The sequence below is a fragment of the Sphingobacterium deserti genome (genome assembly GCF_000757725.1).
Taxonomy (GTDB): Bacteria; Bacteroidota; Bacteroidia; order Sphingobacteriales; family Sphingobacteriaceae; genus Sphingobacterium; species Sphingobacterium deserti.
This window is the reverse complement of sequence record NZ_JJMU01000070.1, coordinates 1-51,632: the sequence shown is the minus strand read 5'-3', so window position 1 is coordinate 51,632 and position 51,632 is coordinate 1. Positions and strand designations below refer to the sequence as shown.

General features: G+C 43.0%; 47 protein-coding genes. 25 read left to right on the top strand and 22 right to left on the bottom strand.

What is annotated here, in order from left to right:
- Nucleotides 1-17: 17 nt before the first annotated feature.
- On the bottom strand, nt 18-1,925 hold the full coding sequence (locus tag DI53_RS18740) for a DUF294 nucleotidyltransferase-like domain-containing protein (RefSeq protein WP_037503500.1): 1,908 nt from the start codon (nt 1,923-1,925) through the stop codon (nt 18-20).
- Between the two features lie 26 nt (nt 1,926-1,951).
- Nucleotides 1,952-2,596: a 3'-5' exonuclease gene (locus DI53_RS18735; protein WP_037503497.1), complete on the bottom strand. Its 645-nt coding sequence runs from the start codon at nt 2,594-2,596 to the stop codon at nt 1,952-1,954.
- A 215-nt stretch (nt 2,597-2,811) separates the two neighbouring features.
- Between DI53_RS18735 and katG the strand changes: the two genes are divergently transcribed.
- The 3 genes from katG to DI53_RS18720 all read left to right on the top strand — a co-directional run bounded on the left by katG (nt 2,812) and on the right by DI53_RS18720 (nt 6,881).
- Nucleotides 2,812-5,088, top strand: coding sequence for a catalase/peroxidase HPI (gene katG, locus DI53_RS18730; RefSeq protein ID WP_037503495.1), 2,277 nt, complete (start codon nt 2,812-2,814; stop codon nt 5,086-5,088).
- 180 nt (nt 5,089-5,268) lie between these two features.
- The gene (locus DI53_RS18725) at nt 5,269-6,036 is read left to right on the top strand and encodes a methyltransferase domain-containing protein (protein WP_037503492.1); all 768 of its coding nucleotides are present in this window, start codon (nt 5,269-5,271) and stop codon (nt 6,034-6,036) included.
- 128 nt (nt 6,037-6,164) lie between these two features.
- Entirely contained in the window at nt 6,165-6,881 is a 717-nt protein-coding gene (locus tag DI53_RS18720; protein WP_206538060.1) for a DsbA family oxidoreductase, read from the top strand.
- A 2-nt stretch (nt 6,882-6,883) separates the two neighbouring features.
- On the opposite strand, the gene DI53_RS18715 is transcribed toward DI53_RS18720, so the two are convergent.
- A complete protein-coding gene (locus DI53_RS18715) occupies nt 6,884-8,473 on the bottom strand; it encodes an ABC-F family ATP-binding cassette domain-containing protein (RefSeq protein ID WP_037503490.1) in 1,590 nt (529 codons plus the stop codon).
- 251 nt (nt 8,474-8,724) lie between these two features.
- Here DI53_RS18715 and DI53_RS18705 point away from each other — a divergent pair, with 251 nt between their 5' ends.
- The 8 genes from DI53_RS18705 (at nt 8,725) to fbp (ending at nt 17,333) form a co-directional block, all read left to right on the top strand.
- A complete protein-coding gene (locus tag DI53_RS18705; protein WP_037503486.1) occupies nt 8,725-9,375 on the top strand; it encodes a hypothetical protein in 651 nt (216 codons plus the stop codon).
- A 110-nt stretch (nt 9,376-9,485) separates the two neighbouring features.
- Nucleotides 9,486-10,499 (top strand): NAD(P)H-dependent glycerol-3-phosphate dehydrogenase, encoded by a 1,014-nt coding sequence (locus DI53_RS18700; protein WP_241462481.1) that lies wholly within the window; start codon nt 9,486-9,488, stop codon nt 10,497-10,499.
- The gene (gene hemF / locus DI53_RS18695) at nt 10,499-11,401 is read left to right on the top strand and encodes an oxygen-dependent coproporphyrinogen oxidase (protein WP_037503483.1); all 903 of its coding nucleotides are present in this window, start codon (nt 10,499-10,501) and stop codon (nt 11,399-11,401) included. Before DI53_RS18700 ends, hemF begins: the two co-directional genes overlap by 1 nt.
- A gap of 21 nt (nt 11,402-11,422) precedes the next feature.
- Nucleotides 11,423-12,676 carry a M16 family metallopeptidase gene (locus tag DI53_RS18690; protein WP_037503480.1) on the top strand — a complete coding sequence of 418 codons (1,254 nt, stop codon included), beginning with the start codon at nt 11,423-11,425 and terminating at the stop codon, nt 12,674-12,676.
- Entirely contained in the window at nt 12,666-13,949 is a 1,284-nt protein-coding gene (locus DI53_RS18685; protein ID WP_037503477.1) for a M16 family metallopeptidase, read from the top strand. Before DI53_RS18690 ends, DI53_RS18685 begins: the two co-directional genes overlap by 11 nt.
- Before the next feature lie 92 nt (nt 13,950-14,041).
- Complete coding sequence (locus DI53_RS18680) at nt 14,042-15,295, top strand: putative DNA modification/repair radical SAM protein (RefSeq protein WP_037503475.1); 1,254 nt, start codon at nt 14,042-14,044, stop codon at nt 15,293-15,295.
- A 2-nt stretch (nt 15,296-15,297) separates the two neighbouring features.
- Nucleotides 15,298-16,077 carry a TIGR03915 family putative DNA repair protein gene (locus DI53_RS18675; RefSeq protein WP_052072573.1) on the top strand — a complete coding sequence of 260 codons (780 nt, stop codon included), beginning with the start codon at nt 15,298-15,300 and terminating at the stop codon, nt 16,075-16,077.
- 206 nt (nt 16,078-16,283) lie between these two features.
- Nucleotides 16,284-17,333: a class 1 fructose-bisphosphatase gene (gene fbp, locus DI53_RS18670; RefSeq protein WP_037503472.1), complete on the top strand. Its 1,050-nt coding sequence runs from the start codon at nt 16,284-16,286 to the stop codon at nt 17,331-17,333.
- Here the strand turns inward: fbp and DI53_RS18665 are convergent.
- The 7 genes from DI53_RS18665 to DI53_RS18635 form a co-directional block, all read right to left on the bottom strand.
- On the bottom strand, nt 17,285-18,673 hold the full coding sequence (locus DI53_RS18665) for an exonuclease domain-containing protein (protein WP_117624918.1): 1,389 nt from the start codon (nt 18,671-18,673) through the stop codon (nt 17,285-17,287). The two genes, fbp and DI53_RS18665, sit on opposite strands and share 49 nt — an antisense overlap.
- 89 nt (nt 18,674-18,762) lie before the next feature.
- Nucleotides 18,763-19,494 carry a tRNA threonylcarbamoyladenosine dehydratase gene (locus DI53_RS18660; protein WP_037503470.1) on the bottom strand — a complete coding sequence of 244 codons (732 nt, stop codon included), beginning with the start codon at nt 19,492-19,494 and terminating at the stop codon, nt 18,763-18,765.
- Nucleotides 19,491-20,153, bottom strand: coding sequence for a TatD family hydrolase (locus tag DI53_RS18655; protein ID WP_052072571.1), 663 nt, complete (start codon nt 20,151-20,153; stop codon nt 19,491-19,493). Before DI53_RS18655 ends, DI53_RS18660 begins: the two co-directional genes overlap by 4 nt.
- Nucleotides 20,154-20,294: 141 nt before the next feature.
- Nucleotides 20,295-21,599, bottom strand: coding sequence for an anthranilate synthase component I family protein (locus DI53_RS18650; protein ID WP_037503467.1), 1,305 nt, complete (start codon nt 21,597-21,599; stop codon nt 20,295-20,297).
- 7 nt (nt 21,600-21,606) lie between these two features.
- Complete coding sequence (locus DI53_RS18645) at nt 21,607-22,878, bottom strand: adenylosuccinate synthase (protein WP_037503464.1); 1,272 nt, start codon at nt 22,876-22,878, stop codon at nt 21,607-21,609.
- Between the two features lie 129 nt (nt 22,879-23,007).
- Entirely contained in the window at nt 23,008-23,505 is a 498-nt protein-coding gene (locus tag DI53_RS18640; protein ID WP_037503462.1) for a Fur family transcriptional regulator, read from the bottom strand.
- Nucleotides 23,506-23,586: 81 nt separating this feature from the next.
- Nucleotides 23,587-25,794, bottom strand: coding sequence for a RelA/SpoT family protein (locus DI53_RS18635; RefSeq protein WP_037503461.1), 2,208 nt, complete (start codon nt 25,792-25,794; stop codon nt 23,587-23,589).
- A 143-nt stretch (nt 25,795-25,937) separates the two neighbouring features.
- Here DI53_RS18635 and DI53_RS18630 point away from each other — a divergent pair, with 143 nt between their 5' ends.
- From DI53_RS18630 to DI53_RS18615, 4 genes are all read left to right on the top strand, one after another.
- Nucleotides 25,938-26,579, top strand: coding sequence for a DUF4294 domain-containing protein (locus DI53_RS18630; protein WP_241462480.1), 642 nt, complete (start codon nt 25,938-25,940; stop codon nt 26,577-26,579).
- Nucleotides 26,580-26,653: 74 nt separating this feature from the next.
- A complete protein-coding gene (locus DI53_RS18625) occupies nt 26,654-27,148 on the top strand; it encodes a glutathione peroxidase (protein WP_037503459.1) in 495 nt (164 codons plus the stop codon).
- A gap of 41 nt (nt 27,149-27,189) precedes the next feature.
- Complete coding sequence (bshB1, locus tag DI53_RS18620) at nt 27,190-27,909, top strand: bacillithiol biosynthesis deacetylase BshB1 (protein ID WP_037503513.1); 720 nt, start codon at nt 27,190-27,192, stop codon at nt 27,907-27,909.
- A gap of 10 nt (nt 27,910-27,919) precedes the next feature.
- Nucleotides 27,920-28,312 carry a VOC family protein gene (locus tag DI53_RS18615; protein ID WP_037503458.1) on the top strand — a complete coding sequence of 131 codons (393 nt, stop codon included), beginning with the start codon at nt 27,920-27,922 and terminating at the stop codon, nt 28,310-28,312.
- Between the two features lie 73 nt (nt 28,313-28,385).
- Here DI53_RS18615 and DI53_RS18610 read toward each other — a convergent pair whose 3' ends face one another.
- Complete coding sequence (locus DI53_RS18610; RefSeq protein ID WP_037503457.1) at nt 28,386-28,844, bottom strand: MaoC family dehydratase; 459 nt, start codon at nt 28,842-28,844, stop codon at nt 28,386-28,388.
- 203 nt (nt 28,845-29,047) lie between these two features.
- Here DI53_RS18610 and DI53_RS18605 point away from each other — a divergent pair, with 203 nt between their 5' ends.
- Entirely contained in the window at nt 29,048-29,494 is a 447-nt protein-coding gene (locus DI53_RS18605; protein WP_037503454.1) for a DoxX family protein, read from the top strand.
- 77 nt (nt 29,495-29,571) lie between these two features.
- Here the strand turns inward: DI53_RS18605 and DI53_RS18600 are convergent, their stop codons facing one another.
- On the bottom strand, nt 29,572-31,578 hold the full coding sequence (locus DI53_RS18600; protein WP_037503510.1) for a M13 family metallopeptidase: 2,007 nt from the start codon (nt 31,576-31,578) through the stop codon (nt 29,572-29,574).
- Between the two features lie 184 nt (nt 31,579-31,762).
- Between DI53_RS18600 and DI53_RS18595 the strand changes: the two genes are divergently transcribed.
- Together DI53_RS18595 and DI53_RS18590 are read left to right on the top strand one after the other, a co-directional pair.
- Complete coding sequence (locus tag DI53_RS18595; RefSeq protein WP_037503453.1) at nt 31,763-32,401, top strand: hypothetical protein; 639 nt, start codon at nt 31,763-31,765, stop codon at nt 32,399-32,401.
- On the top strand, nt 32,379-32,750 hold the full coding sequence (locus DI53_RS18590; protein ID WP_037503452.1) for a hypothetical protein: 372 nt from the start codon (nt 32,379-32,381) through the stop codon (nt 32,748-32,750). Before DI53_RS18595 ends, DI53_RS18590 begins: the two co-directional genes overlap by 23 nt.
- Before the next feature lie 23 nt (nt 32,751-32,773).
- Here the strand turns inward: DI53_RS18590 and DI53_RS18585 are convergent, their stop codons facing one another.
- The gene (locus DI53_RS18585) at nt 32,774-33,358 is read right to left on the bottom strand and encodes a PhnA domain-containing protein (protein WP_037503451.1); all 585 of its coding nucleotides are present in this window, start codon (nt 33,356-33,358) and stop codon (nt 32,774-32,776) included.
- A gap of 184 nt (nt 33,359-33,542) precedes the next feature.
- Between DI53_RS18585 and ypfJ the strand changes: the two genes are divergently transcribed.
- A complete protein-coding gene (gene ypfJ / locus DI53_RS18580) occupies nt 33,543-34,412 on the top strand; it encodes a KPN_02809 family neutral zinc metallopeptidase (protein WP_037503450.1) in 870 nt (289 codons plus the stop codon).
- Nucleotides 34,413-35,065: 653 nt separating this feature from the next.
- Here ypfJ and DI53_RS18575 read toward each other — a convergent pair.
- The gene (locus DI53_RS18575; protein WP_037503449.1) at nt 35,066-36,040 is read right to left on the bottom strand and encodes a phenylacetate--CoA ligase family protein; all 975 of its coding nucleotides are present in this window, start codon (nt 36,038-36,040) and stop codon (nt 35,066-35,068) included.
- A gap of 186 nt (nt 36,041-36,226) precedes the next feature.
- Nucleotides 36,227-36,970, bottom strand: coding sequence for a 3-oxoacyl-[acyl-carrier-protein] reductase (gene fabG / locus DI53_RS18570; protein WP_037503448.1), 744 nt, complete (start codon nt 36,968-36,970; stop codon nt 36,227-36,229).
- Between the two features lie 240 nt (nt 36,971-37,210).
- On the opposite strand from fabG, the gene DI53_RS18565 reads away from it, so the two are divergent.
- The 3 genes from DI53_RS18565 (at nt 37,211) to DI53_RS18555 (ending at nt 40,566) form a co-directional block, all read left to right on the top strand.
- Nucleotides 37,211-38,704 carry a malate:quinone oxidoreductase gene (locus tag DI53_RS18565; protein WP_037503447.1) on the top strand — a complete coding sequence of 498 codons (1,494 nt, stop codon included), beginning with the start codon at nt 37,211-37,213 and terminating at the stop codon, nt 38,702-38,704.
- A 187-nt stretch (nt 38,705-38,891) separates the two neighbouring features.
- Nucleotides 38,892-39,515: a nicotinamide riboside transporter PnuC gene (gene pnuC, locus DI53_RS18560; RefSeq protein WP_037503446.1), complete on the top strand. Its 624-nt coding sequence runs from the start codon at nt 38,892-38,894 to the stop codon at nt 39,513-39,515.
- Nucleotides 39,502-40,566, top strand: coding sequence for an acyl-CoA dehydrogenase family protein (locus DI53_RS18555; protein ID WP_037503445.1), 1,065 nt, complete (start codon nt 39,502-39,504; stop codon nt 40,564-40,566). The genes pnuC and DI53_RS18555 overlap by 14 nt, the downstream gene beginning before the upstream one ends.
- Nucleotides 40,567-40,620: 54 nt before the next feature.
- On the opposite strand, the gene DI53_RS18550 is transcribed toward DI53_RS18555, so the two are convergent.
- The 7 genes from DI53_RS18550 to DI53_RS18520 form a co-directional block, all read right to left on the bottom strand.
- On the bottom strand, nt 40,621-41,442 hold the full coding sequence (locus tag DI53_RS18550; RefSeq protein ID WP_131555385.1) for an integrin alpha: 822 nt from the start codon (nt 41,440-41,442) through the stop codon (nt 40,621-40,623).
- Nucleotides 41,443-41,709: 267 nt separating this feature from the next.
- Nucleotides 41,710-42,705 (bottom strand): LLM class flavin-dependent oxidoreductase, encoded by a 996-nt coding sequence (locus tag DI53_RS18545; protein WP_037503443.1) that lies wholly within the window; start codon nt 42,703-42,705, stop codon nt 41,710-41,712.
- Between the two features lie 154 nt (nt 42,706-42,859).
- On the bottom strand, nt 42,860-44,044 hold the full coding sequence (locus DI53_RS18540; protein ID WP_037503442.1) for a class I SAM-dependent methyltransferase: 1,185 nt from the start codon (nt 44,042-44,044) through the stop codon (nt 42,860-42,862).
- A gap of 34 nt (nt 44,045-44,078) precedes the next feature.
- A complete protein-coding gene (locus tag DI53_RS18535) occupies nt 44,079-45,341 on the bottom strand; it encodes an aspartate kinase (RefSeq protein ID WP_037503440.1) in 1,263 nt (420 codons plus the stop codon).
- Between the two features lie 21 nt (nt 45,342-45,362).
- The gene (locus tag DI53_RS18530) at nt 45,363-46,199 is read right to left on the bottom strand and encodes a DUF3298 and DUF4163 domain-containing protein (RefSeq protein ID WP_052072570.1); all 837 of its coding nucleotides are present in this window, start codon (nt 46,197-46,199) and stop codon (nt 45,363-45,365) included.
- Nucleotides 46,166-46,618 carry a GNAT family N-acetyltransferase gene (locus DI53_RS18525; protein WP_206538059.1) on the bottom strand — a complete coding sequence of 151 codons (453 nt, stop codon included), beginning with the start codon at nt 46,616-46,618 and terminating at the stop codon, nt 46,166-46,168. Before DI53_RS18525 ends, DI53_RS18530 begins: the two co-directional genes overlap by 34 nt.
- The gene (locus DI53_RS18520; RefSeq protein ID WP_037503439.1) at nt 46,605-47,306 is read right to left on the bottom strand and encodes a YggS family pyridoxal phosphate-dependent enzyme; all 702 of its coding nucleotides are present in this window, start codon (nt 47,304-47,306) and stop codon (nt 46,605-46,607) included. The genes DI53_RS18525 and DI53_RS18520 overlap by 14 nt, the downstream gene beginning before the upstream one ends.
- A gap of 79 nt (nt 47,307-47,385) precedes the next feature.
- On the opposite strand from DI53_RS18520, the gene DI53_RS19785 reads away from it, so the two are divergent.
- The 3 genes from DI53_RS19785 (at nt 47,386) to DI53_RS18505 (ending at nt 50,815) form a co-directional block, all read left to right on the top strand.
- Nucleotides 47,386-48,075 (top strand): DUF4296 domain-containing protein, encoded by a 690-nt coding sequence (locus DI53_RS19785; RefSeq protein ID WP_157836804.1) that lies wholly within the window; start codon nt 47,386-47,388, stop codon nt 48,073-48,075.
- Nucleotides 48,076-48,083: 8 nt separating this feature from the next.
- Nucleotides 48,084-50,468 carry an endonuclease MutS2 gene (locus DI53_RS18510; RefSeq protein ID WP_037503438.1) on the top strand — a complete coding sequence of 795 codons (2,385 nt, stop codon included), beginning with the start codon at nt 48,084-48,086 and terminating at the stop codon, nt 50,466-50,468.
- 89 nt (nt 50,469-50,557) lie between these two features.
- Nucleotides 50,558-50,815 (top strand): hypothetical protein, encoded by a 258-nt coding sequence (locus DI53_RS18505; RefSeq protein WP_037503437.1) that lies wholly within the window; start codon nt 50,558-50,560, stop codon nt 50,813-50,815.
- Nucleotides 50,816-51,632 lie beyond the last annotated feature (817 nt).

Below are 51,632 nucleotides of genomic sequence, written 5' to 3'. Positions count from 1 at the left end.
CTACCCACTACTTATTATTACCCCAAAATATTATTTGTAAAGCGCATCTTTATGCCTACCTGAAAATTATGAATCGTTTTAAAGATTTCCTTTAATGTTACTTTTTCAATTTTCGTCAATTTATCGATCTTGATGTAATTGTTTGGTTCCGTTTTTTCGACCAAAATCTGATTCGCTTGATTTTCTAATCGTAGAGCCATAAGATAATAATAGGATTGATAGAGCTCCTGATATTGAGCGGCGGTGAACACGCCCAACTCCATCAATTTCTTCAGCCTTTCGCCCGTGTTTTCCTGGTAGACGCGCTTTCGCAGGGCATACACCCGAACCAGATCGACAATAGGCGTCATGGCATTTTTTATATTAAATACTTCCGTTTTGCCTATCGTTTCCGTTTTTATGTTTTTAAAGAACGTCAGCGGTGGCTCATACTGCAATGCATTTTTCGCAATAAAGGCGAAGAAGCGTTCGTTTGGCCGCTGCAACTCTTCTTCCAAAAATTCTTTCAATTGTTCGATGATCATTCTATCGCCATACAAGAAGCGGCAGTCAAAGAAGGTAGAAAACTTGATGGCATTTTCCGGAACGGATTCATCGATCCAATTTTTGTAGTTCTTCTTCCAGTGCGACAGCGAATGCGTCCAGTCAGGGTTGCTAGCCATATAGCCGCCCTTACAATAGATAAAACCAATATCATTTAGGTAATCGGAAACTTTTGTTGCAAAGGTCAAAAAGTAGGCGCGCACCATTTCGCGCTGCTCATTCGCTTTATCTTCATAGATGATTGCATTGTCCTGATCCGTTTTCAGTGTTTGCTCTTTCCGTCCTTCGCTGCCCGTTACCATAAAAACGAACTTTGCTGGGGGTTCGCCCATTTCCCGAATTACTTTCTCAATAACTTTAATGGCAATTGTATCAGCAATTGTCGTAATCACTTGATTGGTTATTTCGGCATTGATGCCCCGACCCAAAAGCTGTTTTATAACTTCGGGAACATAATTCCATTTTTGGCGTAGTTCGTCCGTCGTCTCCGCAAGTTTTACAGACTGAATAAATACGAGCGGCGACTGCCCTTGCTCACTTAAAAGGCGATTTCTGCTTAAGAAGCCAACATATCTGCCGTCTTTCTCGACGAGTAGATACCGTGCCTTTGTACTAAACATCATTAATACTGCCTCATATAAATACGCCTGATGAGAGATAGATAGTATCGGGTTATCCATAACGCTGGCGATCGGCTTCTCGGCATCCACGCGTCTTGCAATAACATTGTCACGTAGTGTGAGATCAGTGGCGTAGCCAATGATGTTATCTTCATTATTTTTAACAAAAATACAACTCACCCGATGCTTCGCCATATGCTGTGCCGCTTCGTAAATTGGCGTTTCGTCATAGCAGGAAACAATGTCTTTATAGATGATGCCATCAATCTTTCGAGAATAGAGCTGCTCAGCGGCGATATAACTTTCTTCAAAACTAGCCGGAGTTTTTACAAAATGCGAGAACTCATCGTCGAGCATTCGTTTTCCAAAGTCAGTCGTGTAGTATTGAAAAAAATCATCATAGGCAGTGCATAGCTCCAAAAACTCTTTTCGTGGCAGGTTGTATACTACAGTACCCTTTTTTGCCATGACAGATTTTAAAGCCTTCGTTCTGTTTAAAAGCACCGAAATACCGCCAAAGCAATAGGGGGAATGATGGATCTCGATTGATCTCTTGTTTTCTGCTGCGTCGAAGAAAAACGTTTCGTATTCGCCTCCTACTAAAATATCCACGCCTTTCATTTCCGTTATTTCCTGACGATAGGCTAACGTATCTTTCGAATATTTAGTGGGGACTAATGAATCGGATATGCCTGCGAGAACACTTTCCGGTAGAAGATTAAAGGGTGCTGTTTGTTTGAGAAGCGCTACCAAATTTTCCATACACGTATCATTATTACTATTGCAAATTACACTTTCAGCTTATCTGCAAAGTTAAGTTTCTGTAAAAATTGAGATTGTTGTTTTATGAAATCCTGTTCCGTTATGTCATTTCGGCGCCAAAGTTCGAAGAAGCATCGCGCCGTTATTTCCGCGTCGCGCTCTGCTTCGTGAAGGTCTAACGGACGCTCATCAAATAATTCTTCATGCAACTGTACCAAACGCAAATAGCCCACAACCGGGTTCAATGCGTATTTTTTACTTTCCAGCATCGTGCAGAAAAAGGTTTGATCGAGGAATGGATTGTGTAATTGGGCACGATAAAAGTCGGCACTCAGCACCTGTATATCCAGCTCGAGAAAATGTCCTATTATAAGCGGTGAATATTTCTTAATATCATAGGCAAGCTTTCGTAAAACATTTTTGCGGCGGTCCCCTTGTTCCTTTAAATGGGCTGTGCTAATGCCATGCACTTTTTGGGAGTCTGGAGAAATCACAATGTCTTCTTCGAAAATGTACTTGCTGACCCGCTTTACCTCAGTTCCATCTAGCAGGTACACGATCCAGGCCAACTGAATGACTGAGGGCCAGTTTTTCTGATCGGAAAAAGGCCTATTCCAGCGTTTTGGAATACCGGAAGTCTCCGTGTCTATAAATAAAAGATAACCCTTCAAGGAATTCGGTTTTGTTTGACGGATAAATATACGTTTATCGAGCCGTAAAAAAGCGCAAAAAATTCATTTAGTCTTGAACGCATCTCTTTCATCGAAACCAGCTATGCGCTATAGAAAATATTGATTGTTTTAATTGTTTAGCATCAATTAACTTTATCTCCTGAAGGAAAACATACCTTCGGTGAATGTGTTAACAGTTATAAAGATTATACAACATGGAAAACCAATCAAATGACATTAGTAAGTGTCCATTTCACAATGGCAGTTTGACATCCCCGATTGGGGGCGGTGGCACGAGCAACCGTGACTGGTGGCCAAATCAGTTAAAGTTGAACATTTTGCGGCAGCATTCAAATTTGACAGATCCTATGGATGAAAAATTTGATTACGCGGCTGCATTTAAAAGTTTAGATCTGCAAGCCGTTAAGGCAGATTTGCATGCCCTCATGACCGATTCACAAGATTGGTGGCCCGCAGATTTCGGTCACTATGGTCCCTTATTTATACGGATGGCGTGGCATAGTGCTGGGACGTATAGAGTAGGCGACGGGCGTGGAGGGGCAGGAGCAGGACAGCAACGTTTCGCACCATTAAATAGCTGGCCAGATAACGTAAGTCTGGATAAAGCGCGACGCTTGCTTTGGCCGATCAAACAGAAATATGGCAACAAGATATCTTGGGCTGATCTTTTGATCTTGACCGGAAACGTGGCATTAGAATCCATGGGCTTCAAAACCTTCGGTTTCGCTGGTGGGCGTGCAGACGTTTGGGAAGCGGATCAAGATGTATATTGGGGATCGGAAACTACCTGGCTAGGAGGTGACGAACGCTATGCACATGGCTCTGATGGCGCAGGCAAAGAACATGGCGTCGTTGTATCCGACGATGATGCCGATGGCGACGTACACAGCCGATTTTTGGAAAAACCACTTGCTGCCGTTCAAATGGGTTTAATCTATGTGAACCCTGAAGGCCCGGATGGTAACCCTGACCCTTTACTCGCTGCAAAAGATATACGAGATACCTTCGGTCGAATGGCCATGAATGATGAAGAAACCGTAGCACTTATCGCAGGGGGGCACTCTTTCGGAAAGACGCACGGCGCCGCGCCCGCTACACATGTGGGAAAGGAACCTGAAGCTGCTGGTTTAGAAGCGCAAGGCTTGGGCTGGAGCAACAACTTCGGTTCGGGAAAAGGGCCAGACACGATTACGAGTGGGCTGGAGGTTACCTGGACGACTACGCCGACGCAGTGGAGCAATAACTTCTTTGAAAATCTGTTTGCCTTTGAATGGGAGTTAACTAAAAGTCCTGCCGGTGCCCACCAATGGGTAGCAAAAGACGCCGATACAATTATTCCAGATGCGTATGATACGGAAAAGAAGCATCGCCCGACCATGCTTACCACGGATCTTTCGCTTCGTGTTGATCCTGAATTTGAAAAGATATCACGTCATTTTTTAGAGCATCCTGATGCCTTTGCAGATGCCTTCTCTCGCGCATGGTTTAAATTGACGCACCGTGACCTTGGGCCTAAATCTCGATATCTTGGACCAGAAGTTCCGTCGGAAGAATTATTATGGCAAGATCCAATACCGGAGGTCAATCATGCTTTGATCAGCGAGGATGATGTGGCAGATTTAAAACAACGCATATTGGAGTCCGGATTATCCGTGTCGCAATTGGTCGGTACGGCTTGGGCATCTGCATCTACCTTCCGTGGATCTGATAAAAGAGGCGGAGCCAATGGTGCGCGCATTCGTTTAGCCCCACAAAAAGATTGGGAAGTGAACAATCCGACGCAGTTGCAACATGTGCTAAACGTTTTAGATGGTATACAAAGGGAGTTTAATGATAAGCAGAGCGGCAACAAAAAGATTTCCTTAGCAGATTTGATTGTGCTTGCTGGTTGTGTTGGTGTTGTGTCGGCGGCAAAGAGTGCTGGCCACGATGTGTCGGTACCATTTCGTCCTGGGCGTATGGATGCTTCGCAAGAGCAGACCGATGTAGAATCCTTCGACTATCTAGAACCGCTTGCTGATGGATTCCGTAGCTACCGGAAGCCAAATGCTCCAGCATTTACGGAAGAATTGCTCATCGACAAGGCAAATCTGCTCACGCTTACTGCTCCTGAACTCACTGTGTTGTTGGGCGGACTTCGAGGGTTGGATATTAATTACGACGGGTCGAAGCATGGCGTGTTTACCGCCAGACCTCAGCAGCTTACAAATGATTTTTTTGTTAACTTGTTGGATATGCAAACCGAATGGAAAGCAATTGATGGTGCAAAAGAGGTCTACGAAGGCCATTGTCGGAAAACCGGAGCCCTGAAATGGACAGCAACGCGTGCAGATCTTGTATTTGGTTCTCATGCCGAGCTTCGCGCTATTGCTGAAGTTTATGCCAGCGCTGACGCACAGTCAAAATTTATAAAAGATTTCATCAACACTTGGGCTAAGGTGATGGATCTTGATCGTTTTGATCTGAAGTGATGTAAGCAATGCCTATCGCTGTTCACGGAGCAAGACGTATAGGTCAAGCTGGGAGGGGGAATGCAACGAAGCAATCGTAAATATAAAGTGCGATTGCTTCGTCATACTCCCAATGGCGTATTATTTGGTATGCAGAGACCTGTCCTTGGGTACCTTCTTTTTTATTCTTAACAAAAACTTATGCCTTGGAACCCCAATATTTACAACGATTTTAAAGATATTCGGTATAAACCTTTTTATGATTTATTGAGCTTTATCGATCAAAGTCAATCGCCCGCCAATGGTGTCGATTTGGGTTGTGGTACCGGAGAACAAACCGCTATTTTAGCGGAGCACTTTCCCGATACAACCTGGTTGGGTGTCGATTCATCACCTGATATGCTCGCCGATGCGCCTCAAAGCAATGCAAGCAACTTAAGTTTTAGGCACCAAACAATTGAACATGTGATCTCCACCGGTGGTAGATGGGATGTAATATTTAGCAATGCGGCACTGCAATGGACCGACGACCACAAGCTATTGTTTCCAAAACTTTTGGAACTTCTCAACCCCGGCGGGCAGTTTGCGGTACAAATGCCGGTTCAAACGGAAAATAAGCTAAATAAGATCCTATTTAGTTTGGCAAATGAAGAGCCATTCAAAAGCTATCTTAATGGTTGGAACCGACCGTCATCGGTATTAAACAGCGATGAATATGCAGAAATAATGTTTGAAGCAGGTCTAGTAAACATTCGTATAGAGCAACGGATATACCCCATTATCGCAGAGCAGCACAATACCCTTTTTAATTTCATTTCTGGCTCGGCGCTCATTCCGTACATGGAAAGGCTAGAAGGCGTACAGCAGGAAGCCTTCGTTGATAATTTCAAAAAACGTATAGCCGAAGCTTTCTCGAAATTACCTGCGATGTATGCATTCAAACGCCTTTTTCTATTTGGGACGAAATAGGAATTTTTAGTTTACAAAAATCTAGAATCGGAAGATACACCGTTTGTCATTTTTCCGTGCTATGTCATGTTTTGTTAGCTTATCTAAAACTAAATAGCTTTTTGCTAGTTTTAATAAAAATTTAAGCTATGGCAGAAATGATGAAGGTTGAGGTGTGGAGTGACATTATGTGTCCCTTCTGTTATATCGGGAAGCGGCGGTTTGAAGAGGCGCTTGCACAACTTCCGTTCCGTAACCAAATTGAGTTGGAATGGAAGAGCTATCAGTTAAATCCCTACTTACAAACAGATACAGAGCAAAATTACTACGAGAATTTAGCCACGAGTAAAGGAATATCGCATGAAGATGCGCGCGCCATGTGTGATCAAGTTTCAAGCTTTGCAAAAAGTGTGGATTTAGACTTTGACTTAGATCGCGCTATCGTTGCGAACTCATTTCGCGCACACGAGTTTTCTCACTTCGCGAAGCGCTACGGAAAACAAGATCAGGCCGAAGAGTTGCTGTTTCAAGCTCATTTTACGAAAGGTGAAAATATAGATGACGTCCATGTACTGATAGACATAGCGGCTGCGCTGGGACTAGATACAAATGCATTAACCCATGCGCTGGAAAACCATGTCTTCGAAGATGAGGTGCGTCAAGATATTTACGAAGCCCAGCAGATCGGCGTTCGCGGTGTTCCATTTTTCGTTTACGACAGGAAGTACGGCGTCTCAGGCGCGCAAGAGGTGGATGTATTTATACAAACCGCCCAAAAAGCATACAACGAATGGTCTGGCGACAAGAATCCAGAAATAGATATTGTCGGCGGTTCCTCTTGCGGTCCTGAAGGCTGCTCGTCGTAACATTAAAGTGTTACGACGCGGGTTATATGCAATGCTCTTAAAAAATGTTGATCGTGTGTAATAACCAGTAGTGTTCCTGTATACTCTTGCATCGCCCGTGTCAATATCTCAATATTTTGGATATCCAAGTTGTTTGTAGGCTCATCAAGAATGAGGAGATCAGGAGTGGCCTTGTGTAAAGTCAAACAGCATAGGGCGAGACGCATGCGTTCTCCTCCGCTGAGCATGCCGCATTGTTTCGACCAACATTCAGCCGAAAAGAGAAATTGATCTAGTTTCGTTTTTACCTCATGCTCTAGAAAGGCCCCATCGTTTACCATTTGCGCTTGTTCATAAACAGATAGTCTGTTGTCGAGCAAGTTATAATCCTGATCAATATAAAACGGATTGTGGGGATATCGCTGAATCTTACCTGAAGTAGCTACAAAGTTTCCAAGAATCATCTGCGCAAATGTCGTTTTTCCAGAACCGTTAGCGCCTTGAATAGCCACGCGTTCACCCATATTTAGTCGAAAAGTCAACGGTGCTGTCCAAAGATCCCGGTCTTCAATATGCAGATTTAATTCGGTAATTTCGATGAGTGCCTTGCCGGGATGCTTTAGCGCATTCTCTGCAAATCCAAACCGCATAGTGCTACCTGCGGGGCGGGCCGTGCGCATTTCCGTCAGCTCTTGTTGCAAACCTTCCATTCGCTCGGTATGTACAGATCGTAATTTGGAAGTGCTATTTTCTGCATTGTTGCGCAACGTATTCATCATAATGCGCGCCACACCGGCTTTCTCTTGTTTTTTCTTACCACGGGCATCTGCTCGTTGCTGCCGCTCTAAGGTGTCACGTTCCTTATCTTTTGCTTTGCGTATCTCTTTTTCTTGACCGGCTATCTTGTTAAGCAAAGCGAGATGAGCCGATTCTTTTTGTTCCTTATAGTGGTCGTAATTCCCGTTGAAAGTCGTGATTCCAGCCTTGCTAAGCTCAACCATACTGTCAAATAGATTCAACAACTGCCTGTCGTGACTTACAATAAGCATGGTGCAATTCATTTCGCCGATGAAACGGTAAAGCAACTCTTTGCCTATAGCATCAAGGTGGTTGCTAGGCTCGTCCATCAGTAAAAGTTCTGGGCGGGAAAGCCAGGCAGCGGCTAAAAATACCTTAACTTTTTCTCCGCCACTGAGATTGCTTAAGAATCCTGTCAGCGCTACATTGGTAAGCCCCCAATGGGTTAGCGCTCGCAAACAGCGCTCTTCGACCTCCCAGTCGTCATCGAGAATAGTAAAGTTTGTTAGGTCATCTTTCCCACTCAAAATGGCGTAGTAAGCGTTCAACTTTTCCGACACACCTAATACTTCGGCCACAGTTTGGCTATCGAATTGCCCATACAATTGCGGTACAAAAAAGATAGTGCCATTCGTGGGAACTTCACCTGATGAAGGGGGAAGTTTTCCGGCAATGAGTTGTAGTAGCGTTGATTTGCCTGTGCCGTTATTACCAATCAGCGCAGCTTTTTGAAACTTAGATAGTGAAAAGGAAAGGTTGCTGAATAGCGTTTCTTTATCCGGATGGATATATGTTAAGTTTTGTATTACAAACATGATTACGTCTTTAAATGATAAAAAATGGCGGATAGGACGTCTATCGCTATCCGGTCTTCATACTCAAGAAATAATCAAATCTTACATACGCTATTTTGTGAGAGCAAAGATATAAAATTTTCTTCAACTTTCTCTGTGCATAAAAGGCAGTATGATTTTAAAGCAAATAATGCGTTTAGGAAGCTGGCGACAATGCGTTTGGACGCGTTTTTGCAGGAACCAATGATGTCTAATAACTTAATAACGTATATATGATACGAGTATCGAAATTTGCGTGGATCTTGACGTTATCAACGTCTATCCTAGTGGCTTGTAACGGCGGGAAAGGGTCGGCAGAGTCGAATGAAGAGACTGATCAACGCACAAATCAAGTCGATGGTGCAGGAAGTTTTGATAACCTCCAAGACGGAGCCTCCAAGATGGAGACAATGCAAGCGAATTTAAAAAATATTAAAAAACTCACAAATGAGGAGTTGAAAGCTTTTTTTCCTGAAAACTTAAATGGCTGGCCTCGTTCCGCCTATTCGGGAGGTAATCAAGCTTATGGAGTAGATGTTGCCTCTGGTAATGCAGTTTATGAAGCACCGGATGATAAGGAGCTGATGCTTACATTGACCGATGGTGCGGGAGAAACTGGCGCTGCGGTTGTTTCGTTGATGGCCATGAGTCTAACTATGGACTCAGAAAAAGACTCGGAGTACGAGATGACAAAGAATGAGGATGTCCAGGGATACAGAGCAGCAACACGAGAAACTAAGCCACAGCAGGAGGGAAGCGTAGTAGACTCTGATATAACCTTTATCTATAAAGAACGTTATCTCGTTAAGTTAGAGGGCGATGGATTTAAACTTGACGAATTAAAGGACCTTGTTGCTAAGCTTAATTTTGCGGCATTAAAATAAGCAGGCAAAATTGTTCCAAATATTCTGTTACGAAATCTACAATTGGCCGTCCGGTTTAGGCGACGGTCAATTATAATATGTATATTTGTTAGCTAAAAATTAACAAAAAAATGATGGAAGAAACCGAGCAGAAAATCGGGATGGTGGGAAGTGGGAGTTGGGCTACAGCGATGATTAAGATGTTGGGCGACAACCAAAAGAAAAAGGATGTGTTTTGGTGGATTCGGAAAGAAGAGGATCTAGCTTACATTAAAACGTACAAACACAACCCTACCTACCTTAGTGCCGTAGAACTCCGTGTTCATCCGGACCATCTCTTTTCTGATGCGCGTAAGGTTATTCAACAATCGGATATTGTTATCTTAAACACGCCTTCAGCTTACTTGAAAGATGCGCTAAAAGGTGTAGATGCCAGCGATTTTGAAGGTAAGATCATCGTCACCGCTATTAAAGGTATTATTCCCGACGAAAATCTTATAGTGGGCGAATACCTTTCAAAAATATACGGCATTCCGCTCGCGAATATTGTGGTGATAGGAGGTCCCTGCCATGCGGAAGAAGTTTCCGCTGAGAAATTGTCTTATCTGACTATTGCCGGGAAAGAATCTGCGCATGCCGAAAGCGTTGCTTCAGTATTGCGAAACCGCTATATTAACACCATCATTTCAACAGACGTTTTTGGTGTAGAGTATGGCGCCGTATTAAAGAATATCTATGCGCTTGCAGGCGGAATTTGTCATGGTCTTGGATTCGGCGACAATTTTACGGCGGTGCTTGTGTCCAATGCGATTCGTGAAATGGAAACCTGCGTGACGGCTATCGACCCTGAAGTCGATCGTGATATAAATGCCTCTGCCTACCTCGGTGATTTGTTGGTAACGGCTTATTCGCAGTTTAGCCGCAACCGCACATTTGGCCATATGATAGGTAAAGGTTATACGGTACAGTCAGCGCAACTGGAAATGAATATGGTTGCGGAAGGTTATTATGCATCAGCCTGTATTCAAAATATCATACAGCATTACGAGTTGGATATGCCAATCTGCAATATGGTATACCAAATTTTATACAACAAGCAGGCGGCAAATATTGAAGTGAAGAAATTAGCAACAAAATTGACATAATGAGTTTGACAAAAGAATTTATTGCAGAAAGCTATAAGACAATTCAAGATGAAATAACTAGCGGGCTGGAGCAGTTAGATGGTCAAGCCCTTTTTAATGAAGAAATCTGGGAAAGAGAGGGTGGCGGCGGCGGCCGAACACGCATTATACAAGATGGTAACTTATTCGAAAAAGGCGGTGTTAATTTTTCTGCCGTACATGGTAAATTACCAGAGGCTATAAAAAAAGCCTTTGGTGTGGAGGAAGAAGATTTTTTTGCTACCGGTATTAGTATTGTCATGCATCCTAAAAACCCATGGGTCCCTATCATTCACATGAATGTACGCTATTTCGAGCTAAATGATCAAATAAAATGGTTTGGCGGAGGGATTGATCTCACCCCTCATTACGTGATTGAAGAGGATGCCCGCTTTTTCCATCAAATGATGAAGAATGTTTGTGACAAGCATCACCCTACTTTTTACAACGACTTCAAAACATGGGCAGACAATTATTTTTTTATAAAGCATCGGCATGAGACACGCGGTATTGGCGGCATATTTTATGATAAGCTGACACCGGAGAAGACGAATTTATCTAGCGAACAACTGTTTCATTTTTCGTGCGATTTGGCAAAAACTTTTGTACCTACCTATGCCGAGATTGTTACTAGAAATCAGCATAGCAAATACAGTAACGTAGAAAAGGAGTGGCAACTATTGCGTAGAGGACGTTACGTGGAATTTAATTTAGTTTATGATTCTGGCACGCGTTTCGGTTTGGAAACCAACGGGCGTGTAGAATCGATTTTGATGAGCCTACCTGCGCAAGCCAACTGGGCGTATGACTATAAACCGGAACCAAATTCATTAGAGGAGAAAACGCTTTCTTTTCTGAAGAAAGGAATTAACTGGGTGGTATAACTTCTTATTATACAATATTTAATGATCAACTATAAACGCTTTACTTTAGATAATGGGTTGCGTGTTCTCGTTCATGAAGATCACACTACAGCAATGGCCTGTGTCAATATTCTATACGACGTTGGCGCACGGGACGAATCACCTGATAAAACAGGCTTCGCACATCTTTTCGAACATCTAATGTTTGGTGGATCGGTAAATATTCCACAGTTCGACGCACCGCTTCAGGAAGTCGGTGGAGAGAATAACGCCTTTACAAGTAATGACATAACCAATTATTACATCACTCTACCTTCTGCAAATATCGAAACCGCGTTTTGGCTGGAGAGCGATCGTATGCTAAGTCTAGCGTTCAGCGAGCAGAGTTTGGAAGTGCAGCGCAATGTCGTGGTTGAGGAATTCAAGCAGCGCTATCTCAATCAACCCTATGGCGATGTATGGCTTCGGTTGCGACCATTAGCTTACAAAGTTCACCCCTACAGTTGGGCGACAATTGGGAAGGATTTAAGCCATATTGAGGAAGCCACAATGGAAGACGTCAAATCCTTCTTCCAACAATTCTATATTCCGAATAATGCCATTGTAGTCGTTAGTGGCGATGTTGATTTCGAGCAAGTGAAAGCCCTGTCGCAAAAATGGTTTGGTAATATCCCTGCTGGATACCTCGAAAAAAGAAACTTGCCGCGTGAGCCCCGGCAAACAGAGGCTCGGCGCGAGGAAGTGGTTGCCGACGTTCCTATAGACAGTCTCTATATCGCTTTTCATGCTGCTGACCGTCTACACCATGACTATCCGATAACGGATCTATTATCTGATATTCTTTCTCGTGGTAGCTCATCTCGTCTTTACAGGGCACTTGTTAAAGATCAACCACTTTTTAGCGAAGTAAATGCATATGTCATGGGGTCGGTAGACAATAACTTGTTTGTGATCGAAGGAAAGCCTCTCCCTCATGTGTCCCTGGTGGAAGCCGAGGAGCTTTTATGGAACCAACTGGAAATCATAAAAAATGATCCTGTTACAGCTGTAGAACTGCAGAAAGTGAAAAATAAAGTCGAATCAACCCTGGTTTTTGCAGAGTTATCGATTTTGGATAAAGCCATGAACCTTGCTTTTTATGAGGCTTTGGGGGACGCCGCATTATATAACGAAGAAGTAGATAAATATCTCGCCATATCTACCCAAGACCTGCAACGTGTGGCGCAAGACATTTTTTTGAAAGAAAACTCATCAACATTGGTGTATCACGCTAAACAAAATAAAAATGCTGAATAGAACCTTAGCTCCAGAACGACACAACATTCAAGATATAGCGCTTATAAAACCAGAAGAATTAACCTTTGCTAATGGTTTAAACGTGTTTATCTTCCGAGCTAATGATCAGCAGCTTGTCAAGGCCGAGTTTGTGTTTCAAAACACATTTTCTAATCCGGAAAATCCCCTTTTAAATACCTGTTTGAGTCACATGTTGAAAGAAGGGACAGCGACACGCTCGAGTGCGCAGATAGCGGAGGAAGTAGACTTTTATGGCGCGTATCTTGTGCCGGAGTACAGCTTCGATCATACATCCCTCACGTTGTATACGCTTACGAAGCATATTGGATCGGTACTGCCGGTGATGCATGATGTGCTCAATAATGCGACTTTTCCAGAGGTGGAATTAGAGACCTATATTCGTAATAATAAACAAACCTTGCAAATATCATTACAAAAAAATGATTACGTAGCCCGTCGTTTGTTTTATACGCAGTTGTTCGGGAAAAATCGCTACGGTATCACCCCGACTGTAGAATCTTATGAGCACCTGAATCGCGAAGATTTAATCGCTCTTTACACGCATCAAATACAGCCACAAAACTGCACACTGCTTCTTTCCGGAAATGTAACTGATGATATAGTAACAGCCTTCCAAGAACTTTTTGGCCATAATTGGGCGAATAAAAATGACGGTTTTGCATCGGCCATTCCGGTGTTCACTGCATTTCAACCAGATACTATAGTAGAAACCAGACCAGAAGCCCTGCAGTCTGCCATCCGACTTGGTATGCCCAGTATCAATAGAAGTCATCCTGATTATCCTGCTGTACAGTTTGTAAATACACTCTTTGGTGGCTATTTTGGCTCCCGTCTTATGCGCAATATTCGGGAAGAGAAAGGTTATACGTATAGCATTGGTTCAGCCCTAGCAAGTTTAAAGCACAGTGGCTTGTTTACCATAGCAACGGAGGTTAGTGTTGATGCTACGCAAGCAACGCTTGATGAGATAAAGAAAGAATTTGTGAATTTAAGAGATAGCTTAGCCGGCGAGCAAGAAATTGAACTCGTTAAGAACTATATGCTCGGCTCCATGTTGGGAAGTTTGGAATCCATCTTCTCGCATGCAGATAAATTTAAAACGGTATACTTCTCTGGATTGACATATGACTATTTCACACGGTATACGGAAACAATCCAGCAGATGACTGCTGCACGCGTACAAGAAATTGCCAACAAGTATTTTGACTTTGATAAGCTCGCGAAAATTACTGTAGGTAAGTTATCATCGTAAAATTGCGATTTCTACCTGATTAATAAGCTACGCACACTTCTTGTTTAAATATACTAATTAATTTAGTATATTTGAGTTGAATAACGGAATGTATGGGCGAGCGAATTAAGGAAAAGCTAGAAATATTAGCAGATGCAGCGAAGTATGATGTAAGTTGTAGTTCAAGCGGAAGCAATCGTAAAAACAAAGAGAAGGGCTTAGGGAATACAGGTGCTGGAATTTGTCATACGTACACGGAGGACGGTCGTTGTGTATCTCTACTCAAGATCTTGCTAACAAATCACTGCATTTACGATTGTGCATACTGCGTGTCGCGAAAGAGCAATGATATTAAACGCGCGGCATTTACAGTTCAGGAAGTTGTAGACCTGACCATAAATTTTTACCGCCGTAATTACATCGAAGGGTTGTTTTTAAGTTCGGGTATCTTTAAAAATGCAGATTTTACAATGGAACGTTTGGTGCAGGTTGCGAAGAAACTACGACAAGAGCATAACTTCAATGGCTATATTCATTTAAAAACCATTCCAGCCGCCTCACCGGAACTCATCCATGAAGCAGGTTTATACGCTGACCGGTTAAGTATCAATCTGGAGATTCCTACGGATTCTGGATTAAAGCTGTTAGCACCGGAGAAGAATCGGGGAGATATGATTCAACCCATGACCTATCTGAAAGATCAGTTGGTAAAAACTAAAGAGGAAAAGAAAATCTTTAAATCAACACCGCATTTCGCGCCGGCAGGTCAAAGTACGCAAATGATTATTGGGGCGACTGGGGAAACGGATAAACAAATCATTACAGCGGCAAATTATTTCTACCAAAAATTTAATATGAAGCGGGTGTACTATTCCGGATATGTACCCATTTCTTATGACAAGCGCTTGCCCGCAATTGGTACGGAGGTTCCTACGGCTCGTGAAAACAGATTGTACCAAAGCGACTGGCTTATGCGATTTTACGGCTTCCAAGCAAATGAAATTGTAAATGACGCGCATCCGTTACTCGATTTGGATATCGATCCTAAATTAAGTTGGGCTTTGCGTAACATGGATCGATTTCCTATAGACATCAATAAAGATGATTATCAACTTATTTTGCGAGTTCCTGGGATAGGCGTTGGTTCGGCACAGAAAATAATTGCTGCCCGGCGCTTCGGTCCGCTTAATCTTGATCATCTAAAGAAAATCGGTGTCGCCGTAAACCGAGCGAAGTATTTTATAGTCTGTAAAGGTTTTATGCAAATTTATGCTGATAAGCGATCGGATATTATAAAAAGCTATATTTTAAATACATCAAAAAGCAAATACCTATCCACGGGAAATCAGCAACTTCAATTATTTTAGCGATGCAGCATGTGGATATGTATTATGACGGAACTTGGTCAGGTCTTTTAACAACGATTTTCGAAATATTTGAATATAAGGTATTTCCGATAACGTTACGCAACAGCAAGGAGAGGCAACAGGGCATGTTTCAAACGGAGCACGAAGTTCTTACGCAGCAAGGAAAGGCAGACCGTGTAATGAATGGCCTAATAGCAAAAGTAGGCAAAAAGGGGTATGCAGAGCTTTGGCATACCTATCTTTCTGAATTACCGGAAGCGCCTTTATTAGTGGTGCGAGTTGCCAGCTATTATTTTAACGATGCGAGAAATGTTCGGTCCAATTTTGCCCACGACCACATCCTGCAACTAAAAAAGATCATAAAGTCTGTTTCCCGCGAACGCCACAGGATGAAAGCCTTTACACGCTTTCAATTACTTGCGGATGGGATGTATGTTGCGGTCATTGAGCCAGATTTTAATGTGCTGCCACTTATTCAAAAGCATTTTCAAGATCGCTATGCAGATCAACGCTGGTTAATTTTCGATGTAAAAAGACATTACGGTTTGTTTTACGATGGTCACGTGACCAGCGAAGTCACTATTGATCACACGTCTACCATAGCCAACGCAACACTTGTAGACTTGCACGATCAGCAGGAAGAACTTTATGCCGATTTATGGAAGCGTTATTTTAAATCGGTCAATATTAAAGAACGACGTAATATGAAATTACACCTGCAACATGTGCCACGACGGTATTGGAAGTATCTTCACGAAAAATCTTTCGGAATGGAAATCTAACAGCTGTTTCTTACAAACCGCATGAATGCTTTAGAAGGTAGATTGGCTGTAAACGTTTCCGTATATTTTCTACTTTTTTTTATGCATAATAACGAGTTGGCTATCAGTCAAATATCGCTGTGTATAAAATACAATAAGCTGAAATTCAGTTTTTTACAATATAAAAAGATGTTTAGCTTTACATAGGAAAAATAAACATCAAATTTATGGCGCTAAAAACATTAGGTCAATTTATTATAGAGAAACAAGCTGACTTCCCATACGCCAAAGGCGAATTGTCCCGCTTGCTCCGCGACATAGGCATTGCGGCGAAAGTAATCAATAGGGAGGTAAACAAAGCTGGATTGGCCGATATTTTGGGCGAGAGTGGCGAGCAAAATATTCAGGGTGAAGTGCAAAAGAAACTTGATGTTTATGCGGATGAGCAATTTATCGAAGCGCTGAGCAGAGGTGGAGAATGTTGTTATATAGCTTCCGAGGAACATGAGGATGGTATAGATCTTTCTGTGAATTTAGGATGTAAGAACGGAAAATATATTGTTTGCGTTGATCCTCTTGATGGTTCATCAAATATAGATCTCAATGTTTCTGTAGGATCTATATTTTCTATTTATAGGCGTTCAGTTCAGGACGGAAGCGAAATTTCGATGGAGGAGGTTTTGCAAAGTGGCGATAAACAAGTTGCTGCTGGCTATATCATTTACGGATCGTCGACTATGTTAGTCTACACCACCGGCAAAGGGGTGAATGGATTTACGTTGGATCCATCTATTGGCGAATTTTGCCTGTCTCATCCAGACATGAAAATTCCAGACACTGGAAATATTTACGCGGTGAACGAAGGCAATTATTTAAAATTCCCACAGTATATCAAAGATTATATAAAATATTGTCAGGTCGAAGATCCTGCATCAAATCGACCATACACATCGCGCTACATTGGGTCGATGGTTGCAGACCTGCATCGAACGCTTATTACCGGCGGAATATTTCTTTACCCAGAAACGTCACAATATCCACAAGGTAAGTTGAGGCTACTGTATGAATGCAATCCGTTGGCATTTATTGTAGAACAGGCTGGTGGTAAAGCGATTTCAGGTAGGCAATCGACATTAACAATACAACCTACGAGTTTGCATCAGCGAACTTCCATTGTGATCGGTAGTGTTCGGATGGTGGAAACTGTGGAAGCATTTATGGACGGATTTTACGAAACTGCAGAAAACCTTGGCAGCACGTTGACCTTTTCCGGGTAACGTTCGGCATGTTGAAGCACAATTTGTTGCATGTAATAATTACTGATACACTTATCGCGGTACGATACAATATCTTCAACGTTTGACCATTGATCGATAGATTCCACGAAACCAAAGGCGTAAAGACTATCGTCTTTGTAATAGATATAACTGTGCTCTTCCTCGTTTCGACCCCGGTCTATCAGAATAAATGAATGTTTAGCATTCTTTAGATGATCAAATAACCCTTCCATTTTTTCGGTATGGTCAGCGAGGGAGGGCAACTCATTGTAGTCCACTTTTCGATCTTCACGAGATTGTGTAGATGGCGAAAAAAAACTACATAGCGCGGGAGACAGGCTAAAAGTATCCATCAGTTTGCGCAGGAATAAATTTGCTTCCCCCACAGTCTCAAAATACCTTAGATTGTCCATTTGTTTATTTATCTTGCTTACTGCCAAGCGATCATAGCCTCTTATATCTTGGTAGTAGATTAACGCGTATTTGGGTTCATAACGTTTTAAAGCGCGGTTGTGGATAGGCCAATGTTTTTTTATCATTTGGCATTCCATGAGAAGGGCCATCAATTCTGTACCAGATTCTTCAAAGTCTATCGTGCAGATATCGTTTATAAATTGTTGTCGCCGTAATCCGGTATTAGATCCGCTAAAATGACTCAGCACGCGTTTCTTAATGTTAATCGCCTTGCCTACATATACAATCTTACCTTTCTTATCTCTGAAGATGTATATACCCACAGTTTCCGGCAGCTTATTAAACTGCTCAATAGAAAGATGGGTGGGGAGACGATGTTCCACATTCTTTCGTAAGCTTTCGCCCACATAGTCTTGATCATCGTTTGCTAGCAACAGTTCAAAGAGTTTTATTGTAGCTTCTGCATCGCCCATTGCGCGGTGTCTATCTGTGATATGTATCGCAAATTGTTTACAAATATTTCCTAAACTGTAGGATGGGCGACCTGGAAAAATCTTACGAGCTAAACGAACGGTGCACAGTTTGGAAGCTTGCCAATCGTACCCGGCATGCTTAAGCTCTTTTACAAGGAAGGTATAATCAAAATTTACATTGTGGGCAACAAATATTTTGCCCTGTAGCAAATGATAAATGTCTTCGGCGATATCTTCAAACGTAGGAGCGTCTGCAACCATTTCTGGCGTGATACCTGTTAAGGTTTGAATGGCCAAAGGAATCGGACTCTGTGGATTCACAAGGGAATGATACGTTTCCATTACCTTTTTGCCATTATGGATCAAAATAGCTACCTCCGTGATACGGCTACCTCCCGCATGGCTACCGGTGGTTTCAATATCGACAATGGCATAGTTTTTCTGTTTAATCACAATGCAATAATACTAATTTAGTTAGTATTATTGCATTGTTTATGAAAAAAATCAGTTGCGAAAAAGTGCGAGAGGGATATTTTTTACCGTCAGCTGATTTTCAAACCTATCAGGTCTCGTATCGCTACCGAGGCAATAGCCCCTCCAAATGCAGCAGGAAGGTAAGACATTGTTCCGTATGCTGACTTTTTGTAATTACTTCCATCTGTATAGAGGAGAGAGTCCTTATTGGGCAGCTCTGTTGAAAACGCCACTTTTACGCCAGTATTGATGTCATGCTTTCGCAGTTTTTTTCGGATATGTTGCGCCAGTTTACAATTGTAAGATTGGCTGATATCAGCAATACGAATTTTTGTAGGATCTACTTTTCCCCCAGCTCCCATAGAGCTTACGAAGGGTATCTTTGCCTCTAAAGCTCGGCGAATGAAAAAAAGTTTAGGGGTGATGCTGTCTATCGCTTCGACGCAATAATCTGGATTTAAATTCAACAAGGCAGGAATTTTTTCAGGGATAATAAAATCCTGGATAACATGCAGCTCCAGTTCAGGATTAATCGCTAGCAAACGTTCCTTCATAATTTCCGCCTTTGCTACACCATGGTTGGTCGCCAATGCCGGGAGCTGCCTATTTCTATTCGATGGATCAACCGTGTCTCCATCTATAATCGTCATCTTACCGACACCCGCACGACAGATAAATTCTGCAGCAAATGATCCGACACCACCTAAACCTAATACCATCACATGGCTATTTGCTAATTTCTCCAAAGCCTCGCGGCCCGTTAAGGCTTCAGTTCGTGAAAGCCACGATAAATCCTTCATTCTCCTAATTGATAATTAAATATATGGGTAAAATTCTGCACGATCTGTTCTTTTAATTGTTCCAGATCAATATTTCGAACGCGGCAAAAATACATATAAATATCTACTATCTTGGTAGATTTATCATCTGTTTCCAGAAAAATCTTGTCCAGCGGAGCTTGCCGGATGAGGTCATCCTTCTTCGCGGATAGGATGGCGGCACCGAAGCTCATGTAATAGCCTGCACGGTAAATTTGCTGAGCAAGTGTAGGATGTTTGTCAAAACCATGGAAGATAACGGGGACAGCAACTTGTTCTTGTTTTAATAGTTGCAGACATTCCTGATAGGCCCGAACGCAATGAACGATAAGGGGCTTTTGAATGAGATTGGCGAAAGCAATTTGCTTTTTGAAAACATCAACCTGTAAGGCCCAATCGGTGTCGCAAAGCTTATCTAACCCGCACTCGCCGATAGCTAAGATCTGTTTTTTCCTTCCATGATCGTGCAACACATCCAATTGCGCTATGGGCGCGCTATCAATATACCAGGGATGAATGCCTAAAGAACAGGGCAGAGGATAGAGGTAGTTTTTAGAGATGATGATATTTGGCAAGGAAAATTCATGAGCAGTACTTTCCAGGGTGCAATGCGTATGTATGTCAATATAAGGAACATGCATAATCAAATATAGTGTTTTTCAGCATAGCGTTTCAGCAATCTTTTCGTTTCGGGTAGTTCTCGGTGTAGCTCCCGCTTAATACCCATTCTGAATGGTCAGCCTGTAAGCATTATATTACGGGCTAGAAATTTACCGAATTTTTTATTGACTGTAGGTCGATAGGGCTGCTAGGATAGCCGACGCCTTCAGTATACATTCCTCATATTCTTTTTCAGCCTGCGCATCCAATGTGATAGCTCCCCCAGTGTGAAATGAAAGGTATCCGTTTGTTTTATTATACAAGATGGAGCGAATGACAACGTTAAAATCAAAATCGCCGTCCTCGGAAAAATAACCCACCGCCCCGGAGTAAATACCACGTTTACTTGCTTCATATTGCTCACAGAGTTCCATCGCTTTTATTTTGGGTGCCCCTGTCATTGATCCGGGAGGAAAAGTATTTTTAATAGCTTGCACGTCGGATATTGCAGGATTCTTTAAACAAGTGACGGTTGAGATAAGCTGATGTACCTGCTTGAAGCTGTGTAATTCTAGGCGCCGGCTGGCATCAACTGTGCCAGGGGTAGCGCTTCGGGTTAAGTCGTTGCGCACTAAGTCTACAATCATAATATTTTCTGCAATCTCTTTCGGATTTCGAAGTAAGGCCTCAGTTAAAGCGCGATCTTCTTCCTCCGTATTACCACGCGCTGCTGTGCCTTTAATCGGTTGAGAGATAAGCATTTCATTCCGTTTAGCTAAAAACCGTTCTGGAGAAGCTGACAAAATATAGTTATCGTCTATTTTTAAAAAGCAAGAAAATGGGGTGGGTGAAATACGGTTAAGCGTTTGATACAACGGCAGAGGGGGGATATTTACGGCATCCGCATAAAATTCCTGACAGAGGTTTACCTCATAAATATCTCCTCGTTGTATATGTTGCTGCATGTGCTCGAAGGCATCGATATATGCCGCTTTTGAGAATCGCATTTTAACGGCGATGGGCTGAGGATTCTTTGATAAACTTACGTGCGCATCTGGCAAAATTTCGACAAGCTGTATAGCGAGAAAAATAACATTCGGATCTTCCGCTTCAATCTCCACCTGACCTGCCAAGAAGCGCAGCAGTATCTTCGGTACGAAAAAATAGGCTTCCGGAAACTGTAAATTATCGCTACGGCGGGGCGTTCGCAAGCTTTCCGTGTCGTTCTTCAGATCGTAACTAAAAAAACCAGGAATCCATTTTCGTGGATACCTGGTTCTAAAATTTTCGAGCTTCGCAAAAGCATCTTGACCGTCGTTTGATCGGAAAAAATCAGCGGCCTCAACCGCCAAAATTGCTTTTATTTTGCTGTAGGGATCGACATAGTCATTCGACTGGAGAAAACACACTTCGTTAAATTGTTGCGCCCAGTGCAATGCTTGGCGCTCAAATACGGTATTCTCTATGTCGAAAATGGCTTTAGCCATATTGATCCTACAAAGCTATTGTTTGCACACGATCTGGTCCTACCGACAAAAATTTGATCGGCACTTCAAGTGCTTCTTCTAAATATGCTATGTAGTTTTTTAATGCCGCAGGTATTTCATCTGTTGATCGTATGCCGGTGATGTCTTGGTTCCACCCTTCCACTTCCGCTAAAACAGGCTCGGCGGTGTTCGTGATGATTTCATAAGGCATGTAATCTATGGTTTCGCCATTGTATTTGTAATGCGTACACACATAAATTTTTTCAAAAGTATCAAGCACATCGGCTTTCATCATAATAAGCTCGGTTACGCCGTTAAGCATAATCGCATATTTTAAGGCTGGTATATCGATCCATCCTGTACGGCGCGCGCGCCCCGTTGTAGCACCAAATTCATGACCAAGTTTGCGTAATCTCTCGCCCGTTTCGTCGTCCAATTCTGTAGGAAAAGGGCCGCCACCAACACGCGTGGCATAAGCCTTGAAAATACCATAAACAGCGCCTATTTTGTTTGGAGCAATACCCAAACCTGTACAGGCTCCCGCCGTCGTTGTGTTGGACGATGTGACAAAAGGGTATGAGCCAAAGTCAACATCAAGTAAAGTACCTTGCGCTCCTTCAGCTAGGACTTTTTTGCCTTCTTTTAGGTAATTATTGACCAGATGCTCAGCATCGACATGTGGTATAGATTTGATGAATTCTATAGCCGCTAAGAATGCATTCTCTTTCTCAGAGAAATCAGGAACCTCGCCGTAATGAGACAAAATTTCTAAATGCTTCGCCTTGAGTTTCTCGTAACGTTCCTGAAAGTCGGCAAGCGTCGTGTCGCCCACGCGCAATCCATTTCTTCCAGTCTTGTCCATGTATGTAGGGCCGATTCCTTTCAAGGTAGAACCTATCTTTCCAGCTCCCATTTTTGATTCAGATGCTGCATCAAGCAATTGGTGGGTAGGCAAAATCAGATGCGCTTTTCTAGCCAATACCAATGTTCCTTTGGCGACAGGATCAAAGCCCGCTGTGCGTAGGTTGTCTAGCTCTCTCTTTAAGATAATAGGGTCAATGACCACACCGCTACCGATAAGGTTAAGCGTACCTTCATTAAAAATCCCAGATGGAATCGTGTTTAATACGAATTTTTTGTTATCAAATTCTAATGTGTGTCCAGCATTTGGACCACCTTGAAAGCGAGCGATTAAATCATACTTCGGACAAAAAACGTCCACGATCTTTCCTTTACCTTCGTCGCCCCATTGCAGGCCCAGAAGCACATCAACTTGCATAATATTGGATATATTGAGATTTAAAATTAAATGACAGTTTCAACGGTCTCTAAAATATAAAATTCAGGAAAAATTAGGCGCGCCTATCCTTCCTGAACAAAGGTAATACAATAATCGGCGATTACTGCATTAATTTGAAATTACAGACTCGGTGTGTAGGGGCTCGGCCTCCGGTGCATTTTTCTTCTGACAATCTTCACAAACACCGTATAAGTTAAGAGAATGGTGCTTGATGTCGAACTTCAGTAAGTCCCCCATTAAACTTTGGATTTGGTTGATACGTGGATCACAAAATTCAACCACTTTATTACACTCGATACAGATGACATGATCGTGTTGTTTAAAACCGTACGACTTTTCAAATTGCGCCATATTACGGCCAAATTGGTGTTTCGTAACGAGATCACATGATACCAAAAGTTCTAACGTGTTATATACCGTAGCACGGCTCACCCTATACTTTTTGTTCTTCATGTGGATATAAAGAGACTCCACATCAAAGTGATCTGAGCGAGAGTATATCTCTTCTAAAATCGCATAACGCTCCGGTGTCTTCCTTAGATTTTTATTCTCCAAGTAAGCTTCGAAAATTTTTTTTACCGTTTGGTAGTTCTCGGCTTGATTCATACTTCTATTTAATATCCCTTACAAATTTACCATTTTCCACCGTAAAAAACGATGCTTTTAGCTTTGATGACATTTAACCGATTATAAGTCGGCATCATAGCGTGTTACCCCGGTTATGCCACTGATGGCTTTTAGGTTTTTCATTAGATTTTCTAATTGCTCCGTATGATTTACAAACACCATGATATTCCCTTCAAAAATTCCTTCGTTACTAGAGATGGATAGCGAACGGATGTTTACATTGAAGTCTTTAGAAATAACATTGGTAATCTTATTCACGAGTCCCACGTCATCAATCCCCACGATACGTAAACCTGTCAGGAATGAAATCTGGGCTTGCGAAGATGCCCATTTCGCTTTCAATATGCGGTATCCGTAATTCGCCATTAGCTTTGACGCATTGGGGCAGCTTGTGCGGTGTATTTTTATGCCATCGTTTACCGTTAGGAAGCCGAAAATATCATCGCCAGGTATAGGGTTACAACAGGGTGCTAATGTGTAATCTACCTTTTGATAATCGTCGCCAATTAAAATGGTATCGACATCCTTTTTATTGATCTTTTCTACCAATCCAGAGATATGCGAACTAAACTGGTTATGCGTATGTATCGAAGTTTTTTCGCTCGCCGCATACTCACGAAGGTTTTTCGCATCAATTACGCCCTTAGCAACGTTGTAAAATAAATCCTGCGAACTAGGATATTTGAAGTAGTTCGCTATCTTATTGATATTGTCGGTATTATACGTAATCTTTAAACTTTTTAGCTTCCGCTCCAGTACCTCCTTACCATCTTCTGCTACTCGCCGTTTCTCCTCCTTTAACGACGAGCGGATTTTAGACTTTGCTTTCGCGGTAACGACAAAGCTCAGCCAATCCTCTTTGGGTGATTGCTTACTTGAGGTGATGATTTCGACCTGATCGCCATTTTGCAAGTGGTGGCTCAACGGTACCAATTTATGATTTACTTTTGCACCTATACAAGTCGCGCCGATATCGGAATGGATTTCAAAAGCAAAGTCGAGTGCTGTAGCTCCATTAGGCAGCTGCACAAGCGTTCCTTTGGGTGTGAAAATGAAAATCTCATCAGAGAACAGGTTCATTTTGAAATCGTCGACAAAATCGAGCGCATTTTGTTCTGAGCTGCTGAGCATATTGCGCACCTTTTGGATCCATTGGTCAAGACCGCTATCGGAATTGGATTCTTTGTATTTCCAATGTGCCGCAAAGCCTTTTTCGGCGATTTCATTCATACGTTTTGTCCGGATCTGTACTTCGACCCATTGCCCACGAGGGCCCATTACCGTTGTATGCAACGATTCGTACCCATTTCCTTTCGGAGACGATACCCAGTCTCGTAAACGATCAGGGTTTGGACGATACAAGTCTGTTATGATAGAGTATACTTTCCAGCATTCCGTTTTCTCGCGCTCTGTACTGGTGTCGATGATGACACGAATAGCAAAAAGGTCATACACCTCTTCAAATGGAATGGATTTTTTTCGCATCTTATTCCAGATGGAAAAAATGGATTTTGGGCGGCCAAATACTTGCGCTTTGATACCTTGTTCTTCCAGGATGCTCTTTACCGGACTAATGAAGTCGGCAACAAATTTCTCCCGTTCGGCTTTTTTCTCATTAAGCTTTCGCGCGATAAATTTATAGGTATCTGGGTCGGTGTATTTCATGGAGAGATCTTCCAGCTCCGATTTTATTGCGTAAAGCCCTAATCTGTGGGCCAAGGGTGCGTATAGGTAGCTGGTTTCCGAAGCTATTTTTAACTGTTTATGACGTGCCATAAACTCCATCGTGCGCATATTGTGCAAACGATCGGCGAGCTTGATTAAAATCACACGAACGTCATCAGCAAGCGTCAGCAGCATCTTCCGGAAATTCTCAGCCTGCATAGAGCTGTTTGGATCGAATATTCCAGATATTTTCGTTAATCCATCAATAATTCGGGCCACTTTTTTTCCGAATTGTGCTTCGATCTCGGTCAATGTAATGGCGGTATCTTCCACGACATCATGCAGCAGTGCACACACGATGGAGGTGGTGCCCAGCCCGATTTCTTCTGCGGCGATTTGCGCCACGGCAATAGGATGGTAAATATAAGGTTCGCCGGATTTACGGCGCATTTCCTGATGGCTTTCTAAAGCCAAATCAAAAGCCTTGCGTATTTCTTGCTTGTCACCACGTTGTAGCGTGGGTTTACAGGCACGGAGTAGTGCGCGATATCTCTTTCTTATTTCCTTGTTTTCTGCTTCAATGTCAATCACATAATCTTCCATAAACGCGCTGAAAAAAGTTGGTTTTTTTTAATTTTGTTCGTAATTTTATTATTGCTTTCCCGAGGGTGCCGTAACGGTTGGGAACAATATATAAATATAGCAAATATTTTACGAATTATAAAAAAACGTAATTTTTCCATTTCATGATGACGAGGTATATAGTGTTGGGCTTTATGCTGCTTCTTTTAGCCGGTACGGGTAAGGGGCAGGCATTGCAGGTTCCGCATTATGGGGATGGCGAAGGGGAAACATTGCAACGATATATGACCACTAAACTAGAAACAGGAGAGGTGCTTCCATGGTTTCCAATCGAGGACGTAGTGGTTACGGCGCGACGAACATTTAAAACAGAAGAAGACCGCTTACGCTACCTGCGTTTGGAACGCAATGTTTTACGGGTATTGCCCTATGCGATTTATGCGCAAAAGCGTTATGAGCAGCTTGACCGCGATTTGGCTCTGGTATCTTCGAGAAGGGAGGAAGCCCGTTTGGTTCAAGCTTGTGAAGAAGAAATAAAGAATAAGTTTAATGCAGAAATTAAAAATCTAAGTGTTTCGCAGGGCAAGATTTTGATTAAATTAGTCCAGCGGCAAACGGGAAATACGAGTTATGAGATGGTAAAGGAGATGAAAGGTGGGCTTTCTGCATTTTTTTATCAGGGTGTAGCAAAGGTATTCGGACACAATTTAAAATCGGTGTACGACCCGCAAGAAGACTTTGAGATTGAGAATATAATACGCGGTTACGAGCGCATGCGCCCAATAAAAAACCTATACAATTACTAGCTACGCTACCCCGTAAATAACCCGTCCGCTTAGCGGGCGGTATATACTAACCATTTAAAACGAAAGGATATGCTATGCAGACAATTTATAAATTTCATGGCCTCCAATTCAATGGCAATAAGAAGTCTTTGGCAGATTTTTCGGGTAAGGTACTCCTCATTGTCAATACAGCCAGCCGCTGTTTTTTTACTAAACAATACCGTTCGTTAGAACAGCTGTACCAACGGTATAAAGACCGGGGTTTTGAAGTGCTGGCTTTCCCTTCCAATGATTTCCACGAGCAAGAACCTATGACAGGTTTCCAACTGGAAACGTTTTGCCGTGTTCATGAGCAGGTAACCTTTCCTGTTTTCAAGCGTATACATGTTGTTGGCGACTATTGCGATCCCTTGTATAAATTTTTGGCCGATCGGGAACAAAATGGGACTGTTGGCGTAAAGCCGTATTGGAACTTTCATAAATACTTGGTTGACAAGAACGGTAAGGTGGTTGATTTTTTTTACAGTTTCACCAGTCCGCAGTCAGGGCGCGTTATGACGAAAATTGAACAATTAATTTCTGAGTTGTAAACGTTTAAACGTTTATCTTTGCGTCCAAAAGGATTGCAATGATGAAGTTAGACTTACTGGTGATGACCGTACATCCCGACGACGCGGAGCTAGGCGCAGGAGGAACGATTGCAAAGTATGTCGCCGAGGGGAAAACGGTAGGTATTATCGATTTGACAAGAGGTGAGCTCGGCACGCGCGGAACGGCAGACACCCGACGCGATGAGGCCGCTAGTGCAGCAGCGATATTGGGTGTACATATGCGTGAAAATCTTGCGCTGCGTGATGGATTTTTTCGAAATGACGAAGAAAGCCAGCTCCATATCATTCGTGCTATCCGGAAGTATCGGCCCGAAATTGTGATCACTAATGCTTTAGACGATAGGCATCCGGATCACGGGCGGGCTAGCGCTTTGGTGAATGATGCACTTTTTCTAAGTGGGCTGCGTCGCATAGAAACAACGCTCGACGGCGACGTACAGGAAGCTTTCAGACCGCGTTTACAACTGCAACTCATACAAGATAAATATATTCAACCCGATATATTACTGGATATCACGCCGTTTTGGTCTATTAAAGAGCAAGCTATTTTGGCCTATACAACGCAGTTTAATGCGCTGGCCGATGATGCAGAGCCACAGACCTACATTTCTAACCCTAGTTTTATGGAATCAACAAAGGGAAGGGCATCCGAGCTCGGCCGCAGTATACAGGTAAGGTATGCGGAAGGATTTACGGCCCGTAAATTATTAGGCGTTACCGATATCTTTCAGCTGTTTTAATTTAGAAGTTATGTCGTTGAAGCTGAAGGGTGTTCACCATATTGCTATTATCTGCAAGGACTACACAAGATCCCTATTTTTCTATCGGGATATATTGGGATTGGAGCTTTTGTCTGAAACATACCGTGCCGATCGTGAATCGTACAAGGCTGATCTAGGTCTTGACGGAAAATATGTGATTGAACTTTTTTCTTTTCCTGCTCCGCCTGATCGGCCATCACATCCCGAAGCGGCAGGACTAAGACATTTGGCTTTCGCAGTGGATGATGTAGCGCATACGATGAAGTCGCTGGAGGAATTCGGGATAGTTTGTGAAGCGATTCGGATCGATTCGTTGACGGAAAAAAAATTCACCTTTACGGCTGATCCCGACAATTTGCCTATTGAATTTTACGAAGTTTAAAAGCTAGTGTAAGGTTACAAAAAAAATCTAATGACCGTCGTCATTAGATTTTTTGTATAATAGAAAGATCTATTTAAGCGAAATGGTAGAGAAACACAACATCTCCAACATAGGCAGGCTTTGGATTATCTTTAATAGCAAGTGTAGCTTCGATGGTAGCTTTTACAACACCACGAAGATTTACGATAGATTTTACTTTTGCTCTTAATTGTACATGGTTATCTACCAATACAGGTTGTCCGAACTTCAGATTTTCGATACCGTAATTGATTTCCATCTTTACATTTCTAACATCCGCAATTTGCTTCCAAAGATAAGGGATCAACGATAACGTTAGATAGCCGTGGGCGATGGTTGATTTAAAAGGCCCGTCAGATTCCGCTTTTTCCTTATCCACATGTATCCATTGATGGTCGAGTGTAGCGTCAGCAAATTTATTGATCTGCGCCTGATCTATCGTATGCCATTCCGACTCCCCAAGCTGCTTTCCTTCATGTGATTTGTACTCTTCAAAATTGTTGATTATTACCATTATAGAAATTTATTGTTATTACCGTTTTGCATGATGACATTCTCGTGTTAAAAGTATTAAAAACTATCGAGAACGAAGAAACCATTCTAAATTTAAGCATGATTTTTGTGCGATATCATGTATAAGCCTATCAACGGATTCGTAAATAGAGGGCAGCCGCACCAAACGTTGCCTTAAATATATTCTAAAAAAGGAGGTATATTATGAACCTAGTACAAAAAATTGAACATTGGGGTGATAGTCATCATCCACGTTGGCTGGATTACTTGCGCATCGTCTTGGGCGTGGTTATTTTCGCAAAGGGCATCGGTTTTGTAAATGATCGGGATACTGTAGCAGAATTATTTCGACAGGCCCACTTTCAGCTTTCTATCTGGTCAGCTGTGCATTATGTGGTATTTGCCCATCTGGTCGGCGGATTATTTATAATCTTAGGGTTTCAAACCCGCTTAGCCGTGATCATACAGCTCCCTATCCTAATCGGCGCCGTGTTCTTTGTCAACATCACGCATGGCTTCAGCTTTTTAAACTCGGAACTTTGGTTTTCTATTGTAGTATTGGTATTGTTACTGGTCTTTCTCGTATCAGGTTCGGGAAAATACTCGCTGGATGAATTGATGAATAAGCCGGGCTACAAGCGTAGCATCTAGGCTATTCGAAGATGCATAAGAAAGGGTGGCCTGTTTGTAGTACAGTGCCACCCTTTACATATTTTAAGAAATAACGACTACCAGATTTTGATACGATCTTCTTTCGCTTTATATAGCTTATCACCTGGTTTCGTTTGGAATGCCTCATGGAAAGCATCAAGATTCACGATAGGCGCAAAAGCACGATACTGTGCAGGCGAATGTGGATCGGTTTTGACTTGGTTTACAACAAATTCATCTGTAGTTTTTGTTCTCCAAATTGTTGCCCATGAAAGGAAGAAACGTTGCTCCGGTGTGAAGCCATCAATCAAGCCAGGATTGCCTTTGTCTTTCAAATACATTTTCAACGCATCGAAGGCTACTGAAGAACCACCAAGGTCACCGATGTTCTCGCCAAGTGTAAAGCGTCCGTTTACGAATACACCTGGTACAGGCTCATACGATTCGAATTGAGCAACTAGTGCATTTGTTGAGGCTTCAAATTTCTCTTTGTCTTGTGGTGTCCACCAGTTATTAAGATTACCATTTCCATCATATTGCGAACCTGAATCATCAAAACCGTGAGAAAGTTCGTGTCCGATTACAGCGCCAATACCACCGAAGTTAACAGCCGCATCTGCTTTGTAATCGTAGAAAGGCACTTGTAGTATTGCAGCAGGGAATACAATCTCATTGTATAATGGGCTGTAGTATGCATTTACCGTTTGCGGCGTCATACCCCATTCCGATTTGTCAACAGGCTTATCTTGTTTGGCTAGGTTTTCTTCAAAACTCCAGCGGCTGATGCCCTTGATGTTATCAAATAAGGACGTTCCCACCGCCAGTTTTGAGTAGTCTTTCCATTTATCGGTATAGCCAATTTTGACCTTAAATTTCGAAAGCTTTTCTAAAGCCTTTGTTTTGGTTTCTGCTGACATCCAGTCCAGCTCTTTGATATGCATATCGAACGACTTGACGAGATATTGCACCATCTCCTCGCAGGCAGCTTTTGCTTCCGGTGGAAAGTTTTCTTTTACATAAAGCTTTCCAAGGAGCTCGCCCACAGTACCGTTAACAAATTCCAACCCGCGTTTTTCCAGCTCACGCTGTTCTTTTTGACCACGCAATTTGCGCCCATAGAAATCGAATGACAGCTCGTCCAACTCTTTTGTTAAGTATCCTGTCGCATCATTCATGACATGAAATTTAAGGTATTCCTTAATTTGCGGGAGATTACTAGGCTGTAAAATTTTGTCTAAATTCTCATAGTATTTGAGCTCGCCAATAATTACGGTATCTGCCGTGAATCCTATTTGTTTGATGTATTTTGCAATGTCGATATTCTTAACCAGCTTGCCTAGATCAGCCACAGCTACAGGGTTGTAGCGTTTCTGTGCATCTCTCGATTCTTCGATTGTTTTTAGGTTTGCCGCTATTTCTTTTTCAAAAGCAAGTACTTTCGGACCCTTCAAATCGCGTGTGCGTTGATCGACCTTGCTATACAAGCTAGAGATAAATTCAGCATATTGCGCTAAAGTTTCGGTATTCTTATCGTCAACTTTTTGATAATAGGACCGACCTAAGCCTAAACCGCCACCACCAAGATAAACCGCATTGATATTGCTGTTTTTCATGTGGGCTGAAACGTAGGCGCCAAAAAATGGATTTCCGCGTTCAGGACCTACTTCTAGTAAATAGGCGTATAGATCATTAAAGTTTTTGATGGCATCGATCTTTTGCAGATATGGCTTAATAGGCGCTGTACCCAGCTTGTTCCGCGTCTCGAAATTTACGTAAGACTTGTAAAGGTCTGCGATTTTTTGACCATCAGTGCCCTTCTCAAATTTGTTATCTAACGACTCTTTTAAGATTTTCAACACGGCCACATCCGTATGCTCACGAAGCTCATCAAAAGAACCCCAACGTGCTTTGTCAGAAGGGATTTCTACGGTCTTCATCCAGTTACCATTTACATAGTTGTAGAAATCATCCTGAGGACGCACGTTGTTGTCCATATATGACAAATTGATCGCCTGATGTTCTTGCGCAAAAGCGAATCCTCCAGATGCAGCCACGATGGCCGCCATAGCAAGAAATTTTTTCATTTTAATAATTTGTTGTTTGAAATTGATGGAGCTAAGCGATCCTTTCATACGACGCTGTGTATTGAGAAATTGTCAAAGCTTCCTATCCTGTTATTTAGTGTATCTCCACAAACTTAGCAAAAGTTGTTCGAAAAGTCCGTAACGATTGCATAGCAAAACTTATATTTTTTGCGTATTTTGCCTTATGCAATGGGAAGTCGATAATCAAAATATAGACGTGCTGGTAACTGAAGGGGACGTAATCGAAATTGCCCGTTGGGATGATTATGCAAAGATTGTATATATTCCAGCGAAGATGCCCAAAAGCGAAGCGCTGTGGTCGATACGGAACTTATTACGTCAGAAGCAGCAAATCATTTCCGCTTCGCCAACGCGGGAACTACACGTTTTTGGTAAGCAGTGGCCGGTGACGTCGATTAAGAAGGGACAAAAAACGTATATGCGCGACGGAACTATTTTCAGTTACATTCCTTTGAACGATAAAACGATTTCAACAGCAAATCGAATTAAATCTGCTTTGTTACAACAGATTGTGTTTGCAGCTATGGACAGGTGGGAGCACTTTTATGCATCAACGGTGGCCGAAATCAAATTCCGAAAAAACGATAGGCAGCCCTTTATTTGTAATCCTAAAACTGGATGCATAACCTTTGACAGCGGTTTGCATCGCTTTAAAATTGATCAAATAGAGTATGCTGTATATTGCGCGGTCAGGTCATTTAATAATCTTGCGCAGGCGGATAGCAAAGTTTTGCAACGCCATTTCCCACATAGAAAAACTACTGAAAAAATATTTTGTTATGAATACGAAGCATACGATTAAAATTGAAATACCGTTAGCCCATCAGTTGCTGATAGATAGCAGGGCAGCATCGGAAGAAATTTTGATGCATATTAATAACGCTGATAAGAGGCGTATCAATGATTACGTAATTGACCAGTTAGCTGATAGGGATGGGGCGCCGGAGCTTATTGATCTGCAGATTGGCAAATTTCAATACGATGAAGGCTCGCAAGCTGGGACCTTTAGGTTACATTTTAAGATAAGTCGTCGTTTTTGCTGTGCTGATACGACAGGCTGTAACGACGACTATATTGACTTTCGGTTTGTATATGGCGATGCGAAACTTCATGCCGACGGGCACTATTTTCAATGGAGCCCAGATAATTAAGATCCATCGAAGTTTAGCTATTATCACGATCCTTTGCGCAAATATTTCGTGAGGATGACGATGGTTTGCCCATCTACCTTACCCTCAATCTGTTCCACGTTGTCCGCCACAAGCCTAATGTTTTTTACCACCGTTCCTAATTTTGCAGTTAGCGTAGACCCTTTTACGTCTAAGGTCTTTATAAGCACGACAGTATCGCCGTCCTGTAGACGCATGCCATTGCTATCTTGGTGAAACTGTACCGTGCCATCTTGTTCGTGGTCACCCGTCGTCTTCGCCCATGCGAGCGTTTCATCATCCAGGTAAAGCATGTCGAGGCTTTCAGTTGCCCAAGATTCCTGTCGCAAACGACTTAACATTCGCCAAGCGACCACCTGTACCGGGGCGTGCTCAGACCACATCGTTTGCGGTAGTTTTTGCCAATGTTTCGCTTGCAGCTGCTCTTTTTTCTCTATCTGATCGATACAGGTCTTGCAGATGTAAATACTTGTGTCTAAAGCCTGCTGCTCATGAGGCGGTACATTATATGTTGTTAAACCAGTTGCAGGGTTAAGACAAAGTTCGCAAGCGTTGTTGCTTCGTTCAATAAGTTGCTTTTCAATAGACATGTGATTCGTATTTGTCCGCGAAAATACAAAAATCTGTCGAGCTATATTTTATATGTATAGGAAATACTTGGCAGATATTTTGCTGTGGAGGGATAAGCAGATGATAAATTAGGAAATAGTCTTGATTGTTCGCTGCCGATAAAAATACGTCAGATAATCTATATTACCCTAAAACTATTTGCATATGAAATGGCAAGGCGGCCGCAGAAGTGGCAATGTTGAAGATAAACGCGGCATGAGCGGCGGGCAAAAATTAACGCTTGGTGGCATTGGCGGGGTGATCGTACTCATCGTCGGCCTGCTTATGGGTGGAGATCCTGCGCAGATACTGGAGCAGATGCAACAGGGGCAGTCTTCTGGCGCCTCAACGGTAGAAACGCCGTATGAATCGACGCCAGAGGAAGATAAATTGTTGGATTTTGCGGACGTAGTACTCGGGAGTACAGAAGATGTATGGACCAATGTTTTTAAAAAGGAAGGGGAGAGCTACCCAAAAACGGTGCTTACGGTTTATAATGGTGCAGTCGAGACGGCGGGATGTGGCACGGGCAAGTCAAGCTACGGTCCATTTTACTGTCCGGGCGATAGGAAGATCTATTTAGATTTGAGTTTTAATAAAGAATTATCACAGAAATATGGTGCAAAAGGTGAGTTTGCTTTGGCTTATGTTATTGCACATGAAGTGGGGCACCATATTCAGAATGTATTGGGCGTGCTGGATCAAACAAATGCCATGCGTGCCAAATTAAGTGAACGCGAGTACAATAAAATATCGGTGATGACAGAGTTGCAAGCCGATTTTTATGCTGGCGTTTGGGCGCATTATGTAAAAGATTACAGCCAGATCGAGCTTACCTACGACGATATTCTCGACGGGATGCGCGCGGCAGCCGCTGTTGGTGACGATCACTTACAAGAACAAGCCTACGGCAGCTCAAACCCTGAATCGTTCACCCATGGCACATCGGAGCAACGCGCGTTTTGGTTTAAAAAAGGTTATGACACTGGCGACATTCAAGCTGGAAATACGTTTAATGATCCATCATTGAAGTAGTTAGTGATTTGTGGCAGTGCGTAAGTAGTAATGCGTAAGTAGTAATGCGTATTGCGTATTGCGTATTGAGTAGTGCGAGAAGTTTAAGTTTCCCATATTTTATCGCTTCTGACCATAATTAATCGCAATGTCGCATTTGAAGTGGTAATGTGTAGTGCGTATAGCGTAGTGAGAAGTTAAACTTTTCTCAGCTTTATTGCTTCTTCCCCATATTAAACGAAATGCCTTTTTATAGATGATAGTATGTAGTACTTAGTATGTAGAAAAGCTTTGGTAGATAGGTGATTGCAGGGGTCATTATTAAACGAAATGTCGCATTTGAAGGAGTATTGCGTAATGCGTATTGAGTAATGCGAGACTTTTAGGTTCCGCTTACCTTATCGCTTCCAACCATTATTAAACGAAATGTCGCATCAGTTTTGTTGCGTCTGTAGTCATTTGCCTTCGCACTATCTAATAAGGATGCAACAAAAATAAGCGACGGGGTTTTGAATACTTTTGCCCTACAAAAGTATTTGCCTTGCTGCGGCATGCGGCGGAAGGGTTGTGCGTTGGACTAACTGTTTTACGAAGAAAACAATACCGCTTACTGCGGCCTGCAGCGGAAAGGTTAGATAACTTGTTTTATAAAGAACTTTTCCTCAAAAAGAAATTTACTGCACTAATAAATTACAGCCTCGAATATCGCTATTATCAAAACGACCTAAAACTTCAAAACTACCATCGGCATAACGCTTCCCTAGATCTTGCGTCGCGATGAATGAGCAGGAATGATAATTGGCTAGATCAATTACATTGATGGCGCCGGTGTTGCCAGAATTGATCAATGTTAGCGGATCATTCGTATCTCTTGTCAGTACCTGCATCCATGCGGGTGTTTTGAAGCGACCCAAGCCAGCAGAGTAGGCCTGTGATAGCAATTCCGTCATGCCATATTCCGAGTGTATGTATGGCACGTTAAAGGCGCGGCAAAGGATGGCATGCAGCTCCTCGCGAACCATTTCTTTACGTTTGCCTTTCATGCCACCTGTTTCCATCACAATTAGCTCTGGAAAGTCTATTTGATGATGCTCGCTGAAATCGAGTAAGGCGTATGTTACGCCGATAAGCAAAGTCTTGGTGCCTTTATTTTTCAGTTGCGAGAGCACTGCCTGCAATTCATCATGATTGTACAAGAAATAACCAGATTCCGGCTGTTTGCTTTGCGCTATTAAGTCATCAACCATAAAAATAAGGGACGAGCCTTCACGCTCGAGGTAAGATGGGAGTAAGGCCAGAATAGCGATATCCCTCGCTTCACCATAAAAGTGCTGAAAGGCTTTTCGGAAACTATCTTCGTACCACGCAAGGTCTGCTACAGGATGTTTGCTCGTACTTACTCCCGTTGTTCCCGAACTGCTAAACAGCTGCACGGGTTCATTCGCCGCAGCGTATATATGCTGACTTTTGAAAAGTTCGATGGGTAGAAATGGAATTTCCCGATAATCGCTGATCGCTTCGCGATTCACGCCGATATAGTCCACATAGCGTCGATACACGGCATTGTGTTGGTACTGAAAATTAAAAACGGACAGAGCGGCTTCTGCAAACTTCAAGTCGCTGTCTATTGAAAATATTGTTGATCGCATAATTGTCGTTTCCGCACAAAGATACGTCAATTTAAACTTTACTAAAGGAAATTTAGCTATCCCGGCGGAATCTTGAATAGGAAAGTTTTGCTTAGGTTGATGATCTGGGATGTAATGTTGAAAAAACTCCCGATCGATACCGATCGGGAGTGTATGTATTTATGGAGCATTCCTTTGGGAATACGTCTACAACATGCCGCCATCTACGGGAATAACTTGCCCTGTTACATAGGCTGATAGATCAGAAGCTAGGAAAAGGCACGCATTCGCTACATCTTCCGCTTCACCGGCACGTTTTAACGGGATATTGGCTTCCCAACCAGCCACTACATTCGGATCCAATACATCGGTCATTTCGGTACGGATAAAGCCCGGAGCGATTACGTTACTGCGGATATTACGTGAACCTAGCTCTTTGGCAACCGATTTGGTGAAGCCGATAATACCCGCTTTTGACGCGGCATAGTTCGCCTGTCCGGCATTTCCCTGCACGCCTACGACTGAGCTCATATTAATGAATGAACCTTTACGATTCTTCATCATCACTTTGGAAGCCGCTTTGGTTACATTAAATATGGATTTCAGGTTGATGTTTATGACGTCGTCCCAGTTTTCCTCGGTCATACGCATCAATAAACCATCTTTGGTTATACCTGCGTTGTTTACAACAATATCTAGGGTGCCAAAGTCTGTTACGATGTCGCTAATAAGCTGCTCTGCTTCAGCAAACTGCGACGCATCCGAACGATAGCCTTTCACTTTAGTTCCAAATCCTTGTAGTTCCGACTCGAGCGCCTGACCTTTCTCTACAGAAGATAAATAAGTAAATGCAACATTCGCTCCCTGTTGAGCAAAAACTTCGGCAATTTTTCTGCCGATGCCTTTAGATGCTCCCGTAACCAGAGCTGTTTTGCCTTCTAATAATTTCATTTTACTAATGAGTTTCCGTTTAAACTAATCCACAAAAATGTTAAATATTCGGATATTATCACAATTTTTTTTCGATAAGCTTGCTATCAGGCCATTCGATAAGTGAGTACGCGCTAACTTGGCAAAGCGCCAGAGACGGCCGTAATTGTTGAAAAAATGATAGCATTAATGAAAGAATTTTGACATTTTGATTGCGCTAAAACCGATTTGAATGTTAATTTTGTACGGAATTTAAGAATCATGGGTAAAAAAGCTAAAAAATCTGAAGTAGATGTGGTGTTAATTGGTGCGGGCATCATGAGCGCAACCTTGGGAACGCTAATCAACGAGTTGAGTCCCGATATCCAGATTGAGATTATTGAACGTTTAGACCTCGTGGCAGCGGAGAGCTCAGACGCATGGAACAATGCGGGTACAGGACACTCGGCGCTATGTGAACTAAATTATACGCCGGAACAACCCGACGGAACAGTTAAGATTGCAAAAGCGATTGATATCGCAGAGCAATTTGAAATTTCTAAACAGTTCTGGACGTACCTAGTGGAAAATGACATCCTTAAAAAACCGGAAGAATTTATTCGTCAGGTTCCTCATATGAGTGCTGTATTTGGCGAAAAGGATGTAAAATTTTTACGGACGCGCTACGAAGCTATGTCTAAGGAAACCCTCTTTAAGGACATGGTGTATACAGAAGATAAGTCTGTATTGAAAGAATGGATTCCACTGATGATGGACCAGCGCGATGAGCAGGAGCAGATTGCAGCGACACGCATGGACATCGGAACCGATGTGAATTTCGGTTCGCTGACCCGTGATTTGATTCAGCACTTGCAAACAAAAGATAACATAAAGCTTTCCTTAAATCAGGAAGTTCGCGATATTGATCGCGAAGAGGATGGGAAATGGGAAGTAGAAATAAAGGATGTCAATAATGGGGAGAAGCGTAAGATCAAAGCTAAATTCGTATTTATTGGCGCCGGCGGACGCTCTTTACTGTTATTAGAAAAATCTGGCATTCCAGAAGCGAAAGGCTACGGTGGTTTCCCGGTTGGCGGACAATGGTTGCGCTGTAAGAATCCTGAAATTATTAAACAGCATCATGCCAAAGTATATGGTAAAGCATCTGTGGGGGCGCCACCAATGTCTGTTCCGCACTTAGATACGCGTTATATCGATGGCGAGCAAGCCTTACTCTTTGGGCCTTATGCAGGGTTCTCTACGAAGTTCTTGAAAAAAGGTTCTTATTTTGATCTGCCAGCGTCCATTAAATTGTCTAATATTCGCCCGATGATTTCTGCAGGGCTGGACAATCTAGACTTAACGAAATATTTGATTACAGAGGTGATGAAAAGCCCGTCCGACAAGTTGGATGCCCTGAAGCAATTTATGCCGACGGCAAAGATGGAGGATTGGGGGATCGAGGTAGCTGGCCAGCGCGTGCAGGTGATCAAAAAGGATCCGAAGCATGGCGGTATCTTGGAATTTGGTACAGAAGTCGTATCAGCGGCAGATGGTTCTATTGCAGCACTATTAGGCGCATCTCCGGGGGCATCGACATCGGTGGCTATCATGATCAATTTGCTGAAACGATGTTTTCCTGAACGCGCCAAATCGGAACAATACCGAAATAAGCTACGCGAGATGATTCCATCATGGGGCAAAAAGCTGAACGATGATGCCGCGCTTTGTGAACAAGTGCGTCAGCGCTCTCAAGAGGCATTAAAATTGTCGTAGACAATTAATTAAATACGTATATATTTAACAATCGGGGTGCACGTCAGTGCTGAGAACATACCCATTCTCGTATGACAATACGGGAGGAACCTGATCCAGGTAATGCTGGCGTAGGGACAATTTCCTTTCTTACTTGGCTGTGCACCGCGCAAAATTTTACACTTCACATTGGCGGTAACTTCTTTACATGGCTGAATTTTTAGATAAATTACTGGCGGCTTTACAACAAACCTCTTGGCTGGAGCGCTTTGCTGTATGTTTCGGTATTATACAAGTGCTGCTTTCAAGCCGTAATAAAATATCAAATTACTTTTTCGGTATCCTATCCATTGTACTCACTATCTCTGTTCTTTTTCAGGCACGCCTCTATGCAGAGATACTACTAAACCTGTATTACCTTATCATGAGCTGTTACGGCCTTTGGTATTGGAAATACCGTAACGTAAATCACGCTGTGCCTATTACTCGATGCTCTCGGAGCGATTGGTTTACGGTTCTGTCTATTGTCGTTATTGGCTATGCCGGCTTATTTTTGTTTTTAAGTTATTTTACGGATTCCGATGTGCCCATAATGGACGCTATTGTATCCAGCACAGCTTGGGCGGGCATGTGGCTATTGGCGAGGCGAAAGTTGGAAAATTGGATATTGCTGAACATCAGTAATTTCGTAGCTGTCCCCTTATTATTCTATAAAGAATTGTACCTCTTCGGCTGCCTCACTATCTTTTTGTTTATCGTAGCGATCTTTGGTTATATACGCTGGACAAAAATTATGGAATATCAACAACAGACAATACATGAGACTCACTAAAGAGGTAACAGACCTGATTCAAGACGAGATTATTCCCAGTATTGATAAGAAAATGCTGACGGAAAATTTGCTGAACCTTATTTACGATAAGAAATGGTTTAATATATGGGTTCCAAAATCTTACGGCGGGCTGGCCTATAGTTTGGAAGCAGGCTGTAAACTATTGGAAGAGCTTGCTTACCTCGATGGAGGTTTTGGATGGACGATAACATTATGTTCCGGCGCAAACATGTTTGCAGGCTTTCTTGAACCCGCGTTAGCCGCTTCCATATTTCAAATGCCTAACGTATGCTGGGGTGGGAGCGGCAAGCCATCTGGAAGAGCAGACAAGACCAAGGACGGATACCTGATCAACGGATATTGGAAGTATGCGACCGGTGCACCACATCTTACTCATTTTACGCTTAACGCCTGGATATATGAAAACGGTTCAGCGAAATTAGATGAGAACGGAGAGCCCGTCTATCAATCTTTCTTTGTGGATCGCGATGATGTGCTTGTACACTACGATTGGGATACCTTTGGGTTGGCCTGCACAGCGAGCCACAGTTTTTCGATACAGCAGCTTTTTGTGCCGGCTAATCGTACTTTCGCTATACAACCCGCCGCTCGTATCGCCCAAGGTAAGTTGTTTGAAATTCCTTTTATGGCCTTTGCGGCATGCACTTTAGCAGTAAATTATATCGGGATGTTTCGCCGGTTTCTTGATGTACTGGAACGACAACTGATGGTTAAGGCACAGGATCCCAGTCGGGACACCCAGCAGTCGAAACAGATATTGAAGGCGGTCGATCAGGCTAGGCAAGCGATTGAAGAACGTTCCGATCGATTGTATGAATTAATGGGAGCGTTGTGGTGTAGCGATACTGTCGAGGAAGATCTTGTGGAAGAAATTATCATGCTGAGTCGTGATTGCGTCGCCACGAGCAAGGCGTCTATGGTCGAACTGTTTCCAAATGGAGGCATAGCGGCAGCGCAATGGGATAACGAATTAAACATTGTTTTTCGCCATTTCTTTACTGCCACGCAACATAGCTTGCTTCAAAGCTAGATTGATTGATTTTTCGATACGCACGCCTGATTTGTTGGTTGGAAACGTTAGTAATCAGCAATCAAATTGGCGCGCCGCTTCGTAAGCTTTCACTCTGCCGTTTGAGATGTCAGTAGATAAAATAAGTAAAGTACGTTCTTCCTCATAATGCCTTGGAGCAGAAATGATAAAATCCGGCAAATTATCGCCATCCAGATCGCCTACAAAGAGGAGTTCGATAAACGTGTCATTAAAAGACTCTTCATCCACCAAAGTAAAGATATTTCCTTGAGGTCCGGTTAGCTGCAAAGAATAATTGCTCACGCTATGAAAAGCATAAGTTTGATCCGCATCGTCGGTGTATGTTTCCGAGCCGTTGATTGTGCCTTTCCCCGCTAAGGTATATTCTACGCCGTGACATTTAAACGTTGTATTGACGCCTGGCCATAGCAGCTCTTTTGAAATGCTAACAGCGCTTTTGATACCTGCCTTCAGTCTACCCGGTTGGATAAAAAGTATAGTCTTGTTTTCGGTTTTTATTGATTTAGTGTTCACACCGGCGCAATCGTCAAACCCATTTTCGATAAGGAACGAGAGCGGTTTAATATCGACATCTTCACCTTTTGCGAAAATCTCTAGCCAGGTGGTATCTATTAGTAACGTCGGATCATCAGCGTCCTCCCAAAGGCGGTAGGTGCCTGTCAACATGGTTTTTCCTTCAAGCAGCTCTGGCGCAATGCTATTTTCAGAGGCAAAAGCGTTCGTTGCGCTACTCAGGCTGTCCGGTTTTGTATAATCTGCAGCAGACATGACATTCTGCTGCCGAGGTTTAGATCCTATATTCTGGCAAGATAGAAATAATAACAAGGCAAATGGTGCCGGTAAATACTTGTGCATAGCTTTTGTTAGGGAAAACACGTTGATGTTAAACGCTTTAATAACATAAATGTTTGCATCAATTTGAAATCCCTGCATTTCACCCCATACCGAAGATTGCTGCGCGTCGTTCCTCCGACTCGCAATAGCGCCTGCTTTTATTCAACTTAAATATTTCAATTCGCATTACGCACTACTCCATACCGAAGATTGCTGCGCCGTCGTTTCTCCTACTCGCGATGACGTTCAAGCCGAAAAACCCGTCGTTGCGTTTGCAATAAATGAAGATCAATTGCCGTTTAATGCTTCGCTAATGATGCGGAAGGACTCGAGTCTTTTACCAGCATCGAAAATATAGTTTGTCGTCATAATTTCATCAATTTGATATTCTTTGACGAATGCAGGTATTTGCTCCGCTATTACCTTTGCATCGCCTGTAAAAGTACAAGCCGTCATGTTGTAAACTGCTTTTTCAATTTCCGGAATTCCGTCGTAAATCACTTTTTCTGTCGGCGGAGAGAGTGGTCGCCGATGGTTTGTCAAGATGCCAGCAAACATATTAAACAAGCTAGTAGCGAGAAAATCTGCCTCCGCAGTGGTTTCTGCAGCAATGATGTTAACGCATGCTATGAAATAAGGCTTATCCAAATGACGTGAGGGTTTAAATTCTTTGCGATAAATTTCCGCAGCTTGTGCAAACATCGCCGGCGCAAAATGCGCGGCAAATGCGTAGGGGAGACCCAGCTCCGCAGCCAAATGTGCTGAATCGGTGCTGGATCCTAAAATATACAAAGGGATATCTAAACCTTCTCCAGGAAATGCCCGTACTTTTTCGTGCGGATTATCGTTCTCAAAATACTGTTGCAGGGCAAGCACATCATCTTTGAAGTAAAACGAAGTGTTTAAGTTATTACGGCGTAAAGCCATTGCCGTCACTTGATCCGTTCCTGGCGCGCGTCCAAGACCGAGGTCGATACGGCCAGGATAGAGGCTTTCCAAGGTGCCAAACTGTTCTGCAATAACCAAGGGCGCGTGATTGGGCAGCATAATACCCCCAGATCCGATGCGGATATGTTTTGTTCTTTCCGCTACATGGCCAATAAGAACAGAAGTGGCTGAACTGGCGATATGTTCCATATTGTGATGCTCTGCAAACCAAACGCGCTCGTAACCTAAGTTTTCAATATATTGTGCACCTTCCACGCTCCGCTCAATGGCTTCTTTTACCGTATGGCCTTTACAAACGGTAGCGAGGTCTAAGGCTGATAGTTTTATTTTATTCATGGCCTAAAAATACACGCTTCATCGAAGGAATTTGTAATGGCTTTGTCAATCGATAGCTAAGGTTGTAAAGCTTGACATTGTGCAGACTTTCACCGTTGTCAACAGACGCGGCAGCATTATTTTTTAGGAATGTGGGGCTGTTAGATTACAGCGCTTAGGCTGTAAATCGAGTGCAGAGGATGGCCACATGTTCGCCGCCCTGCAATGTGCAAAAGTAAAGGAAGTCTGCGCCGCCATCAGCAATTTTAAATTTCTTCCGGATATCCTCTACGCGCAAGGGAAAATTTTTAGTGACAACATTCGCTTTGGTGACCGCTCTGTTTTTTTTCAGCTTACTGAGCGGATAGATATCCAATATACGAAAGCATCGACCCGGGAAATCTTCGACGTACCGATCGCTTGTATATAAATGTGTATGCTGCTGCAATTTAAATAGTTCAAATGCCAACCCTATACATTTAAACGCGCCAGCCTTTGTTATTGCCACGTCTGGATCGTAGAGGTACTTTTCCGGTGCTGCGTAATGAGCCTCGGCTTGTTGCTCCTGCGATGTCGTGAATGTAAAGCGCTGTTGCTTCCCTGCGGAAAGCCTAATGGCATGCAACTGTACGTCGCCAGTAAATCCCTTATCTTGCACAAAAAGAAGTTCTTTGCAATCATTATCTACACTAACGATATAGATATTGCGCACGTGATCCAGTTGCTCCATAGCCAACGAAATGTCCAATAAGGGAGCAAGCTTCGTGATGATGCATTGCGCCTTTGCAAAAAAGAGCGCTTGCAGCTTGACGATGTTTGGTTCGCAATCGGCTAATCGAAAAACTTTTTGTTGGGCTACCCGCCGCGAGGGGTCTATATAGATGAAATCGACTTTTTCTTTCAGGTTTTCCAAATATTCGATGCCATCGCCACTATGGCACATTGCATTCGTCAGGCCCAGTTGTTTGAAGTTATGTTGTACAATCGTAGATAGCGCAGGATTTATTTCGCAGTGCGTAACACGAGCACCTTTCCGCGCGAAGTAATAACTATCTACTCCAAAGCCCCCAGTTAAGTCGATAAGAGATGCACCGGGCTGAACCAGCGATGCTTTAAAATATCCCGTTTCACCAGAGGAGCACTGCTCCATATTAAGCTTTTCCGGATAGTAAATACCGGGGGTAGTCGTCCATTCCGGAATTTTCTTGGCGGCACGCTGCCGTCCATCAATTTGTTGGGCAAGTTCTTGGCTCGATACATGGACAAACGGACTTTTTTTCAGTGCCATATCAGCCGCCGAGCTTTGCTGCTTTTCCGAGAGGTAATTTTGGACGTCTGTCGCTAATATGCTTTTATTCACAGCGTACTATTTTTTGATTTATCGCATTGGCTTGCTAGATCTTCTTCACCAGTAACTGGCACGTATAACTATCTTTAAGCTCTCGAATAATCTGTTTGTTCACCAGCACCCGATCGATAGTTTCTTGGTTGAAATAACGAATCGTAATGAGTTCCAGTCCTTTCTCCACAGATACCTTATATCGTTTTTCCAGCTCTTCCAAAAGCGTGTCAATATTCTTTCCGGTATCATCGATCGCTACACAAAAGCTGATGGCACTATTGTGCATCATATTAATTTTTATGCGGTTGCTGTGAAATAGGTTAAAGATGTGCGAAAGGTTGTCTTCCACGATGAAAGAGAAGTCGCGCGGTTGTATATTGACAAATACCTGATTCACCTTAAAAATAAACGACGGCACGGGAAGACCCTGATTGGTGCTTCGGATGAACGTGCCTGTAGCAGCTGGATTCACAAAGGAGCGTACGTTGAGCGCTATTTTTTTATTTTGCAGCGGTTTGATCGTTTTTGGGTGTATTACCGTTGCTCCGTAATATGTCAGCTCGATAGCATCCGTATACGAAAGCTCGGGAATAAGTTCTGTGTGGTCAAACCATTTAGGATCTGCATTCAGGACGCCAGGTACATCTTTCCATATGGTGATGTCCTCAGCGTTCAAGCAGGAAGCAAATATGGCAGCAGAGTAATCAGACCCTTCGCGACCGAGTGTGGTCGTGAAATTCTCGGACGTAGAACCAATAAAGCCTTGCGTGACGATCACAAAATCATCAAGTACAGCGGGCAGATCGCGGCGGATCTTCTCTTCAGTTTTTTCCCAATCAACGACTGCTTCTCGGTAGGTATTATCTGTTAGGATATAGTCTCGAGCGTCTACCCATTTTACCGGGATGCCCTTATGTTTCGCATAGGCCGCTAAAATTTTGGAAGACACCATCTCGCCGGTAGACACGATTTGATCATACAGGTAGTCGTATGAATCTTGCGGCTCTTCTTCAAGTACCCATTCCACTTCGACAAAGCAGTTGGCTATTTCATCAAATATAGGGTGTGCGGGATCATGAAATAGGTGTGCCAAAATATCTTGGTGCCAAGCTTTTACCTCTTCTAAATACGTAAAAGCTTGGCCGGTCTGATCGACATAATGCTGCGCGACCTCGCTAAGTCGATCGGTCGTTTTTCCCATAGCTGAAACCACAACGAGCAGCTCGTCTTTTTTGTAGTTTGCCATAATATGGGCCACATTTTTTATACTTTCCGCATCTTTTACGGATGCACCGCCAAATTTAAATACCTGCATTTATTTCTATTCGGTTTTAGGTTAAATTGCTTTCAGAAGCGTCTTCGCCCGATCTGTCAATATATCTTCTATCTCGCCATAGGGCACAATTAATGTCGTTCCACCTTCGGCGTATGACTTTATCTCGTATGGATTATAGTGAAACAACACACCGTCTTTCGTCAGTCCGAAGTTTTCCGGGAGGGCAAAACTATCAAAAAAATATTCGGCACCGTAGCTAGCGGTATCGCTCAAATTCTCCAGTTTTCGGAAATGGCGTTCCGCGATAGACAGGAATTGAGTACTATCTTGGATGACATCGCCTAAGGTAAGTCGCTTTCCTTGCTGTATGTCATAGGAAAACCACAGTTCAATCTCCATTCCATGGGCGCCACCTGTATAATCGTTGATCGCATTTCGCAGGGTCAAGATGCCTGGCCGATTCAATATCACCCGGCAGTCTTGGTGTTTAAACCACGACGGGATATCTGCATTCCCTGCATCAATCTGCTCTTCGGCATATTCATTGAAGCCGCCCAAGAAGCTTTCGGCAACTTGCTCTGCGGTGTTTTCACCATCAATAAAGATCGCCCGTTTGACCAATTCCTGGATCGGGGGGTGGAAGATAGGATATCGTGCAGTAAAAAGTGTAGAATCGACGCTGCTTTCGGTGCCAGAAAAATAAGGACTAAAATCTTTGAAATACGCCAGTTCGTAAGCTAGCGTGTCAGCTGCGGCAGCTCCCCCGGCGGCGTGTGCAGATTGCTCCGTTTTATTCTCCGAAAAACAGCCCACCATGAAACAAGTAGCCAGTAAGCCAAAGCTCACCGCAATACTTCTGTTAATTAACCCCCAAAATTTAAAGACACATTCACCCATTCGCTATCAAAATCAGCTTCATACTTTTTGTAAAAATTTATCGCAGGTTCGTTCCAGTCTAACACTTGCCACATCATTCCACTGAATTTTTGCTCCTTTGCATACGCTATCGTGCGATCCAATAAGAGCTTACCAATGCCTGCACCGCGCTCAGCTTCCGTCACCACCAAATCTTCCAGGTATAGGCGGCGACCCTTCCAAGTGGAGTAACGTATATAGTACAACGCCATCCCTACAATTGTTTCACCTCGTTCGGCTACAAATGCTCCCCAAACAGGTCGCTCCCCAAAACCGCTGGCTATGAATTCGTCCATCGATACTGTTACAGCATCTGGCGCTTTTTCATAAATGGCCAGTTCCTTTATAAGATCGAGCATAGCCGCGCAATCGGCCCTTTCTGCAGTTCTAATGTTCAGCATCTTTATTCTTGTAATGCTTAATAACCCGTTTCCCAAAAATTGTACTGCCTAAGCGCACCATATTGCTGCCATTCTCGATAGCTAATTGATAATCGGATGACATCCCCATGGAAAGTATGCTGAAGGAATCTTCCTGTCTGTAGAAGCTGGCTTTGATGCCGTCAAAGAGCATTTTCAGTTCATAAAATTCATCTTTGATGACCTTCTCATTGTCCGTATTCGTCGCTATGCCCATCAGCCCGCGGATGCGCACGTGCTTTAAAGCTGTGAACTCGTCGTCCCGAAGCAACTCGATTAATTCTGCATGATCGAGACCAAATTTTGTATCTTCATCAGCAATATAGACCTGAAGTAAACAGTCGATAACGCGGTTATGCTTTCCGCCGTGCTTATCAATCTCCTTGAGCAGTTTTATGGAATCCACGGACTCTATAAGCGAAACAAAAGGAGCAATAAATTTTACTTTGTTTGTCTGCAGATGGCCGATGAGGTGCCACGAAATATCTTTGGGCAGCGATTCGTATTTCTCCATCATCTCCTGAACCATATTCTCCCCAAATACGCGTTGGCCAGCATCGTAAGCTTCCTGGATATCTTCTACAGGCTTCGTCTTCGATACCGCGACCAGCGTTACGCCGATCGGTTGTAGTTCTTTCTGTAACGTTTCAATATTTGTTGTTATGCTCATTCCGTATTGTTTTCAACCTTCAAAAAACTTAAAACTGGTTATTCAGATGCGTTTTCGTAAATTTGTACAAACTTACGAAATGCAGCGCTTATTACTTATTATATTGTCGTCGTTTTTTTTGCTGATTTCCTGCAAAAAATCTGCGCCAGAAGGAATTTTGTCAGAAAAGAAGATGGCGGATTTGATGGCGGATGTGCATTTGCTTGACGGATACCTAAACATGCTTCCAATAGATAGCTCGCGCAAGATCATTGACGGTTTATATGCCGAAGTGTTTGATAAATATGGTATCGATTCTACGTTATTCACCCGCAACTTGCGGTATTATTTAGGCAACCCCACGATGGCGAAGCAGGTTTACGCGCAGGTTAACACGAAGTTAAGCGGTTTGGATCGCACATATCGCACGAACGATTCGTTAGCGAATGCCCGACTAAGTGACAGTGTGCGAATCGCTCAGCGCTTTGTTCGCCTCCGGAATGAAGCTCAGCAGCTATTATTTCGAGTAGACAAGGATACAACAGCGTTAACTTACCGCAATTATAGTAATGAGTTCATACGACGCACCGGTTTGTCGATTCAAGTTTTTCAACAAGAAGGTATTCCTGTTAGTGACCCTGTTCCGTTACAAGAGGCTGGCGTGCGACAGCCTGCCGAGGTATCTGCTGAGCCAGTAGAGCCCAAAAAAATGCCACCCGTAAGCACACCTGTCGATGCCAGGCAACTACCTGCTGACCGACGGCAGGATACGCTTTCCACAGTTAATTGATTATTAATATGATTTTTCCGAATAACGCTATAGATAAGTTGGGCTTTCTTGAGATCAAAAGTCTGATCAAAGAAAAATGCCTTAGTGAGCCGGGGCGCGAGATGGTGGAGAAAATCCAGCCTCAAGTAAAACTTGAGCAAATAGACCGTTTTCTGCGCCAAACCCAAGAATTTAAAGATTTATTGTTACACGATGCACCGTTGCCAGTAGATCACTTATACCCTATAAAGCCTTTGGCAGAAAAGGCACGAATAGAAGGCGCGTTTCTGGCGGAGGATGAATTTTATCGGGTATTGCTGTCACTCCGTACCGTATATGCCGTCATTCGCTATTTTAACGAACGAGAGGGGCAGTATAGTAATTTGACACTGCTCTTTGAGCATCTTCCGATTGAAACAAAGATTGTGCGGCAGATTGAGTCTGTCATCGACGATCGGGGAAAGATGAAAGATAATGCTTCGCGTTTATTGCTGGATATTACCCAGCAAATACTAAAGAGCGAACAAGAAGCTCGAAAGCGTATAGATCAAGTTTTCAAACAAGCTCAAAATAATGGCTGGACGGCTGATGGAAACTTAACTGTTCGTGATGGACGATTGTGCATTCCGATTTTAGCAGAAAACAAACGGAAGCTGAAAGGCTTAATTCATGATGAATCTGCAACCGGACAAACAGCTTATATAGAGCCAGAAGAAGTTTTTCACCTCAATAATAAGGTGAGGGATTTGGAGTTTGAACGTCGTCGTGAGGTTATTCGTATTTTGACAGAACTTACCAGCGAGTTACGTCCGCACGTACCTCTTCTATTATCTTATCACGGCTTGCTAAGCAAGCTTGATTTTGTGCGCGCTAAGGCGCTTTTTGCTATTGATATTGAAGCGGAAATGCCCCAGTTATCCAAGGAAGCGGAGATTAATTTAGTCAATGCAAGGCACCCGCTGTTACTGATCAACGCTAAAAAAGATCAGCAAATCGTTGTTCCGTTACATATCAAGATCGATCAGCATGATCGTGTCATTTTAGTTTCCGGGCCCAATGCTGGCGGTAAGTCCGTATGCATGAAAACGGTAGGGCTCCTACAGTTGATGGTACAGTCTGGCCTGCTCATTCCTGCGGATGACACATCGAAACTTGGTATTTTCAAACAGATCTTTGCCGATATTGGTGATGATCAGTCGATCGAGAGCGACTTGAGTACATATAGCGCGCATCTTTCTAAGATGAAGCATTTCACAGAATTTGCAAATGCACGCACGCTCGTTTTGATAGATGAGTTTGGTACAGGAACCGATCCGCTGTTTGGCGGACCGATAGCGGAAGCTGTACTGGAATCACTTAATAAAAAGGATATTCGCGGCGTTATCACAACACACTATTCGAACTTGAAAGTCTTCGCGAGCAATACGGCTGGGTTGGAAAATGCGTCGATGCTTTTTGATAATGTGGCTATGCGACCGCTGTATATTTTACAGGTGGGTAAGCCCGGCAGTTCCTATGCCTTCGAAATTGCGCAGAAAATTGGCCTTCGACCGGATATCTTGGAATCAGCAAAGCAAAAAATCGGTACGCAGCAAAAGAAAGTTGACACCTTATTGGTTGACTTGGAACGTGATAAAAGGCTGGTGCACGATACCAAAATTGCTATCGGCAAGCGTGAAAAGGAGTTGGAAACACAGAAAGCAGAATACGAGCAGCTACAAAGCTATTTGGAAGAAAATAAGCGTCAGCTGATTCGTGAAGCGAAGGATGAAGCGCGGCAAATTCTGAAAGATGCCAATAAGCTGGTCGAAAATACGATATCCGAAATAAAATCAGCACAAGCGGATAAAGAAAGAACGCGCGAGTTGCGGCGTGAGCTGCATGCCGCCGTGGATAAGAATACAACAAAAAAGCCAGTAACGAAACCCATAGCAACTCCCGCGGGAGCAGCTGACGCGGATGAAGCAATTGAAGTTGGGGATTGGGTGAGGTTGGTGGATGCCGATACGGAAGCGCAAGTCATGGAGGTGTCGAGGGGCAATAACCTGATTTTAGCATTGGGCGATTTACGCACGGTTGTTAAAAAGAATAAGGTTGTCAAACTGCGCGGCAAAGAAAAAGCCAAGGTGGTAAAAAGACATCGTTCGCTGTCTACATCGTCTGTTGCCGATTTTCAACCGGAGGTGGATGTGCGTGGTATGCGTACAGAGGACGCGTTGCGGCAGCTGGAGACGGTGTTGGATAGAGCGGTTATGATCGGGTATCCCACACTCAAAATCTTACATGGAAAAGGGGATGGCATACTACGGAAGTTCGTTCGCGACTACCTTCGGAAATACAACCACGTCTCACATTTTGAAGACGAACATGCCGATCGGGGTGGCGATGGTATCACTTATGCTTACATCAGTTAATAAAAAAGCCTGCTAGCCTTCCAAATCTAGCAGGCTTTTTGTAGTATGTTAGGCGATAAACATGTTTTATCCTAGTATACGTAAATAATATGCGAAATTTAATCATCCTTTCCAGTATCTCTATTTGTTTGTTAAGCGCCTGTTCGGCAAGCAAACAATCGGCTAAGCTTATCCAAGATTGTCCCGAAGAAAAAATCGTAAATAAAATGCCTATGGTGCAAACCGAAGGCAAGGACGATAAACCCAATACCTATTTTATTTATAAAGGAGAGCGGCGCGAGCTTGCAGAGTTTGATGAAAAATGGCTGCAGGAAAATTGTGATATTAAAGAAACGGAGGTTCATTAAAGCAAGGTTTTATTGACAAAATCTAGTTTTTTCAAAGGATTGTCCAATGCACATCCCTTCCGCCGCATGCCGCAGCAAGTTCCAGTTTCTGTTTATAAAACAGATTGTCCAACGCACATCCCTTCCGCCGCATGCCGCAGCAAGTTCGGGTTTTCTGTTTACAAAACAGATTGTCCAACGCACATCCCTTCCGCCGCATGCCGCGGCAGGGCAAATACTTTTGAAGGGCAAAAGTATTCAAAACCCCGTCGCTTACTTTTGTTGCATCCTTATTAGATAGTGCGAAGGCAAATGACTACAGACGCAACAAAACTGATGCGACATTTCGTTTAATAATGACCCCTGCAATCACTTATCAACCAAAGCTTTTCTACATACTAAGTACTACATACTATCATCTATAAAAAGACATTTCGCTTAATAATGGTTGGAAGCGATAAGGTAAGCGGAATCTAAAAGTCTCGCATTACTCAATACGCATTACGCAATACTCCTTCAAATGCGACATTTCGTTTAATAATGGTTGGAAGCGATAAAATATAGAATACCTTTCGCATTACGCGCTACACATTACTCAATACCAATCCCAGCCCACATCCTTTCCGTCCTTAGCCAGGACATGGCGTTCCTTTTGTAGGGCAAAAGGAACCAAAACCCCGTCGCTTGAAACCTTTGCAGGGGAGGTTTGTGCAATGGCAAATGACTACATATTGCAAAGCTTTCGAGGCGACATTTCGTTTAATAATGGTTGTAAGCGATAAGTTAAGCGGAACCTAAAAGTCTCGCATTACTCAATACGCATTACGCAATACTCCTT

Excerpts from the sequence above, each read along its gene's own strand:
- DI53_RS18740 (WP_037503500.1), bottom strand. The coding sequence starts at position 1,925 with ATGGAAAATTTGGTAGCGCTTCTCAAACAAACAGCACCCTTTAATCTT.
- katG (WP_037503495.1), top strand. The coding sequence starts at position 2,812 with ATGGAAAACCAATCAAATGACATTAGTAAGTGTCCATTTCACAATGGC.
- DI53_RS18725 (WP_037503492.1), top strand. The coding sequence starts at position 5,269 with ATGCCTTGGAACCCCAATATTTACAACGATTTTAAAGATATTCGGTAT.
- DI53_RS18720 (WP_206538060.1), top strand. The coding sequence starts at position 6,165 with ATGGCAGAAATGATGAAGGTTGAGGTGTGGAGTGACATTATGTGTCCC.
- DI53_RS18715 (WP_037503490.1), bottom strand. The coding sequence starts at position 8,473 with ATGTTTGTAATACAAAACTTAACATATATCCATCCGGATAAAGAAACG.
- DI53_RS18705 (WP_037503486.1), top strand. The coding sequence starts at position 8,725 with ATGATACGAGTATCGAAATTTGCGTGGATCTTGACGTTATCAACGTCT.
- DI53_RS18700 (WP_241462481.1), top strand. The coding sequence starts at position 9,486 with ATGATGGAAGAAACCGAGCAGAAAATCGGGATGGTGGGAAGTGGGAGT.
- hemF (WP_037503483.1), top strand. The coding sequence starts at position 10,499 with ATGAGTTTGACAAAAGAATTTATTGCAGAAAGCTATAAGACAATTCAA.
- DI53_RS18690 (WP_037503480.1), top strand. The coding sequence starts at position 11,423 with ATGATCAACTATAAACGCTTTACTTTAGATAATGGGTTGCGTGTTCTC.
- DI53_RS18685 (WP_037503477.1), top strand. The coding sequence starts at position 12,666 with ATGCTGAATAGAACCTTAGCTCCAGAACGACACAACATTCAAGATATA.
- DI53_RS18680 (WP_037503475.1), top strand. The coding sequence starts at position 14,042 with ATGGGCGAGCGAATTAAGGAAAAGCTAGAAATATTAGCAGATGCAGCG.
- DI53_RS18675 (WP_052072573.1), top strand. The coding sequence starts at position 15,298 with ATGCAGCATGTGGATATGTATTATGACGGAACTTGGTCAGGTCTTTTA.
- fbp (WP_037503472.1), top strand. The coding sequence starts at position 16,284 with ATGGCGCTAAAAACATTAGGTCAATTTATTATAGAGAAACAAGCTGAC.
- DI53_RS18660 (WP_037503470.1), bottom strand. The coding sequence starts at position 19,494 with ATGAAGGATTTATCGTGGCTTTCACGAACTGAAGCCTTAACGGGCCGC.
- DI53_RS18655 (WP_052072571.1), bottom strand. The coding sequence starts at position 20,153 with ATGCATGTTCCTTATATTGACATACATACGCATTGCACCCTGGAAAGT.
- DI53_RS18650 (WP_037503467.1), bottom strand. The coding sequence starts at position 21,599 with ATGGCTAAAGCCATTTTCGACATAGAGAATACCGTATTTGAGCGCCAA.
- DI53_RS18645 (WP_037503464.1), bottom strand. The coding sequence starts at position 22,878 with ATGCAAGTTGATGTGCTTCTGGGCCTGCAATGGGGCGACGAAGGTAAA.
- DI53_RS18640 (WP_037503462.1), bottom strand. The coding sequence starts at position 23,505 with ATGAATCAAGCCGAGAACTACCAAACGGTAAAAAAAATTTTCGAAGCT.
- DI53_RS18635 (WP_037503461.1), bottom strand. The coding sequence starts at position 25,794 with ATGGAAGATTATGTGATTGACATTGAAGCAGAAAACAAGGAAATAAGA.
- DI53_RS18630 (WP_241462480.1), top strand. The coding sequence starts at position 25,938 with ATGATGACGAGGTATATAGTGTTGGGCTTTATGCTGCTTCTTTTAGCC.
- DI53_RS18625 (WP_037503459.1), top strand. The coding sequence starts at position 26,654 with ATGCAGACAATTTATAAATTTCATGGCCTCCAATTCAATGGCAATAAG.
- bshB1 (WP_037503513.1), top strand. The coding sequence starts at position 27,190 with ATGAAGTTAGACTTACTGGTGATGACCGTACATCCCGACGACGCGGAG.
- DI53_RS18615 (WP_037503458.1), top strand. The coding sequence starts at position 27,920 with ATGTCGTTGAAGCTGAAGGGTGTTCACCATATTGCTATTATCTGCAAG.
- DI53_RS18610 (WP_037503457.1), bottom strand. The coding sequence starts at position 28,844 with ATGGTAATAATCAACAATTTTGAAGAGTACAAATCACATGAAGGAAAG.
- DI53_RS18605 (WP_037503454.1), top strand. The coding sequence starts at position 29,048 with ATGAACCTAGTACAAAAAATTGAACATTGGGGTGATAGTCATCATCCA.
- DI53_RS18600 (WP_037503510.1), bottom strand. The coding sequence starts at position 31,578 with ATGAAAAAATTTCTTGCTATGGCGGCCATCGTGGCTGCATCTGGAGGA.
- DI53_RS18595 (WP_037503453.1), top strand. The coding sequence starts at position 31,763 with ATGCAATGGGAAGTCGATAATCAAAATATAGACGTGCTGGTAACTGAA.
- DI53_RS18590 (WP_037503452.1), top strand. The coding sequence starts at position 32,379 with ATGAATACGAAGCATACGATTAAAATTGAAATACCGTTAGCCCATCAG.
- DI53_RS18585 (WP_037503451.1), bottom strand. The coding sequence starts at position 33,358 with ATGTCTATTGAAAAGCAACTTATTGAACGAAGCAACAACGCTTGCGAA.
- ypfJ (WP_037503450.1), top strand. The coding sequence starts at position 33,543 with ATGAAATGGCAAGGCGGCCGCAGAAGTGGCAATGTTGAAGATAAACGC.
- DI53_RS18575 (WP_037503449.1), bottom strand. The coding sequence starts at position 36,040 with ATGCGATCAACAATATTTTCAATAGACAGCGACTTGAAGTTTGCAGAA.
- fabG (WP_037503448.1), bottom strand. The coding sequence starts at position 36,970 with ATGAAATTATTAGAAGGCAAAACAGCTCTGGTTACGGGAGCATCTAAA.
- DI53_RS18565 (WP_037503447.1), top strand. The coding sequence starts at position 37,211 with ATGGGTAAAAAAGCTAAAAAATCTGAAGTAGATGTGGTGTTAATTGGT.
- pnuC (WP_037503446.1), top strand. The coding sequence starts at position 38,892 with ATGGCTGAATTTTTAGATAAATTACTGGCGGCTTTACAACAAACCTCT.
- DI53_RS18555 (WP_037503445.1), top strand. The coding sequence starts at position 39,502 with ATGAGACTCACTAAAGAGGTAACAGACCTGATTCAAGACGAGATTATT.
- DI53_RS18550 (WP_131555385.1), bottom strand. The coding sequence starts at position 41,442 with ATGCACAAGTATTTACCGGCACCATTTGCCTTGTTATTATTTCTATCT.
- DI53_RS18545 (WP_037503443.1), bottom strand. The coding sequence starts at position 42,705 with ATGAATAAAATAAAACTATCAGCCTTAGACCTCGCTACCGTTTGTAAA.
- DI53_RS18535 (WP_037503440.1), bottom strand. The coding sequence starts at position 45,341 with ATGCAGGTATTTAAATTTGGCGGTGCATCCGTAAAAGATGCGGAAAGT.
- DI53_RS18530 (WP_052072570.1), bottom strand. The coding sequence starts at position 46,199 with ATGGGTGAATGTGTCTTTAAATTTTGGGGGTTAATTAACAGAAGTATT.
- DI53_RS18525 (WP_206538059.1), bottom strand. The coding sequence starts at position 46,618 with ATGCTGAACATTAGAACTGCAGAAAGGGCCGATTGCGCGGCTATGCTC.
- DI53_RS18520 (WP_037503439.1), bottom strand. The coding sequence starts at position 47,306 with ATGAGCATAACAACAAATATTGAAACGTTACAGAAAGAACTACAACCG.
- DI53_RS19785 (WP_157836804.1), top strand. The coding sequence starts at position 47,386 with ATGCAGCGCTTATTACTTATTATATTGTCGTCGTTTTTTTTGCTGATT.
- DI53_RS18510 (WP_037503438.1), top strand. The coding sequence starts at position 48,084 with ATGATTTTTCCGAATAACGCTATAGATAAGTTGGGCTTTCTTGAGATC.
- DI53_RS18505 (WP_037503437.1), top strand. The coding sequence starts at position 50,558 with ATGCGAAATTTAATCATCCTTTCCAGTATCTCTATTTGTTTGTTAAGC.